The sequence below is a fragment of the Falsihalocynthiibacter sp. S25ZX9 genome (assembly GCF_041205405.1).
In the GTDB taxonomy this organism is placed as follows: Bacteria; Pseudomonadota; Alphaproteobacteria; order Rhodobacterales; family Rhodobacteraceae; genus Falsihalocynthiibacter; species Falsihalocynthiibacter arcticus.
Genome location: NZ_JBGFCD010000003.1, coordinates 281,007 through 338,677, shown reverse-complemented (window position 1 = coordinate 338,677; position 57,671 = coordinate 281,007). Strand labels below are relative to the sequence as shown.

The 57,671-nt window shown below is 52.0% G+C and carries 52 protein-coding genes and 1 pseudogene (1 of these 53 only partly in view); 17 read left to right on the top strand and 36 right to left on the bottom strand.

Translation table 11 applies throughout. The annotated features are described in order from the left end of the window. The first annotated feature begins 1,029 nt into the window (after positions 1–1,029). A complete protein-coding gene (locus tag AB9F29_RS05770) occupies positions 1,030–3,315 on the top strand; it encodes a glycosyltransferase (RefSeq protein WP_369754913.1) in 2,286 nt (761 codons plus the stop codon). 262 nt (positions 3,316–3,577) lie between these two features. Here the strand turns inward: AB9F29_RS05770 and AB9F29_RS05765 are convergent, their stop codons facing one another. The 25 genes and pseudogenes from AB9F29_RS05765 to AB9F29_RS05645 form a co-directional block, all read right to left on the bottom strand. Next, positions 3,578–4,789, bottom strand: a complete 1,212-nt coding sequence (locus tag AB9F29_RS05765) for a hypothetical protein (RefSeq protein ID WP_369754912.1) — start codon at positions 4,787–4,789, stop codon at positions 3,578–3,580. Between the two features lie 225 nt (positions 4,790–5,014). Continuing rightward, entirely contained in the window at positions 5,015–5,479 is a 465-nt protein-coding gene (locus tag AB9F29_RS05760; RefSeq protein ID WP_369754911.1) for a lasso peptide biosynthesis B2 protein, read from the bottom strand. 56 nt (positions 5,480–5,535) lie between these two features. Then, complete coding sequence (locus AB9F29_RS05755) at positions 5,536–5,826, bottom strand: PqqD family protein (RefSeq protein WP_369754910.1); 291 nt, start codon at positions 5,824–5,826, stop codon at positions 5,536–5,538. 144 nt (positions 5,827–5,970) lie between these two features. Next, positions 5,971–6,894: a hypothetical protein gene (locus tag AB9F29_RS05750; protein WP_369754909.1), complete on the bottom strand. Its 924-nt coding sequence runs from the start codon at positions 6,892–6,894 to the stop codon at positions 5,971–5,973. A gap of 88 nt (positions 6,895–6,982) precedes the next feature. Continuing rightward, positions 6,983–7,147, bottom strand: a complete 165-nt coding sequence (locus AB9F29_RS05745) for a hypothetical protein (RefSeq protein ID WP_369754908.1) — start codon at positions 7,145–7,147, stop codon at positions 6,983–6,985. Positions 7,148–7,305: 158 nt separating this feature from the next. Beyond that, positions 7,306–7,497: a hypothetical protein gene (locus tag AB9F29_RS05740; protein WP_369754907.1), complete on the bottom strand. Its 192-nt coding sequence runs from the start codon at positions 7,495–7,497 to the stop codon at positions 7,306–7,308. 33 nt (positions 7,498–7,530) lie between these two features. Beyond that, the gene (locus tag AB9F29_RS05735) at positions 7,531–9,423 is read right to left on the bottom strand and encodes an asparagine synthase-related protein (RefSeq protein WP_369754906.1); all 1,893 of its coding nucleotides are present in this window, start codon (positions 9,421–9,423) and stop codon (positions 7,531–7,533) included. After that, positions 9,420–11,078: an ABC transporter ATP-binding protein gene (locus tag AB9F29_RS05730; protein ID WP_369754905.1), complete on the bottom strand. Its 1,659-nt coding sequence runs from the start codon at positions 11,076–11,078 to the stop codon at positions 9,420–9,422. Before AB9F29_RS05730 ends, AB9F29_RS05735 begins: the two co-directional genes overlap by 4 nt. A 12-nt stretch (positions 11,079–11,090) precedes the next feature. Beyond that, positions 11,091–12,251, bottom strand: coding sequence for a nucleotidyltransferase family protein (locus AB9F29_RS05725; protein ID WP_369754904.1), 1,161 nt, complete (start codon positions 12,249–12,251; stop codon positions 11,091–11,093). A gap of 147 nt (positions 12,252–12,398) precedes the next feature. Next, positions 12,399–14,357: an acyltransferase family protein gene (locus AB9F29_RS05720; RefSeq protein WP_369754903.1), complete on the bottom strand. Its 1,959-nt coding sequence runs from the start codon at positions 14,355–14,357 to the stop codon at positions 12,399–12,401. A gap of 60 nt (positions 14,358–14,417) precedes the next feature. Continuing rightward, positions 14,418–15,746 carry a hypothetical protein gene (locus tag AB9F29_RS05715; RefSeq protein ID WP_369754902.1) on the bottom strand — a complete coding sequence of 443 codons (1,329 nt, stop codon included), beginning with the start codon at positions 15,744–15,746 and terminating at the stop codon, positions 14,418–14,420. A 135-nt stretch (positions 15,747–15,881) separates the two neighbouring features. After that, on the bottom strand, positions 15,882–16,460 hold the full coding sequence (locus AB9F29_RS05710; protein WP_369754901.1) for a WcaF family extracellular polysaccharide biosynthesis acetyltransferase: 579 nt from the start codon (positions 16,458–16,460) through the stop codon (positions 15,882–15,884). Further along, on the bottom strand, positions 16,453–17,598 hold the full coding sequence (locus AB9F29_RS05705; RefSeq protein WP_369754900.1) for a glycosyltransferase: 1,146 nt from the start codon (positions 17,596–17,598) through the stop codon (positions 16,453–16,455). Before AB9F29_RS05705 ends, AB9F29_RS05710 begins: the two co-directional genes overlap by 8 nt. Beyond that, a complete protein-coding gene (locus tag AB9F29_RS05700) occupies positions 17,591–18,817 on the bottom strand; it encodes a glycosyltransferase family 4 protein (protein ID WP_369754899.1) in 1,227 nt (408 codons plus the stop codon). The genes AB9F29_RS05705 and AB9F29_RS05700 overlap by 8 nt, the downstream gene beginning before the upstream one ends. After that, complete coding sequence (locus tag AB9F29_RS05695; protein WP_369754898.1) at positions 18,814–19,782, bottom strand: glycosyltransferase family 2 protein; 969 nt, start codon at positions 19,780–19,782, stop codon at positions 18,814–18,816. The genes AB9F29_RS05700 and AB9F29_RS05695 overlap by 4 nt, the downstream gene beginning before the upstream one ends. Positions 19,783–20,095: 313 nt before the next feature. Beyond that, on the bottom strand, positions 20,096–21,088 hold the full coding sequence (locus AB9F29_RS05690) for a glycosyltransferase family 2 protein (RefSeq protein WP_369754897.1): 993 nt from the start codon (positions 21,086–21,088) through the stop codon (positions 20,096–20,098). A gap of 164 nt (positions 21,089–21,252) precedes the next feature. Next, a complete protein-coding gene (locus AB9F29_RS05685; RefSeq protein WP_369754896.1) occupies positions 21,253–22,410 on the bottom strand; it encodes a glycosyltransferase in 1,158 nt (385 codons plus the stop codon). A 96-nt stretch (positions 22,411–22,506) separates the two neighbouring features. After that, the gene (locus tag AB9F29_RS05680) at positions 22,507–23,652 is read right to left on the bottom strand and encodes a glycosyltransferase family 4 protein (RefSeq protein WP_369754895.1); all 1,146 of its coding nucleotides are present in this window, start codon (positions 23,650–23,652) and stop codon (positions 22,507–22,509) included. A gap of 11 nt (positions 23,653–23,663) precedes the next feature. Beyond that, the gene (locus tag AB9F29_RS05675; protein ID WP_369754894.1) at positions 23,664–24,386 is read right to left on the bottom strand and encodes a glycosyltransferase family 25 protein; all 723 of its coding nucleotides are present in this window, start codon (positions 24,384–24,386) and stop codon (positions 23,664–23,666) included. A gap of 195 nt (positions 24,387–24,581) precedes the next feature. Next, complete coding sequence (locus tag AB9F29_RS05670) at positions 24,582–25,469, bottom strand: alpha-1,2-fucosyltransferase (protein ID WP_369754893.1); 888 nt, start codon at positions 25,467–25,469, stop codon at positions 24,582–24,584. A gap of 129 nt (positions 25,470–25,598) precedes the next feature. After that, the gene (locus AB9F29_RS05665) at positions 25,599–27,410 is read right to left on the bottom strand and encodes an ABC transporter ATP-binding protein (protein ID WP_369754892.1); all 1,812 of its coding nucleotides are present in this window, start codon (positions 27,408–27,410) and stop codon (positions 25,599–25,601) included. Between the two features lie 407 nt (positions 27,411–27,817). Further along, positions 27,818–28,540, bottom strand: a complete 723-nt coding sequence (locus tag AB9F29_RS05660) for an FkbM family methyltransferase (RefSeq protein WP_369754891.1) — start codon at positions 28,538–28,540, stop codon at positions 27,818–27,820. A gap of 179 nt (positions 28,541–28,719) precedes the next feature. After that, positions 28,720–29,806, bottom strand: a pseudogene (locus AB9F29_RS05655) (IS3 family transposase). Between the two features lie 195 nt (positions 29,807–30,001). Beyond that, on the bottom strand, positions 30,002–30,868 hold the full coding sequence (locus AB9F29_RS05650) for an alpha-1,2-fucosyltransferase (protein WP_369754890.1): 867 nt from the start codon (positions 30,866–30,868) through the stop codon (positions 30,002–30,004). A gap of 127 nt (positions 30,869–30,995) precedes the next feature. Further along, the gene (locus tag AB9F29_RS05645) at positions 30,996–31,754 is read right to left on the bottom strand and encodes an FkbM family methyltransferase (protein WP_369754889.1); all 759 of its coding nucleotides are present in this window, start codon (positions 31,752–31,754) and stop codon (positions 30,996–30,998) included. A 548-nt stretch (positions 31,755–32,302) separates the two neighbouring features. Here AB9F29_RS05645 and AB9F29_RS05640 point away from each other — a divergent pair. Then, positions 32,303–32,824: a transcription termination/antitermination NusG family protein gene (locus tag AB9F29_RS05640; protein ID WP_369754888.1), complete on the top strand. Its 522-nt coding sequence runs from the start codon at positions 32,303–32,305 to the stop codon at positions 32,822–32,824. Positions 32,825–32,997: 173 nt separating this feature from the next. Here AB9F29_RS05640 and AB9F29_RS05635 read toward each other — a convergent pair whose 3' ends face one another. Beyond that, positions 32,998–33,159, bottom strand: coding sequence for a hypothetical protein (locus AB9F29_RS05635; protein WP_369754887.1), 162 nt, complete (start codon positions 33,157–33,159; stop codon positions 32,998–33,000). 532 nt (positions 33,160–33,691) lie between these two features. On the opposite strand from AB9F29_RS05635, the gene AB9F29_RS05630 reads away from it, so the two are divergent. After that, entirely contained in the window at positions 33,692–34,042 is a 351-nt protein-coding gene (locus AB9F29_RS05630) for a hypothetical protein (protein ID WP_335586354.1), read from the top strand. Next, on the top strand, positions 34,039–34,668 hold the full coding sequence (locus tag AB9F29_RS05625; protein WP_335586352.1) for a DedA family protein: 630 nt from the start codon (positions 34,039–34,041) through the stop codon (positions 34,666–34,668). Before AB9F29_RS05630 ends, AB9F29_RS05625 begins: the two co-directional genes overlap by 4 nt. Here AB9F29_RS05625 and AB9F29_RS05620 read toward each other — a convergent pair. Beyond that, entirely contained in the window at positions 34,665–37,571 is a 2,907-nt protein-coding gene (locus AB9F29_RS05620) for an error-prone DNA polymerase (RefSeq protein WP_369754927.1), read from the bottom strand. The genes AB9F29_RS05625 and AB9F29_RS05620 overlap by 4 nt on opposite strands. A gap of 59 nt (positions 37,572–37,630) precedes the next feature. On the opposite strand from AB9F29_RS05620, the gene AB9F29_RS05615 reads away from it, so the two are divergent. The 7 genes from AB9F29_RS05615 (at position 37,631) to AB9F29_RS05585 (ending at position 44,213) form a co-directional block, all read left to right on the top strand. After that, positions 37,631–37,819, top strand: coding sequence for a hypothetical protein (locus AB9F29_RS05615; RefSeq protein WP_335583874.1), 189 nt, complete (start codon positions 37,631–37,633; stop codon positions 37,817–37,819). A gap of 511 nt (positions 37,820–38,330) precedes the next feature. Beyond that, on the top strand, positions 38,331–41,192 hold the full coding sequence (locus AB9F29_RS05610; protein ID WP_369754886.1) for a monovalent cation/H+ antiporter subunit A: 2,862 nt from the start codon (positions 38,331–38,333) through the stop codon (positions 41,190–41,192). 1 nt (position 41,193) lies between these two features. Then, positions 41,194–41,544, top strand: a complete 351-nt coding sequence (locus tag AB9F29_RS05605) for a Na+/H+ antiporter subunit C (protein WP_335583872.1) — start codon at positions 41,194–41,196, stop codon at positions 41,542–41,544. Continuing rightward, positions 41,541–43,073 (top strand): monovalent cation/H+ antiporter subunit D, encoded by a 1,533-nt coding sequence (locus AB9F29_RS05600; protein WP_369754885.1) that lies wholly within the window; start codon positions 41,541–41,543, stop codon positions 43,071–43,073. Before AB9F29_RS05605 ends, AB9F29_RS05600 begins: the two co-directional genes overlap by 4 nt. Beyond that, on the top strand, positions 43,070–43,567 hold the full coding sequence (locus AB9F29_RS05595; RefSeq protein ID WP_369754884.1) for a Na+/H+ antiporter subunit E: 498 nt from the start codon (positions 43,070–43,072) through the stop codon (positions 43,565–43,567). Before AB9F29_RS05600 ends, AB9F29_RS05595 begins: the two co-directional genes overlap by 4 nt. Continuing rightward, on the top strand, positions 43,564–43,833 hold the full coding sequence (locus AB9F29_RS05590; protein ID WP_039003770.1) for a K+/H+ antiporter subunit F: 270 nt from the start codon (positions 43,564–43,566) through the stop codon (positions 43,831–43,833). The genes AB9F29_RS05595 and AB9F29_RS05590 overlap by 4 nt, the downstream gene beginning before the upstream one ends. 8 nt (positions 43,834–43,841) lie before the next feature. After that, positions 43,842–44,213, top strand: a complete 372-nt coding sequence (locus AB9F29_RS05585; RefSeq protein WP_335583880.1) for a Na+/H+ antiporter subunit G — start codon at positions 43,842–43,844, stop codon at positions 44,211–44,213. 12 nt (positions 44,214–44,225) lie between these two features. On the opposite strand, the gene AB9F29_RS05580 is transcribed toward AB9F29_RS05585, so the two are convergent. The 4 genes from AB9F29_RS05580 to AB9F29_RS05565 all read right to left on the bottom strand — a co-directional run bounded on the left by AB9F29_RS05580 (position 44,226) and on the right by AB9F29_RS05565 (position 47,915). Then, entirely contained in the window at positions 44,226–44,978 is a 753-nt protein-coding gene (locus tag AB9F29_RS05580) for an SDR family NAD(P)-dependent oxidoreductase (RefSeq protein ID WP_369754883.1), read from the bottom strand. A 31-nt stretch (positions 44,979–45,009) separates the two neighbouring features. Further along, the gene (locus AB9F29_RS05575; protein WP_335583868.1) at positions 45,010–46,332 is read right to left on the bottom strand and encodes a TRAP transporter large permease; all 1,323 of its coding nucleotides are present in this window, start codon (positions 46,330–46,332) and stop codon (positions 45,010–45,012) included. Continuing rightward, positions 46,325–46,807, bottom strand: coding sequence for a TRAP transporter small permease (locus AB9F29_RS05570; protein ID WP_369754882.1), 483 nt, complete (start codon positions 46,805–46,807; stop codon positions 46,325–46,327). Before AB9F29_RS05570 ends, AB9F29_RS05575 begins: the two co-directional genes overlap by 8 nt. Positions 46,808–46,916: 109 nt before the next feature. After that, positions 46,917–47,915: a DctP family TRAP transporter solute-binding subunit gene (locus AB9F29_RS05565; protein ID WP_335583866.1), complete on the bottom strand. Its 999-nt coding sequence runs from the start codon at positions 47,913–47,915 to the stop codon at positions 46,917–46,919. Between the two features lie 177 nt (positions 47,916–48,092). Here AB9F29_RS05565 and AB9F29_RS05560 point away from each other — a divergent pair, with 177 nt between their 5' ends. The 5 genes from AB9F29_RS05560 to AB9F29_RS05540 all read left to right on the top strand — a co-directional run bounded on the left by AB9F29_RS05560 (position 48,093) and on the right by AB9F29_RS05540 (position 53,829). Next, a complete protein-coding gene (locus tag AB9F29_RS05560; protein WP_369754881.1) occupies positions 48,093–48,998 on the top strand; it encodes an IclR family transcriptional regulator in 906 nt (301 codons plus the stop codon). A 33-nt stretch (positions 48,999–49,031) separates the two neighbouring features. Beyond that, positions 49,032–50,204 (top strand): thiolase domain-containing protein, encoded by a 1,173-nt coding sequence (locus tag AB9F29_RS05555; RefSeq protein WP_039003779.1) that lies wholly within the window; start codon positions 49,032–49,034, stop codon positions 50,202–50,204. Further along, positions 50,201–51,829, top strand: coding sequence for an acyl-CoA synthetase (locus AB9F29_RS05550; protein WP_369754880.1), 1,629 nt, complete (start codon positions 50,201–50,203; stop codon positions 51,827–51,829). The genes AB9F29_RS05555 and AB9F29_RS05550 overlap by 4 nt, the downstream gene beginning before the upstream one ends. Beyond that, positions 51,826–52,674: a hypothetical protein gene (locus tag AB9F29_RS05545; RefSeq protein WP_369754879.1), complete on the top strand. Its 849-nt coding sequence runs from the start codon at positions 51,826–51,828 to the stop codon at positions 52,672–52,674. The genes AB9F29_RS05550 and AB9F29_RS05545 overlap by 4 nt, the downstream gene beginning before the upstream one ends. A 108-nt stretch (positions 52,675–52,782) precedes the next feature. Continuing rightward, positions 52,783–53,829, top strand: coding sequence for an AI-2E family transporter (locus AB9F29_RS05540; RefSeq protein WP_369754878.1), 1,047 nt, complete (start codon positions 52,783–52,785; stop codon positions 53,827–53,829). Positions 53,830–53,859: 30 nt separating this feature from the next. On the opposite strand, the gene AB9F29_RS05535 is transcribed toward AB9F29_RS05540, so the two are convergent. From AB9F29_RS05535 to AB9F29_RS05520, 4 genes are read right to left on the bottom strand one after another with little or no spacing between them, the layout of a single operon-like run. Further along, positions 53,860–54,474, bottom strand: coding sequence for a DedA family protein (locus tag AB9F29_RS05535; protein ID WP_369754876.1), 615 nt, complete (start codon positions 54,472–54,474; stop codon positions 53,860–53,862). Then, the gene (locus AB9F29_RS05530; RefSeq protein WP_369754929.1) at positions 54,443–54,628 is read right to left on the bottom strand and encodes a hypothetical protein; all 186 of its coding nucleotides are present in this window, start codon (positions 54,626–54,628) and stop codon (positions 54,443–54,445) included. The genes AB9F29_RS05535 and AB9F29_RS05530 overlap by 32 nt, the downstream gene beginning before the upstream one ends. Positions 54,629–54,635: 7 nt before the next feature. After that, complete coding sequence (locus AB9F29_RS05525) at positions 54,636–55,244, bottom strand: TetR/AcrR family transcriptional regulator (protein WP_369754875.1); 609 nt, start codon at positions 55,242–55,244, stop codon at positions 54,636–54,638. Beyond that, positions 55,241–55,651, bottom strand: coding sequence for a hypothetical protein (locus AB9F29_RS05520; protein ID WP_369754874.1), 411 nt, complete (start codon positions 55,649–55,651; stop codon positions 55,241–55,243). Before AB9F29_RS05520 ends, AB9F29_RS05525 begins: the two co-directional genes overlap by 4 nt. 258 nt (positions 55,652–55,909) lie before the next feature. Between AB9F29_RS05520 and AB9F29_RS05515 the strand changes: the two genes are divergently transcribed. Then, entirely contained in the window at positions 55,910–57,019 is a 1,110-nt protein-coding gene (locus AB9F29_RS05515) for an MFS transporter (RefSeq protein WP_335583856.1), read from the top strand. A 14-nt stretch (positions 57,020–57,033) separates the two neighbouring features. On the opposite strand, the gene AB9F29_RS05510 is transcribed toward AB9F29_RS05515, so the two are convergent. After that, positions 57,034–57,671, bottom strand: the 3' portion of a protein-coding gene (locus AB9F29_RS05510) for an MFS transporter (protein ID WP_369754873.1). 610 nt of this gene lie beyond the right edge of the window; the window shows 638 of its 1,248 coding nt (coding positions 611–1,248); its start codon lies off the right edge, out of view; its stop codon occupies positions 57,034–57,036.

Here is a 57,671-nt window from a genome sequence, read left to right as displayed (position 1 = left end):
ACACGGTGAAAACTTCGAGTTATTCAACAGAATAGGTTCGAAACCGGATCGGCCATAGCCGCTTCAAGTCTCTAAATTAATGTTGTTTCAACCTTTCAATTTGAAGTTATTTACTCCTTGGACGCCGCGAATTCGGGTTTTGGGCTATCGATCCTGAACAAGTGGGTTCAGTAACACTTGCATGATGATTTGATGTCGAGCCCTCATGAAAATCTGGAACGGGAGAACGATCGCATTAGTGATGAAATCTGCCTGCTGTGCGAGGAGAGGGAAGTGTTCAAGTTGTGGCGTTTAGGAGATGATCCGAGGGATCATTTGTAGGCCATAACCCTGCCGAGTAATGGACGACTCCTTGGTTGAAACGTTCTTCAAATCACCCAAGGAAAAGCTGATCTGGCGCAACCTTTGGGAAAGCAGACACCAGTTGCAGCCCTCGACATTCAACGGATCGGCTTCAATAAGCTGAAAGCACATGCGCGCCCCGAACGCAGAAATGTCGGAGACATTTCGCACACAGAAGTCAGACGGGACGAACTGAATAGATCAAGCAGCCTTGATCGCTGCTAAGAGAATGCCGCGAAGAAGCACCAGGAGCGGACTGGGGCGAAACCTGATCGACGCAACGAGAACGCATCTTTGAAACGATTGAGGAGGCGCAGACCAAGGCAACGCAATTGCTCGGGACTTACAGCCGCGAGCGACCCAATTTAGGCATCGGTGGCATTCCACCCGCAATGGAACAGAAAGCAGCCGAATTAAAATGGGTGGATTGCCAGTACCCCTAAGCACACCGTCCGGTGATTTTCGACTGTTACACTGGAACCTAAGGTCAGTTGAAAACACCAGTTCCGGAAGGATTCAGGAGACAAAAGCGTTCACACTGGAATAAATCAATGTTAAAGGCATTGAAAGATGCCCAGCCCTAAGCAGACTTGGAAGCAATTGCGCCCAACCTTTTTGGATTCAGGTATTTGAAAAAATAAGGGAAGGCCGACAGCAATGACTACTCGACCGATAGTATCTATAATAATGCCCGTTTTTAATGAGCAATTATTTCTAGAACGCGCAGTTCAATCAATCCAAAATCAAAACGTACGGTTCGGCGTTGAGCTGATTATTGTTGATGATTGTTCAAGTGATAAGACTGCCGAGTTAGCATCATCGTTGATAAAAAATAATCAGGCTCAATTTCTTAATATCAAATATTTGAAGCTTGACGAAAATCTAGGAAACGCACTTGCATTTTTCCACGGCTTAAAGGCCGCAAGCGGGCATTATTATCACGTTTTGGACGCAGATGACTACTGGATTGATAGGGGTAAATTGTCTTTGCAAGTAGAATTCTTGGAGGCAAGCCCTGAATTGGCTGGATGCGGACACAGAACGATTGTGCGCGATGAAATGGGGGGGACTGAAAGCTTTTATCCGAACCCTGAACCGAGGCTAAATCCCGTTTCATACAGCGATTTGGTTCAAGGCGCGGCATATTTCCACACAAGTTCCCTTTTGTTTCGCAACTACTTTTACGACCCCAGCACGAAATTATCGCATCCTCATGAAATATTTCGAGAGGTCCGAGGCGATGTTATTCGAATGTATGTAAATGCGCGCTATGGTGACATTGCCTATATTCCCAGAACTATGTCGGTATATGATAATCATGGCGGTGGTATCTGGACTTCGCTGAACCAAGAGGGTCAGATAAAACTGATTGAGAGGCTTTATGCCAAACTAGAAAAATACGAAATGTATGATCTGGTTGAAGATGAAGAGAATGCAAAAAAATATGTAGGTTGGAAAGTTAACTCTCTTAGAAATTACATCCCAATTTCCAAGAGGCCTGTGTGTTTAAACTCGCAGGACGTTTTTACTAAAAACAAATTTCAGCTAAGCTCGGTCAATGGCATAAAAACAGTGACGGATTTAGAGAAGCAAGTTCGTTCATTAATTCTTATGGGAATGTTGGATGAAGCGCTCTCATTGTTACGCAAATTTATTTCAGCACTCTCTTTTGATGCAAATTTGAAAAAAATTAGCTTTCGCAAAGTAATATGTACTCCAGAAATTGATGCGCTTTGCTACGAAATTGGCGGGTTGATTGCAGACCAGCTATCTATTCAACCAAGAACCAAACCGAACAAAGACAAATTGGGTCCCGTAGCATTTGTTATGTCAGGCATGACAAGTAACGGCGGCGGGATGATGGAGGAAACTCTAGATTTTGCGCAGTGTTATTTGGCTGATAGAGAGGTTTATCTGTTTTCCACCGAGACCGTGGGCAGCAGTCGGGACATAAGAGATTATGTAGACTCAAGAATTCAGTTGGTAATTTGTACGGATACGGGCTTGCTCGAAAAAACAGCTTGGCTAACGTACCATTTATCTAGGATAAACCCATCATTAGTGTTCTTGAACCCAAGTCATCATGACGTGAGCCTGTTGGGTGGGATCCGAAAAGAGCACTGTGAAAGCATATACCTTATAAATAGTTTGGACCATGGGATTGGCATCGGTAAATATTCGCCGGCCGTCAGTGGGATAATAGCGAAGCGCCCATATGAAATGGATGTCTTTAAAAAGTTAGCACCAAGCAAGCAAAGAGTTTATGTCCCCGCATTTACGCGCCATGTGACTCAAAGAGTGATTAGTAAAAAGAAAACAGGGCAAACTCTAAAGTTCGCTAGCGCCTGTGTTCGAAAATATAAAATTGAGCAAGCTTACGATTATCAATTCAAAGACGTAGTTCCAGAACTCATTCACAAGACTGGCTGTAGCTATCTGCACGTTGGTGATATCTCAGAGGGTGTCGTTAATCATATACGAAAGGCCCTCGCCAAACACTCAATTGATCAAGACGCTTTCCAAGTACAGCCTCGCGTTCCAAATTTGGGAAAGTACCTGTTGGATAACAACGTAGACGTATTCCTTCAGTCCTTCCCAATTGCTGGGGGGAAGACCTCTATTGAGGTTCTGTCTTGTGGAATTCCAATAATTAATCATGATAGCTACCTGCACCCAATGATGAATGTATCAGATATGGCTTATCGGGAAGCCCCATGTTGGGCCGTACCCGAAGAACTATTTGAAATCGCACGTGGGATAGACCCCGCTTGGCTTAAAACTCATTCAGACTTGGCACTCAAGCACTTTGAAAAACACTGTACGGTTGAGGTGATTCAGAGGAAATGTATCGAAGGAAATACTTTGAAAAGTCACCCTTCTTTTACGGAAGAGGTTAAGTTCTCGGTTCCAGAGACGCCAAACGAACTGCGAAAAATTCTCAATGAGTTGATGGAATTCACGGTTTTTGAATAGGTCAACGGCAATGACTTTTAATAAAATCCTCATGGTTGCTCAGCCAAGATCATGGACAAACTTTTTTATTCGCAAGTTTGCACAAGATAGATGTCTTTCTGTTTTAAACGAACCATTTAATAATGGTGGCCCTATACTTGGCGGAAGTAATTTACTGCTAGATGAGCCGCGTGTAATTAGCTTCTTGATGCTAAATTGGACGTGATCGATTTCACGTCAACGAGGGTGGCAAGAAAAAAAATTGCCATCCTAGGACGCTGGTCTACTTACCATAACACTGCCTGCGACGTTTATCGGCCGCCGCGCGCATTCCCGAGCGAAATCTCTCACTCAAGAATGGAACATTTGCCAAAAAGTAACGGATTTCATAGTCGAATCTATCGATTTTCCCCGCGATCTTCGAGCGTCTCGCGTTAATATCCGATAAAGCGTCGGCTAGATCTGAGCGCGCTTTTTCCAATTCGGCGCGCACCGAAGTGAGTTGGGAAGCCCGTTCGGCTAATCCTTGCACGGACTTCATCAAAATCTCGTTCGAATGTTCGATACTAACGTCGACTATATCGTTGAAATCGTCAAAATTACTTGAAAAGCTTTCGATACGAAGATCGCGAAGTCCTTCGTAATCTATTGCGTCAAATTCAATCCCCTCCGTTTCCTTAAGCCAAACCAAGTCCTCACGGCTGTTCCAGAGGATAAGCCGCTGAACCTCTGGCAATAGCACAGCTTTTCTTCCCAAGTTTTCCGATTTTGAAGTCTTGTTTAAATCTCTTCGAACAAAGTCAGCTAACTTTCTAACTGATCGTGCTTCTCTTGGGTGGCAATAGCGAAAATATTTTTGCATTAAATAAGTTACTTCACCTGTATCAGAAACATTAAAGTGTTTCGATAGGCCCGGATTGGGGTTGCCGCCCTTATACTCCGCAAACCGACTTAAAAAATCCTCCGTTAATCCACTAGGGAAAGAGCTGGCCTGAAACGGAACGATGTCCAGCTTATTGCCATACTCGGATTTCCAAGGGGATATTCTATTGCGATAATTGGCCCGCCAGACTTTCGGGTTATCTATAATGTCAGTCGCTTTCAGTTTCTGCTGATTAAATGATAAATAGTACCCGGCGGGGTCGCGCAAATAAACGACAACTCGAATATCGTCAAACAAGTCAGAGAGAACTTGCTTAGCGCTCTCCGCGCAAAAACTTTGAGAAAACAAGTATTCACTGGAAAAAATAACATATTTCGGGCAAAGTTTTTGAACATCATTGTATATCTTCGAAAGCAGCTTTTCAGCGTTTCCGCCATCGCTCTTTCCGCTGAAAATTTCTAATATTTCTTCCTGATTGATCATTCGCCCAGAAATTTCCGGAATAAGTATCCCATTCTCCATCAGCGTTTCACGCCAGTTAAAAAGGTTTCTTTGAATGGTAGAAGATCCGGTCTTAGGGGTTCCTACATGTAGAATTGCTGTGGTACTCAATGAAAACCTCGAATGTTTATGTGCGTAACTTCTTTTCCTACAGATTACACACCGTACCAATCTACACCATCAATAATGCTAGAAATGTCGCAAAGCCGTTAGTTGAGCGTCATTATCAAATAACAGCTGGGTCGAGTGTAAAGCGCGGAGCAATAATGGGGCACAGAAGCGGCTGCATATCGCAGTTGTAGGGGAGTAAAATACCGCCAGTGTGTGTCCTTCGTATTATCGGAGGGCGGGAGAAGTATTGTTTAACCCATTCCACGTTTCTGGACCTGCCAGCGGAATAAATGTGCTAAAGTCACCGCCTGTAACTGTTATATCGGCATGGCGGAGCCACGCATGCGCTTCAAAAGCAGCGTTTTCCCGTTTGCGCACACCAATGAAAAGTTCCGACGTTATCCCCGATCGATTCAGCCAACGTTGCGCGGCCATCGCCTGAACAAAGCAATCGGACCGCCATGGTACGTTTCCCGCAGCCACCGCAATGGCCCAAGATACGCGATGAATAACCACGTCGACGGCCCCCGTTTTGTGCGAATTTTCAATAGGGTCGCCACGCTTACCAGCCATTTCCAACAACGCGCGCGGGGATTTTGATGTCAGATGAATGCGGCCGAGGGCGAGTTCAAAGACCGCTCGGAGTATATCAAGCCATTGACCCGCCGAAAACCCCACCGCCCGGCGCATTTTTCTTGTACGTAATTGAGGGGGTGAATCGTCGCTTTTCACAGTATACTCCGAGATCAAGTTTGATCGGTAAAGACCAAATCATGCGAGCGCATTTCTAAAACGAAAGCAGTAATATCGGCATTCAATATGCCGGCGGAAACTTTATACTTGGGCAAAAGAGCATTGCATATTTCAGGTACAGTTGTGCCCTTTTCGAGCAGTTCCCAGACGCGTGTGCCAAGGGAATCGAGGCCATAATAGGTGCCGTTTTCTAGGTGTAAAATCACGGTCTCTTCCCCGACTTTACTGCAAACCGCGTGCGGGCTTCGTTCTAGTTTCGTGGCCAAGTTGAAGTTTTTGATCATTTCAGTCCCTCGCCCCTTTCGGCCTTTAGGTAGCATTATTATGCAACAATTAATTTCATCATTGTAATGGCTATAAAGAAAAATATCACCCGCAAATATTGAGGCCGCGTAAGGCGGGGCTCGCAAAAAACAGTGTATTCACATCTAGCCCGTTGGGGCAACAAAACCGGGTGCGGCCTTGCTCAGGGTTTGCATTTGAACTGTGAGGGCGTGGTGAACCTCGCTCAGCCTAGAAAAGTCGCGGGGGTAGAACAATTCAAAGGCGGGAACTTTGCTGGCCAAAGAACTCGCGTCCATCATTTTTTGGTGCGCGCGCGTTTTGTCGGTTGGGTCGAGGGCGAAACTGTTGGTGATCAAGCCCATGCAGCACTCCGCAACGCTCATTCGGCGGAAAGTGATGCTGCCGCCTGCGGGTTCTGGTCCGAGAAAGAAGAAGGCTCCGATGGGGACCGGCGATTGCTCAGTATTCGAGGGTGTGGGAACGCTGACACTTTGCTTTGATGTGTAATTGGCAATCGCGGTCGAGTCGGGAGGTTCGGAATAGAGTTCCGCGAGCGAGTCGGGCAGGAGCCTTAGGCTGGGGTAGACGGCCTTACCGTGGAACACATTGTCTACCTGTGAGACGATAATGGCGTCATCACCCAAAAGGACGGCTCCGCTGTTTTGAAAGCTGGCAACGAGGGTGGATTTACCGCGCCCAGAGTTGCCCAAAAATACTAACGCGTTTCCGTCACTTTCGACGGCGCCAGCATGCAGGACAAGGTCGCCCTGATGCGCAAGGATGCGTGGAAAGACTTGGTCTTGTAAGAAATGGTTGGCAGTCTCGGGAGGAAGCGGTTTTGAATTGGGCGAAAAAAGTAGGATTTCGCGCTTGGTGAAGGACACGCTTACCGTGGCTTGATCCCAAAACCGAACTTCATAGGTTGAAGCGCCACAGCGTTCGGCTATCGCAACGGACAACCCGCTTCCGTCATTCCATAAATCAGTAGGGGGGGGAGCTTTTACGGCGGATTGGTCTCGGCTCTGCTGAATTACGGTCCAACTGCCAAAACCATCAACGCTTCTCATTTAAAAATTTTCGAGACAACAATGATATACAATGATTTCTACCGACGATCAGAATGCCGCGTAAACAAGTCTGCGGACAGGACAATCGTTAGGGTCTAACTTGACGGTCAGTGCCAGTCTGGACACTATTTTCGGGGTTCTGACGATTGGACCCTGAGGCCGTCAGTTCGACCATATCGCCCAAGACGACCACAGTCGGTGCCGCATAGGCTTCTTTTACAGTGTTGGTGTCTGGTGTGTTGAACGGTGCCATCAGCTATTACTCGCAATAAAGATCGTTTTCGGCGATTAGTGAAAGGTCAAGTACCTCTAATAAAGATACTTAACATTATACGCAAAACTAATGCAATGGATTCGGTGATAGCTCGGGCCAGAAACAGTATAGAAAACTGTCGATGATCTTGTGGGTTTTTAGGGCTTACGGCTCTTACAATAACCTGAATTCGCACCAGCTCCGAAGCACCATCCGGTCCCGAATGTGTTTTCGTTTCCGCCACTGGATCCAGACGCCGTCAACTCAACCAAACCACCATAAACATGTAGTTTAGGAGCCGAATATTCTTGTTCAGCTTGAACGCTGTCTAAATCAATTACGCTATTCATTAATCTCATCCCGAAACTTATTATTTCAAATTTTTACTCGGACGCTTGTATCCGCACCCAATTGGCAAAGGATATAATACTTAACCTTTCGCGAGAACTATCATCTTTCCACTCTCCTTGTCCAGCTTCTAGGAGTTTCTCCGGTTTTATGAATTGTCTCAACGCATGGGGAGAGCTGGCATTCGAGTGCCCCAAGTCTGGGGTTTCCAAGAAGAGTGTTTTTATGAAGTCCCCACCTAGGTGCTGTTTGCCAAAGCGCCACCGTACTTGGTCGGGAAGCTTCCCCGCCATAGACCGTCGTAAAATCATCTTTGGCCAACCATCGGACAAGAGCTGGTCCGCCGGTAATGACAGGCAAAATTCGACCACGCGTAAATCCATAAAGGGATCGCGGGGTTCAATTGCAACGCAAGACGCCACCCTATCATATCGTTCGCGTGCAACCGCGAGGTGGGTGTGGACGATCGAGCCAGCGCGGTCTTCGGCGCTTGATTTTTCCAGATCTCCGAAAGTCTTCCGGTAGGTTCTTATCCGGCCTGTAAGTCCAACTTTCCGAGCGAAATCAGGGTGGAGGAGCGAAGTGTCTGTGGATCGTTGCCGCCCACGCGCTTCAAGAAAGCGATGCCTACTTCTGCGAATTGATTCTGGCACAAAGGCTGTCCATACTGGATGCAACAGTGCTTTCCATATGGGAAAAGGATGCCCCCAAAACCGTTTTTCTCCACGAACATTCTGCAAAGCCTGCCGCCACTTACCCGCGCGAAGAAGCCTTGCGATATGGATTCCGTGCCCCAACACGACATCGCCTGCTACGCCGTCGAGCATAACTTTGACGCCCGCACGGTGCCCCATCAAATAGACCGCACGGGGCAAAACCATTTGTGCGTCGAAGGGCTCTTCGCTCCGTTGGTTTAAATCTAACAATTCCGGCATCAGCGATCCAAGCTCAGCATAGTTCGTCACATGTGGATTTAGGTCGGGCATTGTCATCGCGGCAAAAGCTGCCTTCGTTTCGATACAGGTTTGAGGGTCGGGGCCAACCGCAGAGAACGTTTCAAGAGGGCCAAGACCTTCGTCGGCCAGAAGCCGACTAGCCACAGCCACCACGGAGCCTGAATCCATGCCGCCACTGAGCATCGAGCCAACGGGGGTAGGGGAGCGCAGCCGACAGTGTACCGCCTTGGTGAAGACGTCGAGAAACGCTTTTGCATAGGCCTCGTCGGACGGCAGTTTTAGTTCCGGCCCCGGTGTCAGGGTCCAGTAGCGGCGAAGGGCAAGACCGCTTTCGTCAAGCGTTAGGCTATGTGCTGGCGGCAAGCGGAAAAGCTGTTCATAGAAGGTGCTGGTGAAGTCGATCCCCTCCAAATCATCGTAGAGGAAATCTGCAATACGCCCTTCATTGAGGTCCCGAGGCATCGCATCAACGGCCAGAATCGCAGCGGGCTCTGTTGCAAAAGCAAAAACCTTGTTGGGTTGATGGTAGTAAATAAGCTGTCGCACCCCAAGTTGATCGCGCGCACAGAACAGACGCATATTGCGCGGATCCCAAATTGCAAAAGCGAAGTCGCCAAGCAGATGATCTAGGCACGTGTCGCCCCATGCCAAATAAGCCCGCAGGATAAGTTCGCCGTCCCCGATCGTTGCAGTTTGGCCATCTAGGGCAAGTTTGGCGAGGAGCTCCTCCCGATTATCGAGCCGCACATCGGCCGTGATCGTGGCGCCACTGTCCGTATCGCGATACGGTAAAGTTTCGAAAAGGGACTCGGGCGTGGTGGCAAGGAGGGTATGGCCGAGGCCCGCAGTATCCAGTTGCAAAAGGTTTGTGCCGTCCGGGCCACGACGGCCAAGCACCTTTGCCATAGCCGCGAGGTCTTCGGGTTTAGGGTTGGCGCCATCCAAAGAAATCAAACCGCAAATACCGCTCATGTGAGTTTTCCGTTTTCTTCCACGATCCGACCATCGACAAGACACAACACGCGATCCGCAAGGGTAAGGCTGGCGGTGCGGTGGGTGATCAGGATGACCGTGCGATCTTTGAGCGCATCCCCACAGGTTTCGATAAACGCTTGCTCACCCTCAATGTCGTACATCGAAGTTGCTTCGTCGAGAATGAGAATTTGCGGGTCTTTTAGGAAAGCGCGGGCGAGAGCGATGCGTTGGCGCTGGCCACCAGACAGGCGCACGCCGTGATCCCCAATTTCAGTGCCGAACCCGTCGGGCAGTTTGGTTATGAAGTCATAGGCTTGGGCCAAACGCGCCGCCTTGTTGATATCTGCGTCGGTTGCGCCTTCAAGGCCATAGGCGATGTTGTCGCGAATGGAACCGTTGAAAAGCGAGGCGCGTTGAGGGACAAGACCGATTTTTTGACGCAGGGATAGTAAATTTAGGCTGGAAATATCGCAGCCATCAAGGAGGACAGTCCCCGTATCTGGATCAAAAAGCCGGACCAAAAGGCTGATTAAGGTGCTTTTCCCCGCGCCATTTTCACCCGCCAAAGCAATTGTTTCGCCAGATTTTATGTGAAGGCTTACATCCTTTAGGATCGCTGGGCGGTCAGGATAGGCAAATGAAACCCCGCGAAATTCGATATCCCCTTGAGTTTGTTCAATCTCGCGGGGCTCGGCATAGCCTGCCTCAGGTTTTTCATTGAGGACTGTCAGCAGGCGTTCCAATGTACCGCGCGCGGTCTGTGTTTGCCCATAGACATTGGCGAGTGTGCCCACTGGGCGGGTAAGTATTGCGGCATAAAGCAGAAAGCTGAACATTTCGGGCGTCGTCATACTCCCTGTTTGAAGGCTTAGACCGGCAAACAAAAGGAGCAAAACCGCCGCCGTACCCGCCACAAATTGGACAATCGGACCGAGTGCCGCGTTAATGCGGTTTTCTTGTAGGTTTATGGTCAGGACTTGATCTATCTGTGCTTTATACCGATTCAACTCGGCGTTTTCGCGGGTGAAAGCTTTGACAGCAGGCAGCATTTCCAGCCCTTCGTCGGCAAGGCCAACCGCCATAGCCTCAGCATGTTGCGCCATACGCGCCAACCCACGGAGCCTGCGGCCAATCACCTTCAAAATGATATAAAAAGCTGGCACAATGGCGGGAACGAGGAGGGCGAGGATAGGATCAATCCGAAACATCAGAACGATGGCCCCTAGGGTGGTGAGGAGCAAGGGCGGGATGCTGACCAAGGTTCCGGTAATGAAACTACTAAGCTGTGGCAGCTCATTGGTCATGAGCGCAAGGACGTCGCCTTGCCGACCTTTTTGGTGAAAGGCTAACGGCAGCTTTTGCAAATGGCCAAAAACACTGACGCGTATTTCCGCCAGAAAACGTTCAGCGGTTCGACCCGAGAAGATTTGGGTCGTAAATCTGAGAAGCCCAAGCAAGCCAAGCAAAGCGATCAGGAGGATAACAATCAACCCGATAGAAATTGTTTCATCAGCGAGAATTCCACCCGCAAGTTGTCCTACCAGCCAAGGGATGATCAAGGTCGCGACCGATTCCAAAAGCATAAGCAGTGCTACCAAAATAAGCGGATAGCGAAACGGATAGGCAAACGGGAGCAGTTTTCGTAGGACCATGAATTTTCGTCTCTATTGTTCGCGGCGGCGGAAGAAATGTAGCATCCGTCGCCCATAAAGGAATGGTAAACTACGCTCTGCCATATCGGGGTATTTGGCGCGCATAAAGGTCTCAGGTGGGAAAAGCCTCCACTTGATGAAAGCTATTTTCTTCCGCCCGCCTGGAACGGCAACAAAATCGTACCACACCTGCCGTGTTGGTTCTGACCGCAACAGATATTTTCCAGGTTTGCTCTCTATTTGCGCGGAGGCTTCCATTCGGCTCATAACCTGCGGAGGAATGGGCGTTCCAAGTAGCCTTTCTGCGGTTTTCAGCGCGACATAACAAATTTCGGCCACGCTCTTTCCCTCGCCCTGATCGCAAAGCTCATCCCACTGGTCAGAAGACAGGGACGCTGCCAGTAAGTGAATGTCGTTTAGCCAGATAAGGCGGTCACCGCCGAAATACTTAACACCATCAACATAATAAGGGCTGCTGATATGCTGTGCGCGATGCACGCAAGCATGTAAAAGGGCCAGAACAGGCCCAAATGACATCGCGCCTTTACATAGGCGAGGCAAGTGGTGGTTCTGACGGAGGGCTTCCTCAAAGGTGAACAGGTCACCCAAAGCCCACCCTTTCATGACCCGCCAATGAAGATCAATTTCGTGAACATGCCCGTTGCCGAGATCCTTTTCCCACGGCTCTTGCAGGCTGCTAGGATCATGCGTTGCGGTCATAGACGCCGCCATTTTAAATCCGCAATTTCGCATCGTTTCCCTTGTCTGCGCCAGATCCTCGTCCCGAACAAGAATATCGGTATCGCCACGTTGACGCCGATATGGCTCGTCATAAACGTCATAAGCAAGGGCCGTTCCTTTCAGGAGGATCGGCGTTACCTTTTGCGTGGTCAGTTCCACAATGAGATGTGCAACGATACTCCTGTGGCGAAGTTCCCACATTGCCTGTGCGCGAGATTGTGCGAGAAGCGCGTCAAGGATGCGCTGCGGCCAATTTTCAAGCTGCAACTGAGGGGCAATCAAGACACCCGCGATGCCGTGATACAAAGCGCGTTCAATCGTTAGGTTTTCGATCGACGAGTCCGAGTCGCGCCATTCGTGCGGCCACTCTGTGAGGGGATTACTTATTGCTGCACTCAGGAGCAGGTCTACCTTTTCCCTGTTAACAGTCATAAAGATCGCTTCTTTCAATCAGTAAAAACGCCCGAAATACCAGGCGGCATTGAACTTGTTCCTTCTGCATCCTTAGCTGAGAGCGTGTGATACGCCAAGGGTGATGCTCAAGGAACTCGAAAAAACGTTAACGCGGGAAGGCCTTGGCTACTCTTCAATCGGAATGCGGCTCTGGTCCAACGCACGCGTGAAAGTTTCAGAGAAAAGTGGTTCGAACCGATAAACTTCCGCCTCCGCAAGATGATTAGAGTCCGCAAAATACGAAACTTCGTCCCTGATGTAGTAACAAGCAGCATCGTCGCAGAGCACAGAATCTGGCCGCACAAACAAGAGGTCGTCGCGGTTCGAGAAATGCGCGAAAACAGGGTCATACTGCTCTAAAAACGCGTGTTTAGGGAGGCTCGGTGGTAGGCTCAAAATCCGCCCATAAGCGAGCTCGCGGCCCGTAATCGAAGCGATATCCACCCCCGGAACGGCAATTGGGCCAACGAGAATGACGGTTTTATCGAACGACTCTAAGGCTTTCACAAGGTCGTCTATTGCAGCAATCAGCGCCGCGTTGCCGGTGTTGTCCAATATGGTTCCGCTCGCGTCCACCAATCCCGAAGGGCCGTATTTCCACGTCATGGATAAGATGACGATTTTTGCCGATGTATGCGTGGCGATCTCATCGAGGATGCGTTGTGCGCTTTGGAGGCATTCCATCCCGATATTGGCGCTGACGGTCGGTAAGCACCCGTTTTGCGGCACCAGAAAACCGCGCGTATGGCCCGCCTCTAATATCGTCTTCCAAACGGGCGCGTACATTTGAGCATGTGAATTGCCCAGCAGTATAACCTCGGCCTCTTGCACGCCATACCCATCCAAATTCAACACGCATGCCCGCCCTTCCCCGTAAGGAAAATAGTCCTGAAGGGCACACCGAAAATTGGTGCCAACCGCGGCGTTGATTACGCCCGCCTCTTTGTTTAATCGCTGTGGAAATCCCGACGCCAACGTTAGGCTAAGGGCGATTCCGCCAAGCAACACCACACTGGTTGCAGTTATCGTGCCAACTTTCGAGAAGGGCAGCTTTGTGCTGCGAAAAGGCTGCTCGACATAACGCCAGCTCAACGCTGCTGCCGTGCCCGTCAAAATAAGGGCCGCGAGGCTTTCCATGAGGGTCAAATCTCGGAGCAGGTAATATTTCGCCAATGAAATAATCGGCCAATGCCAAAGGTAAAGCGCGTAGGACAACAGGCCGATGAAGACAATTGGCTTTAGAGATAGCAGGCGGTTTATGGCGGAAATATCGCTGCGTCCTGTCCAGATCAACAGAACAGTTCCCACAACGGTTAGGGTTGAATCTGGAGCCTGTGCGATGACCAAGGGCGGGCCGAAAAAGCTATACAGTATTATTCCTAAACCGAAAACGCCGGTAATATTCGCGGTTTTGGTTCCCGGTTTCCCGACATGGCATATCGCAAGGAGTGATCCGGCCCCCATTTCCCAAGCCCGCGAGGGCAGCAAGAAAAACGCAGGTGAACTGCCACCGATGAGCGTCAGGAATATGTGACATGCGAGCGACACGGCAATTAAGCACGACAAAATCGCCACGACAGTTCGGTCGCGATACCGTGCCAGAAACCAGAGGATCAGCGGGAATAAAATGTAAAATTGCTCTTCCACACCGAGTGACCACAGGTGCAAGAGTGGCTTTTCTTCCGCGCTCGACGAGAAATAATTCGTGTCCCGCCAGAAATAGACGTTGGCCGAAAAAGTGAGGGTGGCAAGCACGCTTTTGCCGTAATTGGCAAGATCGGACGGGAGTAGAATTATCGACGCAAACACCGTTATGACGATAAGGAAGAGTAACAGCGCAGGCATGATCCGTCGAATGCGCCGTTCATAAAAGTGAGACAGCGAAAAACTGTCCGCCCGAATTTCGCTCCAAATGATCCCCGTAATCAAATACCCGGAAAGCACAAAAAACATATCGACGCCAAAATATCCGCCCGGGATGAACGACCTCTCAAGATGGTAGAGAATAACGGCTGTCACAGCGACAGCGCGCAGACCATCAATATCTGCGCGGTAGACGGATTTGGGGCCTAAAGTATGTTTCATGGTCTTTTAGGTTCACCGTTTTTAGGTTTTTGATTGCAACACTGCCCGATCCACTCGCAGTTATTCTGCCAATTCATAAGTCTGAGGCAGAACCTCGGGTTGGACGTGGCGCCGTTGCTCTAGGCGAGCGATACCGACACCTGCGAAAAGGATCATGAACTGAAGGGTCAGGATCGTGAAACTTTGCACCGTCACAAATAGAAGAGCGAGACAGAGGAATACCTCTTTGGCTTGGTACAATTTCCAGATAAGTGCAGCGATCCCGAGATAGAACACCACCGCGACGATGCCACTGAGATCAAAAATGAGTTCGAGGAACGTCGAATTCATCGGGGCCAACCCGCCAAATTCGGTGAAACCGACCCCCATTCCATATTGTTGATTAAGGGTTGTGAAATACTGCCCAATCCCGACGCCAAAAAAGGCGGCCAACGGATGATTATTAAGATAATCCCACCCATAGAATTCCTGTCGATAGACAAATCTTGCGTCTATTCCTTCCTCAATTTCGAGGGCTCTACGTTCATATCCAACTTGGAAGGCGTCAATCACCCCGATTTCAGGGAATGCTACGATCAAAACTGCAGAAATGATGATGGCACCGAAAAAGAATTTGGTAGCTTTGGAGGGGTAAAGCAACAGGGCAACTGCACCGAAGATAACAATAGTCATCAAGTAGGAGCCAGAAAAGGTGAACAGAGACATAAAGAAGATGCCCCGACCAATCCATTTCATCCATCGCGCTGTTGATTCTTTTGGCGGCACATAGAAAAAACAGGCCAGCGCACAAACAAACATAACATAGCCCAGCCGCTTAGGCTCGTTTGCCAAGCTGTTGATCCTAACGAAGCCAAATTCATAGGCTACATCACCCGCAGAGGTACCGCGTAAAATACCGCGATATGGGAGGCCGATCCGATCTGCGACGATCTGATAAAATCCATAGGTCGCATAAATGACGCCTAGAACGACAAGCCCTTTGAGGAGCAGGCGAAAGGCATCGGGCTTTCGGCCCATTTCGTAGCAAAAAGAGAACATGGCGAAAATGCCTAGGTAGTAAATTATTCGAATTATGGCGCGCGTCGTGTCTGATCCAGCTATGATTGTAAGCGTTGCCGATAGGACGAAGGCCATAATGGCAAAAGCGAAAATAGGTTTTACGGAAGGGGCCATTTTTAAGCGCCCCTGCAGAAACACGCGCATGGTTAGAAGGATCGGAACTGTTTGCCAAAGGGTCAGGAGGGTGAAGAGGGGGATGAAGAAATACAGGCTGAGTGCGGTGGGTAAGTAAGCCATTAGACGTACTGGAGCCTTGGCGAGGAACCAGATCGCGAGCGCTGTCCCGATAAGAACGACCAACGGGTCAAGCGGTGTGTAACCAATTACCATTCTGCAGTCCTATTCCTCTGAATTCTCATCACGGTAATTAAACATTTCCAAAATTGTTCGCGGTCCCGTGGATTGGCGCCATCTGTGACGACGGACTAATCCGCAGCTTAATTTTTTCAAACTCAAAGGGTTGCGTCAATTTGATCCCGCATCCGCTACAGCAGGGCGTTGCTTGATTGAACCGTCGTTGAGATAAATTTGCCCTTGGGCAAGGCGGCCCGTCCCGAGGGCTTTTATCGCGAGTATGGCGCCATCTTCGACGATGGACCCCGGAGCGAGTGTGGACCCAGCGCCGAGCCAGCACCCTGAACCAATCGCAATGGGGCGCGTAATCAGTCCAAAGCGAGGGTCTGCCCAATCATGGGTGCCCGTACAAAGATAGACGCCTTGCGAAATGCAACTATGCGCGCCGATTGTAACTTCGGCCAGATTATCAATCCAGACGCGTTCCCCAATCCATACGTGATTGGCCACCGTTAATCGCCACGGAAATTTCACCGCAACATAGGGCTTAATGACGACCCCGCGACCAATCCGTGCTCCGAAGGCACGTAAAAGGCTACAGCGCCAACCAGACCCTGGCAGCCAACTGTTAAAAAAAATCCCAGAAAGGGTGATCCACGCAAGTTCCTTCAAGCGCGACGCCCCTCTAGAAAACCCAGCGTTCTCGTAGAGGTCAAGACGCATGTTGGGCGGTTTTTGTTGCTCAGTCATGCACATGATCCGGTTTTTGAGTGCCTCGTGTAATCCAAAGATACACGTCGCGCATGCGAGAGGCCACCTCTTCGCGGCCGAAATCGCGCTCAACCCATTTCCGCCCTCGTCGCCCCATTTTCTTTAGGACTTCTGGCCTAGTGGACATCGCTTGCTGCATTGTTTCTGTGAGCTCATCTTGGCTTAACTCGATCCACCAGCCGCAATCATGCTCCTGCAAGCCTGCCCAAGGCGCATTTTTTGTGGTAATGACGGGTGTTTCCTGCGCCAATGCCTCTGCCACGACCAAACCAAAGTTTTCTGCATGAGTCGGCAGGACAAAGAGGTCGGCATTGCGATATTGCATTTCCTTTTCGGCCCCATGTTTCGCCCCAACAAACCGCACGCGTTCAAGCTTCAACTTCGCAGCCAGCAGTTTCATGTCTGCCTCGTGTCCATTTTCGTCGATACCTGCGATCACTAGTTCCCAATCTGGGAAGCGCGGCGCGAGCGTACTCCAGCTTTTCAGCAAAAGGTCGATGCCTTTTTTGGGGTGAAGACGACTTAGAAAAAGTACTTGTCGTAACGGCCCCTCGGTGCGTGTGGCCAATTCTGGAAGGGCCATTGCGTTGGGCACGATGGCAATCGGGTTGCGTAGCCCCATGTCGCGAAAATGCTGTGCCTCCATTTCGGCGGTGGCGCGCAGACAGCGTGCTCCGCGCAGGTGGGCGTTCTCAAATATGGCGGCGGCGATGCGTTTCTTCCAAAGTGAATTGCGCCGCGCCCATGGGTCAAGCATTCCTCGGGGTGTAACAATATAAGGCGTGTGCGTCGTGCGGGCCTGTTTAAGATTGGCGTATGACGGATAGGTCCAAAGCCCCTGAACATCGATCAAATCTGGGTTCAGCACTTTAATGGCCGCTCCCATGCCGCGTGCATATTGCCATGGCGCGGGGCCACTGACGGGAAAGGCATGAACGCGTGGTCCCCAAGTCTGAGCGGCGTCTGGGTATGACGGGTCGATGGTTCCCATCACATGCATTTCCATATCGTCAAACGGGTCGATGCTATGCGCTAGACCAGGTACTGATACGGCCAGCCCCCCTGCGGCAGGCGACAGTTTGCTGGTCAGGAGGAGAACGCGCGTTCGATCAGACATGCGCGGCCCTTTTTTCATCCACGCCTAGAATAGCGTACCTATCGAGCAAAGTTTGCGCGGCGGTTGACCACGAAAACAAGCCTCGCACATGGGCGGATTGCACCTGAGGGTCCTGCCAGAGATTTTCACGGGAAAAGCGCGCAATAGCTTCTGCGAGAGCATGTGGCTCACTTGCAACCAAAACCCCACCGCTTGCCTCGATAATCGCGGGTAGGGCGCCAGCAGGGCTACCAATCACGGGAAGACCCGTGGCCGCCGCATCAAGGGCCGTGATGCAAAACCCCTCTTCAAGCGAGGGCTGTACGTAGATATTTGCGGCATCATAAAGTCGCGCCAAATCATCGAACGGCACCGCCTTATGCAAGCGCAGAACGCTGTCGAGGCCGCGCTGTGTTACATCCTTTTGGATATCGTCAAAATACCCCTGCACGCGTCCCGCGGGGCCCACCACATCCCAAACCACATCCACGCCCATGTCGCGCAGGGCCTGCACAGTCGCAGGGAGAATATGTTGACGTTTGTGCGGGGCATATCCACCTGCGGTTAGCAATCTAACTGGCCCCGAGGGACGGCGATCTGTTGGGGGAGACATCAACGATTGAAGATCCGCAGTCAGCCCATGCCCGATCACTTCAATTCGGCCCTGTGCCACAATCGGCGCCAACGCTGTCTGTACCTGCAGGGAGGGGACGACATAGGCCGCAAATCCGTGGCGTTTTAATCGCGCTTTATTCTTGATTTTCACCGCCTTGAGGCGTGCAAACTCCTTCAAACGCGCGGGCAGAGGTGCGTTATGCGCGACCAAACGGCATTCCATGGGCGGCACATTATGCACTGTCGCCACGCAGGGCAGCCCCGCTGCTTGAAAGCGTTCTGTGTCGAGAATTTCCATAAGGAACAGTCCAAAAAGCACATGCAGCAGCTCAGGACGCTCGGGCGTCGACAGGCTCTCGGAGGCCAGAAGATCGACCTGACGGCAGAAGTCATAGCGCTGCTCGCGTGTCGGGTCGCCCGCCGCGGGATACCCCGCATCAATCCACCGAACGCTGTAGGGCGGTTTGGACATTTCATCCGGTAACCAGCACTCAGGCGCAGGGCCGGGCACCCAAAGTTCGACCTCCACACCTTTGTCGGAAAGGGCGCAGAGGGTCTCGTGCACGTAATTAACCGTGCCACCAATCCTCGGGAAATAATGTTCGCTAATGGCGAGAAGTCTCATCCTTGCGCTCCCCCTTTGGGACGGCCTTTGAGCCGTCGATAGAGTGTTGTGGTCGCCAGTACCATGGATGGTCCGCCGATCCTACGCAGAATTCGCAAGGGCAGCCGCGTGTCTGGACGGTAGTTTGGGCAGAGGGTGCGTGCGCGCGCAAGAAGTTCCCGCGCCTCCGCGGGGTGCGATGCCCAATAAGTCATGGCGATTTTATCCATGCGCTGGGCGAGGGCTTCGCGGAGGCGCGCTGGCATCGGTCCTTTCTCACCGTCGAATGCGGCTTCAACTTTTTCACAGACACGGCGGCGCGCAACAAATTTGCGGATGTCATCGTCCGAGGACACGCGACCGCCAGCATGATGTATATACAAATAATTGGCGCTCTCAACGGGTACAAAATAATGTCCGTCCAACAAGACACGCAGCAGTAGATCGCCATCCTCGTCGGTTAAGAGGGACTCGTCATATCCGCCAAGATTTTCCAGAACATGCCGTGGGAAAAGGACCCCGCAATGGTGGAGGAAAGGCCGCACGAGCATCCGGCAATACTGCAGCAAGGGCTCAGGTGGTAAATCGCGCCAACTGTTGTTTATGGACGTGTTCCCATTGGTGAAGACGTGCTTTGTGGGGGCAAAAGGGATTGCTTTTTCGGGTAGATTTTCGGCTTCTTTCAGAAGAGCAGCCAAGTGACCCTCATCCAACTGATCATCCGCGTCGAGAAATTTGATCCACGCGCCCTTTGCTTCCAGAAGCCCCACATTGCGTGCGGCACCTTGGCGACAATTCTGTTCACGCCGAATAACGCGTGCAGGGCTTCCATCCAACGTGGCAAACACCGCGTCATACTCCGGCCCCGACCCGTCATCAACGACGATCCATTCCGCGTGCGCGTTTGAATTGGCAGCCATGGATCGTTTTAGGGCCTCGAAATCGAGAGGGCGATACGCTGGGATAATGACGCTGATATCGGGCATGGGTTCGTTCGTGACTCCGGTTGGCTCGGTGGGGGGGGCTAGGTTCGTTTCGTCGACAAACTTTTTATTCAATTCTGAGCAGAGCTTTCATACGATCAAGCCTTGGCCCTGTTGAGGCACGGATAGCGGCGCGAAGGAACTTAAGTTCCCAGAAAACCGCAAATGGGTTCCCAGTAAATGCAAAGCATAGCCGAGCGATGTCGATCCAGTCTTTTGAAACCCTACGCAAAACTCTTTGCATTTGGGGATGCCGTTATCAACTCTCCACAATATGCGAAACAAGCAAGTCATCCAGACATTTTGCACGGCGACCTCACTTTTTCCCAATTATTTTGCGGGCAAATAGAGCTAGGTTCTCTTTACGGCGGAGCCCAAGGAGGTGGCTTGCAGTAGTATGTGCAAATCCACCCTCTGCCTTTGGCCAACCACGCGATGCTCGAAACGCTCCAAAATCCCGTAGCGCATCTGGAATGCCATTTTGAGCTGCTAGGCGTTCGAGCGCATGTGTCGCGCGGGAAAATGCAGCATTGAGTTCTTCACTTAAAGGCCCGCTCTGACTTGCTCTGTCGCAGGCATCACGTGTTACGGCGAAACTATCCCGCAATTTTGTCTCTGAAATTGTGTTGCTTATCCGGTCTATCCCATCATGATCTCGATACACAGAGCATCCGATTTTGGAACGAACAGTCTGTGCACCGTTTTGAGCCGCCCGCAGAACCAGATCGCCGTCTTGGTTCTTGGAGAGCGCCTCGTTCCAACCACCGATGCTCCGCACGAAATTTGCCCGCCAAAGAATTCCGCAAGGCGGCAAATAGCGCCCGGACAACCAATCAGACAGAAAGTAGTCTAGGTTTTCAGTCCGCGGGACACGGAACGGCGAACGGTTGCCTTGTAAATTTGATCTCACTACAGGTGCGATGGCCATTTTTGCTCCAGTTTCCTCAAGGCGGGAAACGAGACCCAGAAGGGTATCAGGCTCTAGCCAATCGTCCGCATCAAGGAACATCACATATTTCCCGCGCGCCATTGCAAGACCCTCGTTGCGCGCAGAACAAGCCCCCTGGTTAGGGCCCGTTTTTAGAAAGATATGCTCATTGAAGCTCTGTAGTACTGAAAGCGTCCCGTCAGTTGAGCCATCATCCACTGCTATAACTTCCGCCGCGTCGACAAGCACGCTGTTGATCGCTTGGGACACATATGACTGAGCGTTGTAGCAGGGAATGACGATGGAGACAGATGCCGGAATGTTATGATGTCCTTTTAGCGGCGCACTGCCGGTTTCTTGGCTAGATTTCATTGTGTCCATTCTCACCCATAGATGTAAAGGTGCCTTACTGTACGTCAAATTTCGAAAGGTAGTCCGATGGAAGAAAGCTGTTAGTTCTCTTTTGATGGGCCGTCTCGGCCATCTGTACCTTGTGCAGCCACCGCTTGTAATTCGCTAGGGAAATCGGAGCTTAGGCTGAAAGCTTAGAGAGTTATATCCATTATTCGGCGTAATCTCTGCGCTGCAATATCACTAGAAAATAGGTTAGCTGCCCTTGCGATTCCGGCTCGGCCCATCGCCTCTGCTCTTTCAGGATTAGTAAGTATCTCGATCATTGAACGCGCCATCGAGTCAACGTCGTGCTCATCAACGAGAACGCCGGTTTCTCCGTCGCCCACAGTTTCTGGAAATCCATTATGCCGCGTCACAATAACCGGAATCCCACTTGCCATAGCTTCCACCAGCGAGATCCCGAAGGACTCAGTGTCGCCGTTTGGGGCGGTAACGGAATGTTGGATGAAAACCGCAGCCTTGCCAAAGAGCGGTAGGACTTCCTCGCTGCTCAACATTCCGTGGATTGTGACGTTCCCCCTGATTTCGAGTCTATCGATCTCAGCTTCACAGGTTTCCCTAAGTGGGCCGTCGCCCACCAAATCAAGGTGCGCTTCTGGCAGTACTTCGCGTACTTGCGCAAAGGCTTGAAGCGAAAGATGCGGCGCCTTTTTTTCAACAAGGCGCCCGACGGCCAGAACGCGGCCCGCTTCCTGCGTAGAGGGCTCAAAGCAATCAAGGTCAATTCCGTTGGCGCTTACTGATATGAGGTCCTCAGGGCAACCTGCGGCGATAAGTTTGACGGCGAGGAACTGCGACGGAACGATGATGCCAGACGCCTCGCGAAAAAGCTGACGATAGTGCCGCCTCCAACGTGCATCCCGCAGGTGGGAGGTTGCATCGTAGCCGTGAAAATGCACAAATAAGGGAATGCCGAGCTGTGTCGTTGCTGCAGCAACACGGCAGCCCATTGGTCCAAACTCGGCCAAAACGCGAACAACATTATGCGCCTGAAGGAACGATATTATCCGCTTTTTGTCTTGCCCCTGAAGGCGAGCATCGACGTATTTTCTCCAGCGCCAGCGAAATGCTCGTTGAAGAAATCCTGCGAATGTGTCGGTCGCAGCTAAGTTCCCGATGCCGCCAAGTACAGGCAAGCCCTGCTCATCCGCTTTTTCGGCATTTTCACATATCAGTACAGTGCTTTCTGGCGCTATGGTTCTGACGTGATTTCGAATAAAAGTTTCCGACGGTTGATTGAAGGACGGCGCAACAATGGCGAGTGTCTCATGCGGTTGGAAGCGGGTCATTGGAAGGCCTCAAACCGCCTATTTGCATTGCTAGAGTCATCCCGATAATGGTGCCTTGTCTCTAAATAGTTCAAGCTACGCGCGCGATTTCCTGTTTTATAGAATGCCATGAGCTATAAATGCCTCTTCTAGTTTGCGCGATTGAGTCAGAGGGTGAATACCCTGCGCGAAGTCTCTACATTTGTTTTGCAGCATTATGTGATCCGCCGCGCTCATTGCGCAAGCCCGCTCAATGACCCGTGCGAGACCGTTAGGGTCGTTCGGATTATACAACAGCGAATGGTTCTCCGTCGGTACGGCTTCTTTTAGGCCTCCACGGTCAACACCAATTATTGGTTTTCCCATAGTCATTGAGAGCGCCGCAATTCCGGAAGTGAGCACGCGGCGGTAGTTGACGACGGTAAAATCTGTTTCCGCAAACAAGGCTGCGACGTCTTGATCGTTGACCATACCGTATCTCAGTTCACAGTGTCGATTGCTTGGAATAAGCGCTTTTAGATCAGGGCTTTTCGCCTCTGAATATTCACCTGCAACCACTAACTTACCAAAGGAGCCGTCGACATCTGCTTGTCCCAAAACCTCTAGAAACTGCTCAACCCCCTTGAATGGTCGGATCGTTCCGAAGGATAGGAACCTACGTAGGGTCGGAGGCGGCGCGGGCGCGGGTGCAGTCCCGTATGCACCAAAATAGCTAGGGTGTGGTATCATCACAACGCGCTCGGGGGGTGTTTTTAAAACTGATACTGCGTGCTCTGCTCCGGCCGAATTGAAAACGTGAACAACATGCGCGTTCTCGGCAAGAAATGATCTGATCTGGTGCAAATGGTTGGAAAAATTGTTTTCGTACGCGCTCTCTGCATCGTGTAAAGTCCAAGCTAGACGTCCGCCGCGCGCAATGTACTCGCCAAGCAACTCAATGAATTCCTGAGCCGCTTTTTCAGGAGATCGTTTCGCCTCGAACCGCGTTCGACGCGCAAATTGATCCTCAAATTGGATATGCAACGCATCAATGTGCCCGAGTTTGGCAAGCCTAATGCCGCGTTTTAAACTGGGAAGCGCAACGATTTCAGCACTCATGCTTGGATAGAGGAGCGGGAGGAATGGATTTTTCAGCGGATAAGGAAAGACGCCGAGCCGTTTGCGATGGCGCTTGCTCACCGCGGGCCAAAAATGAGACCGAAGTGCTTTCGCAGAGGCTAAGTGCTCGCGCGCGATGTCCGCAGCGGGGCGCATATCGTTCATTGCGTCATGCCTTATCTAGGGTCGGTTGTATTTGGAATGCGTCCAATTGGTGACGCTAGGCCCCGGACGCGATCTTGTAGGTGCTTTGTTCGACGTTCGAGCCACTGGAGAGCCCGTCGCTTCATCAGTCCCTTTACGGATAATTTGCGCGCCATTTTCCTCGATGAACGGATCGAACTCGTTTCGCCAGTATGGAAAAAAATTGGCGAGTAATGTGGGCTGTCTCCTGCGCGATTCCGAAAAAAATCTGCCCAAGCATCAGCAAGTTGGATAGAAGCTGTATGGAACTCTTTCAGTTCTTGCGCAAATGCTGGAGTTAATAAATATGCTGCTCCTCCCCAGAAATCCTTGCGAGGATCAATCTCATAGAGATTATCATCAATCGCATGACCTCTAAAGGTGTATAGTGCGGATTGGGCAAGGTGGACAAACTCCAACCCCTTTTCATCTAAAAGCTTAACTGCCTGCAATGTTTGCACATTAAGGAACATGTCGTCTTCCAAGATTAGGGCCGAACGACCCTCCTCTAGGATGATCGAATAACATTCCAAATGCGCGAGTGTGCATCCCAACTCTGCGGGGGTTAACGGATCCTCGCCTCTCGTTAAACTCGGAGCAATTTGGCTAAAGTAATCGGCAGCACCCATTTTAGCACCCCAAACTGGAGGGACCCGACGCACGCCCAGTGATATTTCATCCTCGGTTAATTCTTCACAAATCTTTAAGATCAACATTTAATTCTCCAATAGTAAAAGTAGCTTAGCTTGCGTCAAAATCTCAGGGTGGAGCGATTACTTCTAGCTCCAAGGTGGCAGGGGACGCTTCCCTCAAATTATGGTGTAGGCCAAATAAAAAACTTCAAAACGCCGCGCTTCGTTTAAATCGTTGGTAAGGATACGGGTTGGACAAAAAGTAAAGCTGGGACTAGGTTACAACCTTATCCATGCTTCGGGCAGTTTTGGGCTTCCGGGGCCATCCGACCTCCAAATTTTTGGCGCGATTACCGTGCCATTATTGTTTTGTGCCAATAGCCCGCCCCAAAGGGAAAATGTAGAATTGGCGACGACCCCTCCTGCACTTTGCGACATGATATGAAGGTCATCGAACTCTGAATGGCTATCGCTCTGTTCGATCGCGAAATTGCGCGGTAACCGATCGATCGCCGCTTGCGGGTCATCCGAACACAGGACCCATCTGGTTTGGCCGTGGTGCTCCTCGAATTTTTGCATGGCAGCGGTGTAGTAATCAATGGAAAGTTGGACCATCTTGCGAGCGACTTTCGGATCTGAAGTAAAGTCGCCAAGACGTATGTGAACAAACGCATATGCGTCATCTGGTGGCGTGATGTCTGAAGCGCGCGATATGCCATCAGAAAGTTTCGAGAGAAATTCAGGGCGCTTGCCGTCGTGATCACTGAGGTCAGGTACACCGGTGATGCATACTGGTCTGTCAATCTGGTCGAATGGTTCGGAATACTCCATTCCATTGCTCCAAATCGGCAGACCGTTCATAAAAGGCCTCTTCCAAGACATATTTGCGAAACGAAGTGTCCGGTCTTGAAAGAGTTGAAATTGAGAGTGCCGGGTGAGTGACCGGTACGCGTTGTCTTCAATAATTCGTAAAAGAAGCAGATCGCGTGCTGCGGTCTGGCCGGGGTCTCGGTCATACCAAGAGACATCGAGATCCAAGGGTACGTTAAAGCGTCTGCTCAATGTGTATCCGGCCGCAAATTGCAAAAGCTGGTTGCCCAGACCGAAAGAGAGGCAACTCACGACCCGTTTGTTATTTGCACCAATTCTCATGTTACGTGCGGCCAATCAACGTTGGGAAAGGGTTTTCCATATACTGGTTCTTTCTGCGGGGCTTGCTGTTGTGCCGTTTTTGAGTGCCCGCATTTTTTGGTGCCAAAAAACCAGCGTGTCTTACGTCACGAGCCCATGCCAAAGTCATACAACGCGCGCAATACGCTGAAATGCTGCGTTTTCAAGCATCAGGGTATCCCACTCGCCTACGCCCGTTATGCGTCCGTTTTCCATCACGACGATCCGGTCGCAAACCTTCACGGTGCTCAGACGGTGGGCGATCATCAAAATTGTTTTATCGCCAGGCAACGTTTCGATTGCGGCCATAACTTCCCGCTCCGTCATGTTGTCGAGGGCGCTGGTTGCTTCGTCGAACACGATCAAGTCAGCGTCGTTGTAAAGCGCGCGGGCGATGCCGATACGCTGGCGTTGGCCGCCCGAAAGGCGCACACCACGCTCGCCTACATGTGTCCCATAGCCCTCAGGAAGCTCCTTCATCGCAAAGTCGTGTATTTGGGCGATCCGCGCCGCGCGCTCAACCTTCGCGTCGTCGATTTCATCGAGGGGGAAGCCGAGGGCGATATTTTCCGACAGGCTCGCGTCGATCAGAAAAATATCCTGTGGCACGTAACCAACGCTTTGTTGCCATGCACGAAGGGTCTCTGTGGTGACCGCGCGCCCATCGGCAAATAGGGAGCCTTGTTCGGGCGCGAGCAGTCCGAGGATGACATCGGCCAATGTTGTCTTTCCCGCACCGCTGCAGCCGACGACGCCAATCCGTTCGCCGGCCCGAATTTCGAGGTCGATTTCGGACAGTCCCTGACGCTCGGCTTTCGGGTAGGTGTAGCAGATATCCTTCAATTCTAACGTTTGTTTCAGGCCAAGCGGGGCGGGTCTGTCACGCTCGATTTCCAAAGAGGCGCCGGAATGCAAATCCTCATACACGCGGTCAAGCGCCGCAGTTCCGGCAGTCATTTGTGTGAGCGACATGAACATCTTTTGCAACTCTGGCATCATCCGCTGTCCGGCAAAGGCCAAGAGACCGATAGTTGGTAACAATCCACCCAAAGCATTGCGTTCTTGTAGGCTTTGGGGGTCGAGCATGACCAAGCACAGCACAATAATCCCACCGAAGGCCAGAATCTGGACTGCATAGCGGGGCGCTTGCGATATGACGCCCTCGCCGATCTGCGCACGTGCAATCTCAAACGATGGTTTACTGAAGCGGTCGAGGTATTCTGCCTCGTGGCCTAGGAGTTTGATGTCCTTAATTCCACCAAAGGCCTCTCCAGCAACCCGATAACGCACTTCGTTGGCCTCGGCGCGGCGCTTACCCATCAATCGGACATACTTGCGTGAGGCAATCATCACCCCGCCGTATACCGTGACAAGAACCACAATCGACGCCGTGGCGACAAGAGGGTTGACGATCAGGAGCGTGACGACAACCGCGGTCACCGTCAGGGAGGCCGAGATGAATTCCGCCACAGGCCGAATGAATTGCTGTGCGGCTTGCTGTGCTTCGCTGAGGATATTTGTAGTCATTGTGCCAGAATGGTGGCTCAGGAAAAAAGTGTAGGGTTGTGCGAGGTAATGCGCCATTAGGCGCGCACTGATCGCATGTATGCGCATCGATGTGAAATGAACAACGGTCCAAGTATTCACGATAAGCAAGAGGTTCGACAGAAGGATCACTGTGATCGAACAGATCCCAATTGCATAGAGAAAGCTGTAACTTGAGGTGAAGCCGCCGACGTCATAAAGCCAAGATAGTTTCGAATTGCTCTGGATCATCCCTGGATCGGAAAGAACGGCAAGGAACGGAAAGACCGATCCCACCATCACGGCGGAGCCCAAAGCGCTCAGAACCATTATGGCAAGTACTTTTATGGCACTGCGTCTTTCCTGCGCGTCGAGAAGGGCCCAAGCTTTGCGAAGGGCGGTCGTTTTAATCATTTGGTACCACGTATTGTCAGATCCTTACCTCGAAACATAAAAAACGGGGGCTCGCTTTGGGGCGCCCCGTTTTACTCACGGGCTAGTTTTGCGCACGCCTTTTAACGTAATGAAAGGAGATTGTAGAGACCTGTATAACGTGAATGTTTTGGAACTATAACCAAAACTTGTCAGTACACCCTTCACATTCCTCTTCGCGGGTTCCGATGCACCCACAAATACTATTGATATGCAGCTTTCGGTTGTTTTCGAAATGCCAATAGTCTGCTCTTTTCCTAGGTACCTAAAAACGGGTCTCCGGTTGAAATCATTATATCCCAAAGGGGGAAATATTGCCCCCAGACCTAAGAAATGACAGCCCTGCGAGGGTCGGCGACACCTAAAGAAGGTGCTGAGCGAGAATGTGTCTAACTTGATATCGTCTGTTTATGGCTAGGAATAAGCATGGATCTATTTACCATCATGCAATCCATTTCTAATAAGTGGGGGAAATGTCCCGCATTATTCTGGAAAAGTGCACTTAATTCGAAACCGCAATTTTCGTAAAAACTGATTGCCTCTTTATAATCTACAGCTTCCGCATAGATTTTCTTGAATGAAAGCTCGCTCTGAATACCAAGAAAGTTGGTAATGACTTCTGACGCGCCTTTTGCCACGGAAATGTCAAAACCTTGAGTGTCCATTTTGAGAAACGGCTTTTTGAAGGCATATTGATTGGAAAGAATCGGAAAAACGTTATTCAGAGTTTTCTTCTGAACGTGAACCGATCTTTCAATTTGGTTGAGACGACTACATTCATCAGTTTCATCGCTGGTTGGCGTTCCAAACGAGCTAAATTGATCGTTCCTCATGATATTGAATATGGTTTCGCCTGCGCTATCACTTAGGGCGAAATCAAAAATAAACCATTTTGGATCTCTTTTTGCTGCTTCTTTTAGTCTTTCAGCCAGTTCGGGAATTGGCTCGAAGGAAAATATTATTCCCTCAAACCTAACATCATTTCGCAACATTTTTGCGTACTGCCCGGCATTCGCGCCCACATCAAAAACACAATCGACAGAAAATAATTTGAAAAAACGCTGAAGGGCGGTGACCTCTGGCAACTTATGAAGTTTGGAACGCTTATACACGCTCAAGTCCAAGATTTGTCGAACCCAATGCCGCACCGTTCTGAATGCAATTTTAATTGGGGACGGCGTAAACCTTTTCAAACAGGAATGAAGATTCATTTTGTAAATTTCTCAACCACTATCGATAATTCCACATACTAAGGTAATCCCCCATTTTTATCGGGGTGCGGCTGTATAACTTATGCGGCCATTTTAAGTTTCTGGGCGGGTGTTATCCCACCGATGCCCATATTCGGACGGTCATTGTTGTAAGTCCATAGCCATTGTGTGGAGAAGTCTTGTGCCTCTTCGATGTTTTCAATGATGTGTTGGTCCAACTATTCATGCCTGACCGTGCGGTAATAGCGCTCGATGTAAGCGTTCTGTTGCGGTTTTCCAGGCTAAATGTGCTGGATGATAATACCTTGTTTTTCGGCCCATTCCAGCCGCTAACCACTTCAGTACTCCGGCCCATTATCGACCCGAATAGTTTCTGGTTTCCCTCGCCATTCAATGATCCGATTAAGGCTGCGAATAACCCGTTCGGCTGGCAAAGAAAAATCGACCTCGACGCCCAATCCCTCGCGGTTTAAATATTCCAGCACGTTCAAGAGCCGAAACGCTCGACCATCCATTGCGCGGCGGTGCATGCTTACATGCATGAGAGGGGCCGAGGTGATCCGCCATGAAGTGCATCGACCAGGTCACGTTCGGTACGCGAGGCACTGCCAGCACATTGGGTTTGTCCCGCTTTAACCGTTTCCGAGGTTTGATCCGCAAGTTCAGTTCCAGTTCGCAGTAAATCCGATACACCCTTTTGTGGTTCCATGGATAGCCCTGCACGTTAGGTAGATGCTGGAAACATAACCCAACCGCCCAAGTCTTCCATGCGACCGTCAGTCCAACCAGAAAATCGGCAATCTTTTCGTTCTCATTGATCAAGAAAGGGCTGTAATGATAGCCCGTCTCACTGACATCAAACGTGCGGCAGGCCAGCGCAATGCCAGTACCGTGGCGCGCCACCGCGTTCTCGGCCAGACCCCGGCGCAGGGCTGGCCGGAGCACTTTTTTCCTAGGGCTTCATCTGGCTGATCATCGACGCGTCTATTACCCGGCAGGTGATGCCCTGCATCACTGAGAGGGCATCCCGCCATACTTCGCCCGTCATTTGTAGAACGACGCGTTGCTCATGCCATGTTCGCGGCACAGCTCCGTTACCGACACACCGCTTTCGGCTTGGTATAGGATCGCAAGAATTTGGGGTTCGCAATATCTCGCCATCTTCATCAAATTCTCCTCAGATATCTTGCCAAGAAAATTCTATTTTCGCATCCCCTTAGTTTAGGGGGGATTACCCTAAGTTTTGCTTCAGTATTCGGAACGTCTCTCCAAACTAAAGCCTGCTGACGTTCGACGGTTATGGCACCGGTTCTCTTTGAAAAGCAGCGCATGACGGCTTCGGAGCCAAGACCGCTAAGAAGTTCACATATTCTCAATAATATTCCAAGTGTTAGGCATTGGCGGAGGGGGGTTCGTTTTTTCCCAAGTTTTTGGAGCCACAATCGATCCACCATTTGTCTCCGAGAGGAGGCCACCCCAGAGAGAAAAGGTCGAGTTTGCGATGACCCCACCCTTGCTCCTCGCCATTAGTAACAAATCGTCAATCTCCGAGCGACCTTGGCTAATTTCGACATCCATGTTCTTTGGCATTAACTCTAGAGCATTTTTGGGTTCATTTGAGCAGAGTATCCATTTCGCTTTCCCGTGCTTTTGTTCGTAGGTTCGCATGCCCTCAGCATAATAGTTCGAGTTTAAGGACGCCATCTTACAAGCCACTTCAGGGCTGGAGACATAGTCTCCAAGGCGAACATGGACATATGCAAAGTCTTCGGCAATTTGTGGGAGGGCTGTCAGGCATCCCAAGCGTTCGACAACGTTTTCTCGAAGCTCACCAAGGATATCCTCAAAACTATTAAAGTTCACCGGAACTCCCATGATGCACACAGGGGTACAAATTTGGGAAAATGACCCAAAATTCGGATGCTCATCAACCCATATAGGTACGGAGTGTCGAAATGACTGGCGCCAAGTACCACTAAATACCCTAACCGTTCGGTCACGCAGAAGATCAGCTTTTGAGAAGCCCAAAACCTTCCGGTAAAGGTGTTGGGGAACTATTTTAGTTATCCCAAGGTCTCTTAATGTATTAAGTCCAGTCTGATCTTCCCTATACCAAGATACGTCTAAATCTAAGGGGCAGCCGAGACGTTTACTGAGGGCGTAGCCCGTCGCAAATTGGAATAATTGATTTCCTAGACCATTAGAAATCTTTGACACAACGGCCTTCATAAGAACTCCTGAAATTTATTTTTCGTAGAATGATTTATGTGAAGTAAATAGGTTTTATGGACGATAAATTATCAATGCTTAAAGGTTTTTTAGAAATGAGCTGAAGCTATTCGGAAACCAGTAACTGTCAGTCGCCGTCAAACTGGTTTGGTGAGGAGGAATGAACGAACCAAGCGTCAAATCCAGATAAATGTTCCAACACTTGTTTGTAGCCTTTTGGTAAAAGTATCCGTCGCAGGTCTGCAAGGGCAGTTGGGTTGTGGTTGTGTTCGATTGCCATTGCACCAAAAGTGTAACGATCCAGATCTAGTCCCGCCAAAATATCGACCTCACTGCCTTCAGTGTCGAGACTTAAGAAATCAATGCGATCAGGCATGTCTGAAGCGGCAAAAATGTCGTTAAGCGTAATAGTTTCAACTTCATATCGCTTAATACGACTGGCGTCCACGGTATGGCCATTGGCACCTGAAAGGCGGGAAAATTCACCATCGTCCATAACCTCTTCAAACTGCAACTTCAGGCCGGATTTTGACGCGGCAGCGCGCGTTTCGAGGAAACTACTTCTCAACGCGCGGATACTGGCATGTGAAGAGATGTTGGGTTCGACCAATATTCCGGTCCAGCCCAGCTCCTTCTCAAGGACAAATGTATTCGAGATACGGCGGCCACTGCCCACTCCCACCTCAACGAAAGTTCCTCCATGTTTGCCTTTGCTCGCCAATATGGCGAACAAGTCCTGTAGCAATTGGCCATGTGTAAAAGAAACGAATTCGAGGACGAGTTTGCTATCTTCTCTTGAAACGGAACCGGCAAGGCGCGTCGCCGCCAAGAGTCTGTCGACGACGGAATGTGGGTTTCGCTTGGTGGCCAGCGCACGAAAATTCATTCTATCTATGCGAATGGCGAGGTCTATTAATTTAGGGGAACTAAGCGCTCTCGCAGCCAAGTAAACCAAGGGCGCAACTAGGGTGTTTACCGCTTTTGATGCGCGTTTGAAGCCAACTATAGGTAAAATTTCATATTCCTTTATTCAAAAAAGCGCCACGGATCTATCGTTCCACTTCGATGGCTACCGCACCAGAACTCGCAAGAGGCTGGGGAAGTTCCGGTGGAAGATTTGGTCTGTTTATTTGCGGATGGACCAATTATTTTGCTTCAAAGTTCTAATCGCCCTCTGTTCGCAAGGTTCGCTAATTACCCGAAAACAGTAACTTGTTCTCCTTGCCAACAAAAGAGAAAAGCGGCGTAGGATTTTAGGTTCTTTCCGTGGGTGACTTGGGGCTTTCCCTTCTGATTCAACACAAAAATCTTGGCACGCGGACCCAATATTGATAGTAAATTATGGGTTTAGTGGTTCCAATCAAGAGGCTTGTAGTGAATTGGGTTTATTTGGTTTTGTGTATGTTAAGTTTGATCGGCAAGCCGAGGGTGTAAGTGACGTCAATTTATAGAAATGAAGATTTACTGTGGTTCGCGGCGCAACTTAAGCCAAACGGTTTGGCAAATGCCCAGAGAAATTTGGAACGGCAGGGTTTTCATCCGTTTATGCCCCAACTTTCGGTAAGTCAGCGGGTGCGTAACCAGACGGTTAGCAAGATTGAGCCCCTGTTTCCTGGCTATATTTTTGTTGGTGTAACACCAGAGAGTGTGTCTTGGAGCAAGATAAATTGCACTTTGGGGGTTGTGAGGCTGGTCAGTGGGTTGAGTGGAAAACCTGCGGAATTGCCCGATGAGTTGATGGCGCAATTGTTTGCTCGCGTGAACAATCAGGGTCTCCTTCAGCCAGCAAATGAGTTACCCATCGGCACAAAAGCCACGATTTCTGCAGGGCCCTTTACGCAATGGGTTGCAGAAGTTGAAGTCTGCAAAAAAGGTGAACGCGTGGATGTTTTACTGTCGTTCATGGGGCTTCTTGTGCGTACAAATCTTTCGCGGCAAGAACTGAAAACGATCTGAATTCCAGCGTGGTTAACTCAACAATCCTTTGCGCAACTTTTGTGCCATCTGATAAACCTGCCGATGGGTAGAAGGCCACCGTGTCACCCTGCAACACCCCGTCCGACACTTGTGTGGACAAGTCGTTGTTTTGGCCAATCCGAAGTCTCCTGTTCCAATGGCACCTTCAAACACTACATAGGTTGCCCATTTGTCTTGAACTCTAAAAAGACGCTCGCGGGTATGGTTGAAACGTCTTTCTCCTCCCAAACGATGATGCGCACTTCGACTCGGTGGCCGTGGCCCAAACTTCCGCTGGCGTTTTGGTCGTCATCAAAGCCAATGATCACGAGCACGCGTTGCTCCTCGACGCCAAGGGCTAAAAACTTAGGGAAACCATAGGGCTCAATCCGTGTGGCGCTCCCAACCTTGGCTCTGGAAAGCCCCAATCTTCGATGAGGACGCAGTCGCCCTATGTGACGCGGGCCGCTTTTGTTGAGATTAGTTCTACAACCACCTCTAGGTCGCTTTGGACGTCGCCGATTCCAATTATGGGTTTTCCAGCAGGAACCGTCATTTCGGAGTTCTGGATGACTTGTAATATCCGGCTATCAGCGGGGCATAGAGGGAGATCGTTTCCGCGCGCGCTTCGCCTTGTGTTGCGCTATCGAGGCCGCGAATTTTATGCGCAAGGTTTGTCACGCGACGGCTCGATTCATGGGCACCAAGTACGTGGTGAAAATCTTGAAGTATCCTTTCATGGTCGCCTATATCGGTTGCGATGTGAAGGGGGAGGTTGACGCCATAGTGATGCGTTCGTGGCTTTACCCTCCCTAAAAAAACTGAAACACTGCCGTAAATGTTGATTGGCTCAACAAGGGAGACGCTGTGCGTCGATTGTCTTATCTTTGGCGCGAACATCGTGTTTTGAGCCTCGCGTTCGTCATGGCCCTTGCGCTGACAACGGTTTTCCTGTTCCGCATTATTGTTGGTATGGTGTATTGGGCCGACCCGATGCATCAGGACCGTCCCTTAGAAATGTGGATGACTCCCCGCTATATTTCCATGTCGTTTGATCTGCCGCGTGAAGAAGTTCTTGATGCACTTGGGATCAAAGAGGGGGAACTGAAACGCCCCACGACGCTGCGCCGAATTTCTGAGCATACGGGTGTTGATATTAAGGACCTGGAAGCTGCGGTCGAAGATGCCGCCACCAAGTTCCGCGCGTCCCATCCATGACCGATCTCGTCTTCCAATGGGTTTTGAGCTACGGTATTTTAATCGTTTTCGTCACGACGTTTTTAAGCTGCCTCGCGATGCCGGTGCCCTCCTCTTTGATGATGCTTTCGGGCGGTGCCTTTGCCGCTTCGGGTGATTTTTCCATCACAACGGTTGCTTTCGCGGCCTATGGGGGGGCGGTCGTTGGCGATCAGGCGGGGTATGCCGTTGGCAAGCGCGGGCGAGAGTGGCTTCAGTCCAAAATCCAACCGCACCCAAAACGAGCGGAGGTTTTTTCCAAGGCGCGGAGCTTTACGGAGAATTGGGGCGGACCGGGTGTTTTCTTGAGTCGTTGGCTTTTGAGCCCTCTTGGCCCCTATGTGAATTTTGCGGGCGGCATCGTGGAAATGCCGTGGCTTAGGTTTACGATTTGGGCGGCGCTGGGCGAGATTGTTTGGGTGACACTTTATGTGGGCCTTGGGTTTGTTTTCGCAGCACATATTGAAGAAGTGGCGAGCTTCTTGGGGAATACAATTGGGGTTGTGACGGGGCTTGCTGTCACAATCACCCTCGGGGTTGCCCTTTACAGAGCACATCCAAAATCGCCCAAACACACGCGCGAGGTTAAGGCCCGCGAAGGCGTTTAGCGCGCACTTTTTGGTGGGGTTAGGCGAGGGCGAATGAGCGCCATTGGATGCGCCCGCAGCGTCAGGCGCATCGAAACGTAATCCTCAACCACCTCTTCGCCTTCGCTCATTTTGCGCAGATGCACGGCAGGCTCAACAATGCCTTCGCCGTCCAAATCCCCAGCGAAAAGGGGCAGAGGCGCGTCGCCCTTGACGGCTTTGGCTTGCCACAGGGCCTCGCGGCGATTGAGGCCGAGGGAGACAAAGGCGTCGGCTTCTGCGAGGATTTGGATCAGGCGCGGCGGCGTGCCTGCCCGTCGCCAGAGGTCGTCGACATCCAGATACCCGTTGCCCCGCGCGGCGGTGATCCAGCTTGCTTCTTCTTCGCGCATGGATTTGATTTGGCGAAACCCCAACCGCAACGCGAGGCCGCCGCGCCCATCTGGTTCCATCACGTTGTCCCAGAAACTGGCGTTGATACAGACAGGGAGCACGGTCACATTATGGGCGCGGGCGTCGCGGACAATTTGCGCAGGGGCATAAAACCCCATGGGCTGGGAGTTGAGCAGGGCGCAGGCAAAAATACCGGGGTGGTGGCATTTGATCCAAGCCGAAGCATAGACCAACAGGGCAAAACTCGCGGCGTGGCTTTCGGGGAACCCATAGCTGCCGAAGCCTTCGATTTGCGAGAAACACCGTTCGGAAAATTCGGTATCATAACCGTTTTTTGCCATGCCCTTAAGGAACCGCGTGCGAAAATTGCTGATATTTCCGAGTTTTTTGAAGGTCGCGAGGGCGCGGCGCAGACGGTCGGCCTCATCGGGGGTGAAGCCCGCACCGATGATCGAAATTTGCATCGCCTGTTCCTGAAACAGAGGCACGCCGAGGGTTTTCCCAAGCACATCCCCCAGCGCGTCCGAGGGAAAACTCACGGCTTCCTCGCCATTGCGCCGTCGAATAAACGGATGCACCATATCGCCCTGAATGGGGCCGGGGCGGATGATCGCCACCTCAATCACAAGGTCATAGAAATTGCGCGGTCGCATGCGCGGCAGGAAGTTCATCTGGGCGCGACTCTCGACCTGAAACACGCCAATACTGTCGGCTTTGCACAGCATATCGTACACGGCGGGGTCTTCGGCGGGGAGGGTCGCGAGGTTGAAATCCAACCCGTGGTGCTGCCCCATCAAATCAAATGCTTTGCGAATGCAGGTCAGCATTCCAAGGCTGAGAACGTCGACCTTGAGAATGCCAAGCGCGTCGATATCGTCTTTGTCCCAACAAATAACGGTGCGATCCTCCATGGAGGCGTTCTCGATGGGAACAAGCTCGTCAAGCCGCCCCTCCGTGATGATGAATCCGCCCACATGTTGTGACAGGTGGCGTGGAAAGCCCTGAATTTGATCGCAAAGATCAAGCGTTTGGGCGAGGTGGGGATCGCTGATGTCGAGACCGATTTCGCGCAGACGCTCCGCGCGCAAACCACCACCGCCCCAGCCCCACATCTGGCTGGAGAGGGCGCTGATCGTATCCTCAGAAAGCCCCATGACTTTGCCGACCTCACGAATGGCACGCTTGCCGCGATAATGGATGACCGTGGCGCAAAGGCCCGCGCGGTGACGGCCATAGCGTTCGTAGATATGTTGGATGACTTCTTCGCGGCGCTCATGCTCAAAATCAACGTCGATGTCGGGGGGCTCGTCACGGGCTTCGGAGACAAAACGTTCAAACACCATGGTGCCGATTTCAGGGGAAACTGAGGTGACGCCGAGGCAAAAACAAACAACGGAATTGGCCGCCGAGCCGCGCCCCTGACAGAGGATATTGCGCTCGCGTGCAAAATGCACAATGTCGCGCACGGTGAGGAAATAGGGTTCGTATTTGAGCTTGGAGATCAGGGTCAGCTCGTGCTCCAAAAGGTCGTGCACCCGCTGGGGGGCGCCGCCGGGATAACGCCATTTGAGCCCCTCATAGGCGAGCCGCGCGAGGCGTTGGCGGGGCGTTTCACCCTGCGTGAGTTCGCTGGGATATTCATAGCGCAACTCATCCAGCGAAAAGGTGCAACGCGCGGCGACGGCCTCGGCGTTAAGGAGCGCCTCTGGGTGATCGCGAAAGAGGTGCGCCATTTCGACGGGCGCGCGCAACCGCTGCTCGGCATTGCGCAGGGCTGCGTGGCCAAGATTTTCGACACGCACCCCGAGCCGAACAGCCGAGAGGACATCGGCGAGACGGCGGCGCTTGCCGTGGTGCATCATCGGGCCGGCGGAGGCGACCATGGGGATGGCGAGGTCTTCTGCGAGGTGGGCGAGATGATGGAACCGCGCGTGGTCTTGGCCGTCGTATTTCGGAGAGGCGAGCAGCGACACTTGGCCGGGGAAGCGGCGCGTCAGGCGGCGCGCCAGCGGCTGCCAATTATGCGCGCCGCGAAAGGGCGTGAGCGGTTGGCGCACAGGGTGTAGGAGCATTTCACAGCCCGCGCCCCATGCCATAAGATCGTCAAACCGCAGAACACATGTGCCTTTCTTAGCCCGCAAGCGCCCAAGGGATAACAGGCGTGAAAGGCGCCCCCATGCCGCGCGATCCCGCGGAAAAACCGTGACGTTGACCCCCTCCTGAAGCACAATCAACGCCGCGGGTAATAGGCGCGGGATGGTGTAGATATCGGCGGATGGAGGCGCGGGAATCTGCGTGGGGCGCGGTGGCCCGATGAGGCCATGGGCAGCGTCAAAATCGCGGCGCAATCCGACGTGACGGGCTACTTCGCGGCATTCCACATGGGCGCGCACGATGCCTGCGACGGAGTTTTCGTCCGTTATGGCAAGGGCAGGGATACCCAAATGCGCGGCACGGCGCACGTATTCCTCAGGGTGTGAAGCCCCTGTGAGAAAGGTGAAATTGGAGGTTATATTGAGTTCTGCGACCATGGCGATTCGCAGTATATTCACGTTTTGTTCTCACTTGGAGTCTAAACTGCCGAGGCTGTGTGGAAACGCATATATCTGCTAATCATCTTGAAGACTGTGTGGGCGATGATGATCTGGTTCGTGCCGCGGGCGCATTGGTTGATTTGGTCGATATTGATTTCAGCAATGAAGCCGCCATCGGAAAGCCGGTTGGCATCTGTCGGCCTGTTGAAATTGCCATCTTAAGCCGCACAGCCTCGGCCGATTGAGGACATTCATGCTCAATGCGGCCTTTGCGTTCAATGTTATGGGCGCTTAAACAGAAGCCCCCCTTGGCCACGGGGGATTGAATGGCAAAGGTTGATCACAAATATTGTGTTGATTTCCGAAGACTTGCCATACCTTATAACTGTCAGCTCTTTAGTTTGGTCCAATTCATTTTCTAAAATTCGTCTTTGAAAGCGAAACCATCGAGGTGCTGTCGCTGACATTGCAGGTACGTTGCAATTCCTCTTCTATCTCTAGTCAAGGTTGCAGGACCCCGAAAACACCAATCGGAGGGCTGGACCTCGGCTTCCGCGAAAAGATGTGGGGGAAAATGTGATACCATCAGCCACCCTATATCAGAAAAGTGTCGCACTTTAGAGATCGCGCATAGCGTTTTGTGGGATATACGGTTAAGTCACCCTTGTTTTCAATTGATTACCTTGCTCATATACGACGATGCAAGCCAGCTATAAATAATTTGCTTCGCAGAGGCATTTCGACGGAGGCAACATAGTGTCATTGATGTTTATCGCCCTACTACCGTTTTTGGGCGCAATATTCCCACCCCTCCTTATTCGTGCTGGTCGAAATGCGGCGGCTTGGTCCGCAGGCGGGACAACCCTTCTGGCGTTGATCGGCCTCCTTTGGAACGCCCCAAAAGTTATGCGCGGCGAAGTCGTAACCGCACGCCTTGATTGGGCGCCATCGATTGGATTGAACGCAAATTTTTTCCTCGACGGGCTGGGTCTTTTGTTTGCTGGCCTGATCCTTGGCATCGGCCTATTAATCATCCTTTACGCAAGATTTTATCTGTCGCGCAACGATCCGATGGGTCAGTTTTACGCGTATTTACTGCTGTTCCAAGGTGCGATGGTTGGCATTGTTTTGTCTGACAACATACTGCTATTGCTGGTTTTTTGGGAGCTGACCTCGCTGTCGTCCTTCCTTTTGATTGGCTATTGGAAACATCTACCCGCAGGGCGCCAAGGCGCGCGAATGGCTTTGACCGTTACGGGAATGGGCGGGCTTTCGATGATTGCGGGGCTGCTTATTCTTGGGAATATTGTTGGCAGCTATGACCTGAGCATCATTTTGACGCAAAAAGACCTGATCCAAGCTTCGCCGCTTTATTTACCTGCGCTGATCCTTATTCTCATCGGGGCGTTCACAAAATCCGCCCAATTCCCATTCCACTTTTGGTTGCCCCATGCGATGGCCGCGCCCACACCCGTGTCTGCCTATCTGCACTCGGCAACTATGGTGAAGGCGGGTATTTTCTTGATGGCACGGCTCTGGCCGGTTTTGGCGGGCACAGAAGAATGGTTTTACATCGTCGCAACCACGGGCCTGATCACGATGGTTCTGGGCGCGGTCATAGCTTTGTTCAAAGACGACCTTAAATCGCTCCTTGCGTTTTCAACTGTGAGTCACCTTGGCCTCATCACCATGTTGCTTGGATTTGGCACCAAAATCGCCGCTGTCACGGCCGTTTTTCACATCATCAATCACGCAACTTTCAAGGCCGCCCTCTTTATGTCGGCGGGTATTATCGATCACGAAACCCATACCCGCGATATCAAACGTCTTGGCGGGTTGCGCACATTGATGCCAATCACTTTCATTCTGGTGACGCTGGCAAGCCTGTCCATGGCTGGTTTGCCGCCTCTCAATGGCTTCCTTTCTAAGGAAATGATGCTCGAAGAAGCCGCACATACCGTTTGGGCGAGCTATCCGTATTTGCTGCCTGCAGTGGTCGTTTTGGGCGCGCTGTTTTCCGCGGCATATTCCTTCCGCTTGATTGCACATGTGTTTCTTGGACCTGTCCGCAATGACTACCCCGCCGCGCCACATGATCCTCCTTCCGGTTTGTTGATTTCACCGGGTATTCTGGTTTTTCTCGTTGTTGCAATCGGGCTTTTCTCGTCGGCGATCGTGGGGCCGATTGTTGCGGTTTCGGCGCGCGCAGTAATTGGGGGCACAGAGCTGCCTTATTACTCCCTAAAAATCTGGCATGGCTTCACACCTGCGCTGTACATGTCGGGCGTTGCTTCGATTGGTGGGCTGTTTTTACTCTGGTCTTACGGGTTTTTGGACAGAATTTGGAATGCTATGCCGCGCCCAGAAGCCAAAGTTATTTTTGATCGCCTGATGGGTGCCCTAGAGCGTGCAAGCCGGTCCTTCACAGCCGTTTTGCATGATGGCGCTTTGAGTCGTTATTCCGCAATTTTCCTGATTTTCACCATGTCGCTTGCTTTGTATGCCTATGTTTCAGGCACACATTCGGTGCCGTTGAATGCCGCAAGCGATGTTGAGTTTCTTGGGGCCATTGGCTGGATTTGCATGGTCGTTTCCGCGCTTTGCGTCGTTATTTTTCATCGTAACCGCCTTCTTTCTCTTGTGATTATCGGTATGACGGGGCTTATGGTTTCGCTTCTGTTTAACTACTATTCTGCCCCTGACCTCGCGCTCACGCAGATTTCTGTCGAAGTGGTAACGATCATTCTGTTGCTGCTCTCGCTCAACTTTATGCCCAAAACCTCCCCCATCGAGAGTACATTTGGGCGCCGCGCACGCGATATTATTATCTCGGTTGTAGCGGGCTTGGGCGTTGGTGGACTAGTCTACGCCATTTTGCTCAGCAGTTTTGCACAGCCTTCGATCTCGGAATTCCATCTCGAAAACTCCTATTCGGGCGGCGGCGGCACGAATGTCGTCAATGTTATTCTCGTCGATTTCCGTGGCTTTGATACCTTTGGCGAAATCATCGTTTTGGGAATCGCCGCCGTCGTTATTTTCGCCCTCACGGAATCTGTCTTGGCGTCCAATGTGCGGGCCAAACTTTTGAACCGGACACCCGACAAGCCGCTCTCAAAAGACGTCCACCCGATGATGATGGTTGTCGCAACACGCGTGATGATGCCGATCGCTTTGATGGTTGGCGTGTACATCTTCCTGCGGGGCCACAACATGCCTGGCGGCGGGTTCATTGCGGGGCTTGTCGTCGCGATTGCCTTTGTGATGCAATATATGGCGTCAGGCTTTTCTTGGGCCGCCGCACGGCAGAAATTCCCCTATCATGCCGTCATAGGCTGTGGGGTTCTGGTCGCGGCTGTCACGGGTATGGGCGCTTGGTTTAACGGGCTGCCCTTCCTGACGAGTGCCTTCGCATATGTTCATATTCCGGGCCTTGAGGAATTCGAACTGGCCACCGCGATGTTCTTTGACTTGGGCGTTTTCCTCGCCGTTTTCGGGGCGATTATGTTGGCCTTGGAAAGCTTCGCGCGCTTCGCATGGCAACCGGGTATTGAAAGTGATGATCCTATGAATATTAACCCGGACCGTGATTATATTCAGCCAAATGGAGAGGAGACATAAAATGGAATTTCTTGTCTCTAGCGCCGTTGCTGTCCTCACATCCTGTGGTGTCTATTTGATCCTGCGCCAACGCACATTCCCTGTTATTTTGGGGCTTTCTCTTCTGTCCTATGCGGTGAATATTTTCCTCTTTTCAACGGGACGCCTTGTGCAAAACCTTCCTGCTATTTTGGATAAATATGGCGAAGGCATCTATACTGACCCCCTCCCGCAAGCCCTTGTTTTGACCGCGATTGTTATCTCATTCGGGATGACGGCTTTGGTGGTTATGATCGCCCTCAGCGCTTATTTGACGTCGGAGACGGACGAGATTGATATGACCGAGACCACCGACGAAGGAGACAGCGCGTGAGCAATTTGATCATAGCCCCCGTCGTTCTACCTGCGGTTCTCGCACCGTTCATTCTGATGGTGATCCGGCATCATCTCGACCTGCAACGCATTTTCTCGATGGCAGGATCGATTGCGCTGGTTTGCATTTCGCTGGTCCTCACCCACCAAGCGTCTGGCGGCGAAATTCAGGTTTATGAATTAGGCGATTGGCCCGCGCCCTTTGGCATTGTTCTCGTGCTCGACCGCTTGTCGGCCCTGATGGTTTTGCTCACATCCGTCCTTGGCCTCTGCGTGAACCTCTATGTTATCAGCACGGATTGGGATAAACGCGGCGAGCATTTCCACCCACTTTTTCAGTTCCAACTCATGGGCGTTTGTGGCGCATTCCTTACGGGTGATGCGTTTAACCTCTTCGTGTTTTTTGAGGTGCTGCTCATTGCCTCCTACGGCCTTATGATTCATGGCGGGGGCGCTGACCGCCTTCGTGCGGGTATGCAGTACGTCGTTTACAACCTTCTCGGCTCGACCCTCTTTCTGTTTGCGCTTGGGACAATTTATGCCGTCACTGGCACGCTCAATATGGCCGACCTTGCAGTGCGCATTGCCGAACTTCCCGCCGACGACACTGCCCTTATTCGTGTCGGTGCAGTCCTGTTGTTGCTTGTGTTCTGCATCAAGGCCGCCGTGCTGCCGTTGCATTTTTGGCTTCCCGGAAGCTATGCAAATGCGCCTGCGCCTGTGGCCGCCTTGTTCGCCATTATGACCAAGGTTGGCGCCTATTCAATCTTGCGCATGTACACGCTGGTGTTTGGACCAGATCTCGCCCTTAGTGCTGGATTGGTAGGACAATGGCTGTTGCCAGCGGCGCTGCTAACCCTCGCAGTTGGTATGATTGGTATCCTCGGATCGCGCGATATTTCCAAACTCGCAGTCTTTGCCGCCATCGGCTCTATGGGGACGTTGCTGATCGCGATCGCGCTCTTTACGCCACTCGCCACAGGGGCCGCAATTTACTATATTGTGCACTCTACGCTGGCGACGGCGATGATCTTCCTTGTGTCCGATCTGATCATTGAGCGACGGGGAAAAGAGATCAAACCCGCCCCCCGTATGGCACAGAACGGTTTGATCTCGGCCCTCTTTTTTGTGGCCGCCATTGCCTTGGCTGGGATGCCACCGCTTTCGGGGTTCTTAGGTAAGCTGATGGTTCTTCAGGCCTCAACTGGGACACCACACCAAACCCTGATCTGGAGCGTGATCCTTATTTTCTCGCTGGTCGCCATCATCGGCTTTGCGCGTGCGGGCAGCTTGATCTTCTGGAAAACCACCGACCCTATGGAGGACCTCGATCTGGAAGAAGCGCAAATCGCACCGCTCCAAACACAGGGCACCGTAATGGTTTTTGTGCCAATTTTTGCGCTTCTCTTTGGCCTTGTCGCGCTTACGATTTTCGCGGAACAGGCGATAGAATATGCCAATGCGACGGCGGAGCAATTGTTTGATACATCCGCCTATATTGACGCCGTACTCGGGGAGACTGCGAAATGAAAGTCCTGCGCAAATTATTCCCACACCCTGTGCTCACCGTCCTTTTAACGGTCGTTTGGCTGCTGCTGGTGAATGCCTATTCCATCAACTCGCTGCTGTTTGGCGCGTTTCTTGGGGTGCTCATTCCCTTTATCACCAGCCCCTATTGGCCAAATATGCCGCGTGTCAGACACCCGCTTAAAATCATCGAGTACTTTTTTATTGTCCTGTGGGATATCGTCGTCGCCAATTTCGTTGTGGCGAACCTCATTCTGTTTCGCCGCAATGCGGACTTAAAGCCGGCATGGGTCACCGTTCCCTTGGATCTGCGCACACCCGAAGCCATTACTGTTTTGGCGGGAACAATCACCCTTACGCCTGGCACCGTCTCAAGCGATATTTCCGACGAAGGCCATGCAATTTTGGTGCATTGCCTGAATGCCCCCGACCCACAGGCGGTCTGTGATGAAATCAAAACGCGGTACGAGCGTCGCCTAAAGGAGATTTTCGAATGATTGGGATTGCAATCAACTTTGCTTTTGGCTGCTTTGGTGCGGCGCTTTTGTTGAACTTATGGCGGATTATACGTGCGCCGGGGGTTGGAGATCGTGTGCTTGCCCTCGATACGATGGTCATCAATGTCATCGCGCTGATTGTTCTTTTCGGGATGAAGTTCAAAACCGAGATGGTCTTTGAAAGCGCGCTCATTATTTCCATGTTGGGTTTCGTTTCGACGGTCGCCTATACGCGCTTTATGTTGCGCGGAAACATTATCGAGTAGAGGGCATGATGGACTTATTTTACGAAATCCTAATCACGTTCTTTCTGATTGTGAGCGGCGTCTTTGGCCTTGTTGGCTCGATTGGTCTGGTCAAATTGCCCGATCCAATGTCGCGCCTTCATGCGCCCACCAAGGCCACAACATTGGGTGTTGGCGGCGTGCTTCTGGCGTCTATCTTGCATTCGGTTTTGATCGAAGGGCACCTCTCGTTGCATGAGTTGCTGATCACGTTGTTTTTGTTCCTTACGGCCCCGATCACCGCGCATTTCATCGCCAAGGCGCATATTCACCGGAATATGAAATCTGATGAATTGCCCGATCCGGGGGGGGATAAAAGCTGGTCGTCCTTACCAGAGGTCATCACCCCAGAAGAGGGGTGATGCCGTTTCGGGTCATCCGCGCAGAGCGGGAAGGCCGACGCCTGTGCTTTCAAAACCACCATCGGCTGCAATCACTTGCCCCGTCACATAGCTGGCCCGTTCCGAGCATAAATACGTAATCAGATCGGCCAGTTCAGACTCCGTACCGTACCGATTGAGCGGAATAGCATCGTGGTAAGCTGCGATAATTTCGGGCGTATGGACCGCCATTGCCAATTTGGTGCGCACCGGCCCCGGGCAGACACAATTCGCCCGGACGCCGAATTCGCCCAGTTCCGCAGCCTGCTGTTTGGTCAAATGGATCACCGCCGCTTTGGACGTGCCATATGCCACCCTGAGGGTCGAGGCGCGCAAGCCGCTTATCGATGCGATATTTACCAACGCCCCTTTGGTTTTCTTCAGCGCCGGAATCGTCGCCTGTGACACCAGAAACAACCCATCCAGATTGGTTTCCATGATGCGCCGCCAATCGGCAAATGTGGTTTCGGCGAGGGGGCGGAAATCGGCAACGCCTGCGTTATTCACAACCGCATCAATGCGCCCAAAAGTGGAAATTACGGCCTCGGCCATTTTATCCACATCGTCGGGGAGAGAGACGTCGTATTCAAACGGAAAGCCCTGATCTAACGGCTCGGCCGCGATAGCCAATTCGCTCGCGTCACGGTCAATCATCGCGACTTTCCAACCCTGCTCGATCAAAAGTTTACTCGTCGCCAGCCCGATTCCGCGCGCCGCGCCCGTCACAAGCGCCACTTTCTGTGTCATGTTCCTCACTCCCGATCTTAGAAAACTTAAACTACTTCATCCACACCAACAGGTAGGTCGTCAACTCAGGCCAAAGCGCGATGATGGCAAGGCCGAGGGTGCTGGTGATAAGGAATGGCACCGCCGCAACCGCAATCTTCTCCAGCGAGAGTTTGGCCACATTCGCCGCCACAAACAGGTTGATCCCAACGGGCGGCGTAAACAGACCAATGGCGAGATTGATCATGAGGAACACGCCGAACCAGACGGGATCCCATTCCAGCGCCCGCACCACAGGGAGAAAGATAGGAAGCGAGATAAACATAATCGTCACCGCGTCCATAAACATACCTGCAATAAGCAGGATCATTGCCATAACCAGCATAATCGTCCACTGAGAATCGCTCAGGGCAAGCAGGCCTTCCGAATAGCGGCCGACCACATCATCTACGGTGACAACCCAGCCAAACAGGCTGGCGAAGGTCACAACCAACATCACAACCGCCGAGGAAGCGGCGGCATCGGTCAGGGCGTCAAACAGGGTCGAAATCGTCAGGCTGCGATAGACAAAGAACCCCACGAACAGCGCATAAACCACGGCAACAACGGCCGCCTCTGTGGGCGTAAATATACCCGTGTAAATCCCGCCAAGGATCACAACGGGGGTCATTAAGCCCCAGATTGCGTCCCGAAAGCTCAGCCAAACGCGCTTGGGAAAAGGGAACTCTGCGTATGGCATCGGTGCCAATTCCGCGAGTTTAGAGGATTTGTTCGCGGCCCGCTGTACCCTGACAAAAGGCAAGGCTGCCAACATCAAGGCGCCCATAACGACACCGGGTAAGATTGCGGCGATAAACAGATCGCCAATCGAAACCTCGGCAATTACGCCGTAAATCACCAAGCCGATAGAGGGCGGGATCACAATGGAAAGGGCTGCGCCCGTACAGACCATCGCCGCGGCAAACGCCTTGGGATAGCCATCTTCTTCCATGCCGCGAATGACCATCGGGCCAATCGCCGCCACCGACGCGGGGCCAGAACCGGAAACCGCGCCCCAAAACAAACTGACAACCACGCCAACAAGGCCCATGCCACCAGGAAGGCTGCCCATCAGCACACGGAAAAACCGGATCATCCGATCGGCCATACCCGCAGTTCCCATCAGGATGCCCGCGAGGATAAAGAAGGGAATAGCAAGAAGCGAGAATTTGGTGATGCCACTGGCCAGCAAATCACCCACCAGATCCAGCCCAAAACCCATCTGCCACATGGCAAAAAGGGATGAAAGTCCAAGCGAAAACGCCACAGGAACGCGGATGACCAAGAGGACGCCAAAAAGGATGAGCATCTGGGTTCCGGTATCGAAATCAAACATAAGCCCGCTCCTTTTGCTCAAGAATCGCGCCCTGCACCAACCGCACGGCAATCATCAAGAACCCCAGGGGCAGAGCCAGTGAATAATACCATGATGGGACCTGAAGACCTGCCGAAACGATTCCACTGGCGCGTTGGTTTATCACCATCTCGCCGCAATACCACGCCGACAACGCCAGTAGCAGAACGCCCAGAAAGACAGAAAACCAGCGCACGAATGGCTGTAAGGCAGTGGGCAGCATATCCGCGAACAGTGTCACAGCGAGGTGTTGGCCGCGCCGCGCCGCAATTGCTGCGCCAAAAACGGTCAGCAGCAAAAATCCGTTCAACAGGATTTCCTGCGTCGCTGCAAAAGAATAGTTGGAAAGATAGCGCACCAGCACATTGGCAAAACCGATAAATGTCATCACCAGAAAAATCAGACTGCAAACATATTCTTCCAGTCGGTCGGCAATTTTAAGTATCAGGTTTTTCATGGGGCCACCTTTGGCATGAAGATCATACCTGACATCGATGCACAAGCATCTGCACCGCAGGCGGAAAACGCGCCCCACTTATCGCGGGACGCGTTGTTTTTTCACCTAATTAATTTGAGCCGTTAATGGAAGTCTGAAAAAGTTCCACCAGTTCAGGGCCAACCTTGGCGGACCATTTGTCAAAAGGCTCTTTTGTGGCGTCGCGGAACGCTTGCAACTCATCAGCAGTAGGTTCGTAAACCTCCATGCCTTCTGCGCGCAGTTTATCCAGACCAGCAGCCGTTCCTTCACGAGTCACCTTGATTTGGAAATCCATCGCTTCGATCGCAGCAGCCTGAACCTTAGCTTGTGTTTCCGCGTCCCAGCCATCCCATTTCTCTTTGCTTACACCAAGGAAAATTGGGTCGTAGGAATAGTGCCAAGGGGTGATGTATTTTTGAACTTCATACACACGTTGGGGCACAATCACCGCGCCGATTGGGTTTTCTTGGCCGTCAACGACACCCTGTTGCAGCGCACTGAAGGTTTCCGCCCATTGCATCTGTTGTGGGTTCGCCCCAAGTGCGGTCATCACGTCGATATACATCGGACCCGCAACACGCATTTTTAGACCTTTGAGGTCTTCTGGCGATTTGATCGGGTGCACGTTGTTTGTGACTTCGCGGAAGCCATTTTCACCCCATGCCAACACGATGATACCGTGCTCCGCCATGATCTCTTTCATTTTGTCGCCCGGCGCACCGGATGTCGTGGCGTCGACGGCGTCATAGCCAGAGTACAGATACGGCAATGAGAAAACGGCCATCTCAGGAACGATGGGCGTCACGTTGATTGCGGAGGTGACAACAAAGTCCAACGCGCCGCGACCAACCATTTCAGCTTGTTTCATTTGGTCGCCACCGGACAGTTGCGCGTTTGGAAAAACCCGCACGTCCAGATCGCCACCAGTGGCTTCGTTCAACAGTTCCGAGAATTTTTCGGACCCTTGATGCCATGACGTCGTGTCGCTTGTATTGTGCGACAGACGCAGCGTTTCAGCCTTCGCCGCAGACCCAAAAGCGGTCGCTGCCGAAATTGCAGCCACAAAAATGAGATTCATTTTGGACATATTGTCTCCTCCTATTTAACAAGTCCCCTCCCAGTGGAGGTCTCCGGCAACAGAACGTCCATATTTTGGATGGTGTTGCAAGGGAAAATTTTATTGTCGTTTTGAAATTCCAAATTTTACCTTGAAATATGCCCGATATTGCTCAACAATCAATGTTTGAGCCTGTACAGATAGAAAATGACTACAAAAGAGGTGTCCACATTGTGGATGCATGGGGGTGCTTGGAAGATGACAGACGAGAATTTCCCTTTGGAAAACATCGGCGCGCAAAGCGTTGATCGGGCTTTGGCCTTGCTGTCCTTAATCGGGCGCAGCGCGGTTGAGGGGGTTGGTCTGTCAACAATCGTGCAGGACACGGGGTTAAGTCGCCCAACTGCGCGGCGCTTACTGCTTGCCCTCATGCGGGCGCGAATGGTGGAGCAAGACACTGCAACGCGGCATTATTTTCTCGGCGAAGAAACCTATGTACTTGGCGTGTTGGCGGCACAGAGATTCGATTTGATGGACCTGACGCGCAACAGTTTGGTGGATCTAGCCGCCCTGAGCGGGGATTCCGTTTTCCTCTCCGTGCGCCGCGATTCCTTTTCTGTTTGCCTGCACAAGGAAGAAGGTGCATTTCCTATCCGCACCCATGCGCTGCAAGTGGGATATCGCCATCCGTTAGGCGTGGGGGCTGGTTCGCTGGCCATCCTCGCTGCCCTTCCCGCCGAAGAGCGCGCCGAAATCCTGAGCCGCAACACTGATATACTGGCTCAGAACTTTCCTGATTGTAGCCCTCAAGCCCTGAAACCCTTGATCAATCAAGCAATCGAACGCGGCTACTCCCTCAATCCGGGATTGGTTTTGACCAGTTCATGGGCCGTGGGGGCCGCTTTCAAAATGCCCGGTGGTCGGGTTGCGGGCGCCATTAGTATTGCCGCCATCGATAGCCGCATGGGGCCTGAACGGCAGGCCGAATTGGGCGCGGCTTTGCTGCTTGAAACCGCGAAAATAGAAGCGCGCATGGCCAAGACCTTCGCGCTGTCAAAATCGACCGACCTGCCACGCCATCGCACACAATTCAGCGCGGCGGCCAAAGGGTAGTCGGCACTTAGTATAAAACGGAGGATAAGATACGTGAACAAAGCACAAATCGTTGGTTGGGCGCATAGCCATTTTGGCAAATCCACTGCGCCAGATACTGAAACCCTGATGGCCGAAGTCATCGCCCCGGCGCTTGAACATGCGGGTGTTGGCGCAGCGGACATCGACGGTATTTTTGTCGGCGTCATGAATAACGGCTTTTCCAAGCAGGATTTTCAGGGCGCTTTGGTTGGGATGGCCATGCCTGAGCTTGGCATGACGCCAGCTGTGCGGATGGAAAATGCCTGTGCCACGGGTTCTGCGGCTCTCTATTCTGCGCTTGATTTTATCGAATCTGGTCGTGGTAAAATCGCACTGGTGGTTGGTGCCGAAAAGATGACGGCCCTGCCAACTGTTGAGGTGGGCGACATCCTTTTGGGGGCGAGTTATCGCAGCGAAGAGGCGGATGTTGCGGGTGGATTTGCGGGACTGTTTGGCCGGATTGCCCAACAGTATTTTCAGAAATACGGCGATTGTTCCGATGCGCTGGCAATGATTGCCTCCAAAAACCACCAGAATGGCGCGCATAATCCCTACGCTCATATGCAAAAAGCGTTGACCTTTGCCCAATGTAACGACGTTTCTGATCGCAACCCCTATGTGGCCCCCCCCTTGCGCCGCACCGATTGCTCGCTTGTGTCGGATGGCGCGGCCGCGATGATTGTCGCCTCTGCGGATGTGGCCGCCGACCTCAAACGTGCCATTGCCTTTCGTGCGCGCACCCATACCAACGACATACTGGCCCTATCGCGCCGCGAGATTACCAATTTTGATGGGGCACGTCGGGCTTGGGCGGCCTCATTGGAGGCTGCGGACCTCAACCTTTATGATTTGGATTTGGTCGAAACTCACGATTGTTTCACCATCGCCGAACTGCTGGAATATGAGGCCATGGGCCTTGCCGAAACGGGCAAAGGTGCAAATGTGATCCGTGAAGGCATCACCCGCAAGGATGGCCGCCTTCCGGTAAACCTGTCTGGCGGATTGAAGTCCAAAGGGCATCCCATCGGGGCGACGGGCGTATCCATGCACATCATGGCGGCGATGCAACTGGCGGGCGAAGCGCCCGAAGGCATTCAGGCCAAATCCCCGCAGTTGGCGGGCGTGTTCAACATGGGCGGCGCGGCGGTTGCCAATTATATGTCGGTTTTGGAGCGCGTAAGATGAGCGCGTGGCTGTCAGTTAACAGCGATCCAAAGGGGGGGATTGCCCCCTCAACCACCCGTGTTTCAAACCTTGCCAACCACCTTACCCGCAACGCGCGGCGTTTGGGCGACAAACTGGCGCTGGTTTGGGGCGAGGAGCAATGGACGTGGGAGCAGATGGAGGCTCGCGTGAATGCGCTGGCGTTTGGATTGCGCGACCGTTTTGGCGTGAGCAAGGGCGATCGCATCCTGATTCAGTCCCAAAACTGTAACCAGATGTTTGAATCCATGCTGGCTTGTTTCCGGTTGGGTGCGGTTTGGGTGCCTGCGAATTTCCGCCAAACACCCGAAGAAGTGTCATGGCTCGCTCAATCCTCGGGCGCGACTGGCATGATTTGCGGCGCGGAATTCCCTGAGCACGCCGCCGCCTGTGACGCGCCAGAGCGTGGGTTCATGCTGGTGATCGGTGGCCCCAAGGGCGACAGTGATTTTGATACGCTGGTAGATTCCTATATGGGCCAGACGGTTGCAAATACGGCCGTCGACCGCGATGATCCTTGTTGGTTTTTCTTTACTTCGGGCACAACGGGGCGGCCCAAAGCCTCGGTTTTGACCCATGGACAGATGGCGTTTGTTCTACTCAATCATCTGAATGACCTGATGCCGGGGACCACACATGAGGCGCGTTCCCTATGCCTTGCGCCCCTTAGTCACGGCGCAGGTATTCACCAGATGACCCAAGTCGCCGCAGGGGCGGCAACCGTGTTGTTTCCCGCCGGTCGTTTTGATCCCGAAATCGCGTGGAAAATCGTGCAGGATCACAAGATCAGCAATATGTTTACCGTGCCCACAATCGTTAAGATGCTGGTCGAACATGACAGTGTTACCCAATATGATATCTCCTCGTTAAGACAGATGATCTACGCGGGCGCGCCGATGTACCGCTCCGATCAAAAATATGCTTTGTCGGTTCTGGGAAAAGTGCTGGTGCAATATTTCGGACTTGGCGAAGTCACTGGAAACATTACGGTCCTCCCTCCGTCAGAACATTTCGAAGACGATGCGGAGATGCGGATCGGGAGTTGTGGTTACCCCCGCACGGGCATCGAGATTTCCATCCAAGCCAGTGACGGCAGTGAAATGCCGGTAGGGCAACAAGGCGAGATTTGCGTGATCGGCCCTGCGGTTTTTGCGGGTTATTACAATAATCCCGACGCCAACGCCAAAGCCTTCCGCGATGGATGGTTCCGCACGGGGGATTTGGGCTATGTTGATGCTGGTGGCTATCTTTTCATCACGGGTCGGGAATCCGACATGTATATTTCTGGCGGGTCCAATATTTACCCCCGGGAGATCGAGGAGAAAATCCTAACTCATGACGCCGTTAGCGAAGTCGCAGTCCTAGGCGTGCCTGATCCGGTCTGGGGCGAGGTTGGCATTGCGGTTTGTGTTTTGCGCAAAGGCTCCGAAGCCACAGCAGAAGAATTGCACGCATGGCTCAAACCAAAAATTTCGAGCTATAAAATGCCCAAGCGTTTTATCCTCATCGAGGAAATGCCCAAATCTGCCTATGGCAAAATCACCAAAAAGATCATTCGCGAGACATTGGAGCAACGCGGTTTGCTGGGTGAGGTAACCTGCGCATGAAGATGACCACGCTCAATCCGCCCATGGTCCACCCTGGTCCAGTGAATCCCAAACGGATCGAAGCTGTTGGCGTGCAGGCCTGTGATCTGGAAATTCAGCTTGAAGCAGGTCAGCAGGTAGAAGCCGCCATTTGCTCGGCGGTTGCGGCGGCGGGATGTGACGGAGCATGGGTCGATGTGAGCGGCCTGTTTTCCGATCCCTACGCTTTTGTTATGCCGGATAAATCCCCCGATGGCACGCGCGTCGCATGGTACAGCGAAACCTATGAGCCAAAGGGCGAGACTCGCGTAGATATGGGCGGAATGTCGGTTGGGCATTACGGCGACGGATCGTTTACCCATTGCCACGGAGTCTGGACCTCGATTGACGGAACAACTTTAGGGCATATGCTGGCCCCAATTTGCACCGTTTCGCGCTCTGTGACACTCAAGGCTATCGGCTTCAAAGGCGGACGGTTTGAGCGCCTGCAAGATGACGAAACTTGTTTTGAGTTGTTCCGCGCATGTGCGACGGGCTCGCCTGTGCAGACCCCAGATGCCGTCATTCTGACCCTGCGCCCCAACACGGACCTTTGCTGTGCCATTGAAGAAACCGCCCGTGCCTTCGGGATTTCCGACGGTGAAATCATGGGCCTCGGCAGTGCCAACGGCGCGCGGTTCCAAGACGCACCGTCCATGCACAGTGCCATAACCGAGTTCATTATAAACTCGGGTAAGTTGGTTAACGGCAAGGCCAGCGTCAACCTCTCCGCCGTGGACATTCAGAAAGATATCTTCAGCGGTACAGTGAAAAGCGGCGATGCGCCAATTTCAATCACCGCTGAAATCGTTTTGCGCCGCGCTTAATTCTGTGCGGGGGGCAGTTTTAAAATTTTCGCATAAAGGATACCTTTTGGGCCGTGAACGTCATAACGTTGAAAATTATGTGACGACTGTCAGGAGACATACCTTTTCATGAAAGACGCGCCCCTCCTTAATCTGGCTCTTGCGATGTTCCTCACCCTTTCCATCGGCTGGCTTCTGTTCATAGGACGTCCGATTTTATTACCAGTCGTGACGGGTCTCTTTGCGGTTTACGTGATGATATCGACCTCAAATGCGCTGCACCGCCAGCTTTTGCTGCGCCATTTGCCGCTACCTTTCCTACGATTTTGTGTACTGTCGGTCTTTGCCGCTGCCGTCATTACGCTTGCGATCGTCGCCGCCGCCACAATCCGCGAAATCGCCGCCGTTGCCCCCGTCTACGAAGCCAATATGGACGCATTCCTTGAGAGCATTGCGGCGCGATTTGAGTTGGATCATCAGGAGCTTTGGCTGGGAATTCGCACTGTTACGATCGACGCCTTCGATCTGCGCGTCGTCTTTTTGAGCCTATTGGGGGGATTTACCAATGTTGGGCTCACTGTTTTTTTGATTGTGATTTATGCCGCATTTTTAATGAGCGAACGTTCCAACTTTGAAAAGAAGCTCGCGGCCGTCTTCTCCACCCCTAATCAGGCCCAAATGGCCAAGCGCGTCATTCGCGAAATCAATACGAAAATCAGCGACTATTTGGCGGTGAAAACACTGATCAATGTCGTGCTTGGGGTGATCTCCTTTCTTATCCTCTGGGCGCATGGCACAGATTTCGCCCTATTTTGGGCGGTGATGATCGGATTGCTAAACTATATCCCCTATGTTGGCTCCTATATCGGCGTTCTTTTTCCCGTTATCCTGTCGTTTGCACAGTTTGCCTCCCTTTCCCATACGTTGTCCCTGACGTTTTTCCTGACCGCGACCCAATTTATCATGGGCAATGTCATTGAGCCGCGCTTTATTGGGCGGCAAGTCAATCTGAGTCCGGTAATTGTGTTGATTGCCTTATCGGTTTGGACAGGGCTTTGGGGGATTCCTGGCGCAATTTTAGCGGTCCCGCTGACTTCGGTGATCGCAATTATTTTTGCCAGCTTTGCGTCTACCCGCTTTATTGCAGTGCTACTGGCGGACCGTGTCGAAGAATAAACACTGGACTTAACGCATTCCGTTGCGAGTTTAGTGGTCGCTTGCGCTGCGAAAATGATTCCAAATCGCCCGTAGAAAAATTACGGACAGGACAAGACCTGCCGCAATCAGCACATATTTGGTATGCAACACATGCCCAAAAACACGCCCCAGAAGTTGGCCAACGGCGCTACCGAGGACAGTGTATACCACCCCCCAAATCAACGCAGAAATGCCCGCTCGCACGGCAAACTGCATGGTTCCGATTTCTGATTGGGCCAACGCGATGGGGCCGACAATCCGCATGCCCGGTATGAACTGAAAAATGGACGCATAGCGGGCGGGATTTTTATTGAGTTTCTGCAACATCCCCGAGAGTCGTTTGTTCGCTAGGATCGACTGAACGCGCGACTGCCCGCGATAGCGCCGCCCCAGAAAAAACACCGATAGATTTGACATATAAGCACCGCAGATGGCCACCGACGCCACCTGCCAAGGCAAAAGGAGATGGTGATGCGCCATGATGCCCCCTGTAATGGCGACGGTTTCACCCTCGATAATACTGCCCAAAAAGACGGCAAAAAGGCCGTAATTGGATATCCAACTTTCTACACTAATAGTGACTCTCCATGTCTCAAATACGCACGGCTTTTCCGTTCGCCACATGTTGGGTCGGCCCTTGTTGAATGTCCAGAGTATCCATCACAATCCAACCTGTTTTTCGGCATTTTTTGGGCGGGCCCCTCAACTCCGGATCAACACAAACACCATGTTCCGCGCCGATCGCGGCGATTGTATGGGTAACAAAAGCCAATTTCAAAGCGGTTTCATGTTGTAATCCCTTTGTCCGCGAAGAGGCGCAGTTGCAGATCAAGCAGACGCGCACCGTCTTGCACAAGGTGGGTGGCGTCTCGGGTTAAGATGAGGCGCAACACAAGGCTTTGGATGATCCCGAATAGTAGCATCACACCGTCCTCTGCGCGCAATGTACCGCCCAAATGCCCTTGAGTTTGAGCCACTTCAAAGGAGCGGATCAAGGCGGCGCGAAACGCGACAACCTCTGATTGGATGGCGCGCCGCGCTTGGGTTAAAATGCCAGTTGGGTCGCGGGTCACCATGATTTCCGGCAAGGCCGGAGTTTGGGTCACCAGTTGCAGATGCCCCAAAATTAGATGTCGCAGATTGTCTACAGGGGACCGCTCTGACTGCTGTCCCTCAAGGGTATTTTCGCGGATTTGCGCACATAGCGTTTGGGTGGCGGCCCACCAGATGTCTTCCTTCTTGGGGTAGTGCTTATAAACCGCAGGCTGTGTCAGGCCAAGCCGCTTGGCGATCATGCCGGTTGTCACATGATCCGGACCAACTTCGAACGCAAGATCCAAGGTCGTCGTCAGAATTTGCATCTTGCGATCTTCGGAGGATTTGCGTGTACTCATCCTCGTTTCACGGCCCGCGTCGCGATGACGGCGATCACAGCCCAAAAGGTAAATCTCAAGACCAGCGCGCCGATTGTGCGCATCTCAAACGGGGTGCCGAGCAAGACCACAAACGCAAATCCCAAGGCAACCCCTGCCGTTGCGATTGCGATTAAGCCTGACAGACGCGCCGCCCAAAGTGTGCCCTGCCACAAGCCGATCGCGGCCAGAATATAGGCCGCCCCTGCTAGGAAATTGAACCAAACGACAAACCCGACATAATTGCCCGCCCACGCCTGTGAGGCCATGGAACCAAACAAGACATTGCCTGCGGAAAACAGGGTTAACGCGCCAAATAACATGGCGACTATAGCTATGAACTTTCGCCCGTGAAAAGGTGAAGTGGGAACTGTTAGATGGCTATTCATTGGATATCCTTCCTATTAGTTATACTACTATAACTAATAACAGGCACCTCGCATTTCAACCTCGACACCAACTTTCCCTAAAATCAGGGCAGAACGGTTTCCACCTCAATCTTATGTTGAGAAACCCTACTGTTTCAGAAACGCATGTGGTAACGCTCGCGGGCAGATTTCTGCTCTTTCTACTGATTGAATTTCGGCGATCGCCCAAGGAGATGTCCATTGCTAAAAGTAACCCCTAGACAGATGGTCTGGTTATGCATGGCTGTATTTTTTGTTCAGCCAATCCAGTTTGGCATTTGGCTATCAAATGTCGCCGAAATAAAGATAGGCTTGGGTCTAAGCAACTCGGATTTGGCGCTTGGTTTGTTGGGCATGCCCATCGGGCTTCTGCCCTCTCTCTATCTCGCCAGCCGCGTCGTTGATCGCTTCGGCCCAAGACACACCCTTTTGTGGTTATTTCCGCCCATGCTTATTGCGGGTGTACTCCCTGGGTTTGCAACGGGTGTGGGATCGTTGTTCCTGGCGCTTTTCGTGCTCGGGGCGCTCATTGCGTTTACTGAGGTCGCCTTGAATGTCTTTGCCGCGCGGGTGGAGAAAACGCTTGGGACATCCATCATGAACCGAGCGCACGGTTTTTGGAGCCTCGGCATTATGGCGGGCAGTTTTATTGGTGTTCAGATGGCAGGGCTTGGCTTCACGGTGGCCGAAAGCTTGCAATGGGGGGGCTTGCTGCTTTTGCCATTATTGATGGTCGTTGCCTATATTTTGCCAAGGATTGCGCCGAAACAGGAGACCACAGAAAACGCGCAGGCCAAACCACCACTTCCAAAAGCGCTTCTACCGATTGTTGCCATTGTTTTTGGGGCAACAATTGTCGAAGGTGCAATGATTGACTGGTCGACCGTTTATATGCGCGATGTTGCTGAGATCATTGCTGGCAAAGAGGGTTGGGCGGTGACCATTTTTGCCGGTTTTGTGACAGCAGGGCGATTTATTGGCGACGCAGTAAATAACCGATATGGTGCGATGCTGCTGGCGCGCATGTGCATTGGTTCCGCCATTTTGGGACTTGTCATTCTGGCATTCAACTTTGGACCGGAGGCGTCATTTTTGGGCTTCGCTTTTGTCGGGCTGGGCGTGTCCACGATCTTTCCTCTGGGCATAAGTGCCAGCGCAGCTCTTGGGGATGAGGGAGAGGCGAGAAACGTATCGGTGATGACCTTTGGCGCGTTAAGCGGTTTCCTTGTTGGACCGCCCATGATTGGTTTCGTCGCAGAGGCAACCTCGCTTAATGTCGCCTTCGCCTTGCTCCTCCCCACGCTTGCACTGAGCTTTATCTTGGCGAAACATCTTTTACGCATGCGTTGATTGGGTTGGGATGTCTACTCGCCCGGATCGCGATTTTCTAAGCTGCCGTCGCGTTGGCGGCGAAACAACCGTCCAACCGTGAAAGAGGTGCGCGGCGTATAGATATAAGGCGTGCGCGCGCCCTTGGTGGGACGCACTTGCATGCGTGCGAGGCCAAAGATAATCAGAACGCCGTGCCCGACCAATATCATCAGAAACAGAGCCTTGGGACCGAAATCGTCAATAAGCACCGAGGCGAGGTAGGGCGCAAAGATAGCCCCAAGCGCAAAGAAGAACATCAGTGCGGCGGAGAGTTCGACGCGCTCCTCGGAGGTGGCGAAATCATGCGCGTGGGCCGCCGCGACGGAATAAATCGGAAAGGTCGTGAGGCCAAAAAGCCCCGCGGACAGCATGATCCCCGTTGTCCCCAAACCCGAAGCCATAATCGTAATGCCGCAACTAAGCATCGCGGCGAAGGATAGCCAAACCAACACCCAGCGGCGGTCGTATTTATCCGCCAACCATCCCACGGGGAGTTGTGCCAGTGCCCCGCCGAGCACGAAGGCCGACAAAAACCAAGCGATCTGGCCTGCGCTCAAGCCGACTTCCTGACCATAAATAGGGCCGACCATACGAAAGGACGCGCTTGAAAGCGCCGCGACCACAACCGCCG

Excerpts from the sequence above, each read along its gene's own strand:
- AB9F29_RS05770 (WP_369754913.1), top strand. The coding sequence starts at position 1,030 with ATGCCCGTTTTTAATGAGCAATTATTTCTAGAACGCGCAGTTCAATCA.
- AB9F29_RS05760 (WP_369754911.1), bottom strand. The coding sequence starts at position 5,479 with ATGCGCCGGGCGGTGGGGTTTTCGGCGGGTCAATGGCTTGATATACTC.
- AB9F29_RS05755 (WP_369754910.1), bottom strand. The coding sequence starts at position 5,826 with ATGATCAAAAACTTCAACTTGGCCACGAAACTAGAACGAAGCCCGCAC.
- AB9F29_RS05750 (WP_369754909.1), bottom strand. The coding sequence starts at position 6,894 with ATGAGAAGCGTTGATGGTTTTGGCAGTTGGACCGTAATTCAGCAGAGC.
- AB9F29_RS05745 (WP_369754908.1), bottom strand. The coding sequence starts at position 7,147 with ATGGCACCGTTCAACACACCAGACACCAACACTGTAAAAGAAGCCTAT.
- AB9F29_RS05740 (WP_369754907.1), bottom strand. The coding sequence starts at position 7,497 with ATGAATAGCGTAATTGATTTAGACAGCGTTCAAGCTGAACAAGAATAT.
- AB9F29_RS05735 (WP_369754906.1), bottom strand. The coding sequence starts at position 9,423 with ATGAGCGGTATTTGCGGTTTGATTTCTTTGGATGGCGCCAACCCTAAA.
- AB9F29_RS05730 (WP_369754905.1), bottom strand. The coding sequence starts at position 11,078 with ATGGTCCTACGAAAACTGCTCCCGTTTGCCTATCCGTTTCGCTATCCG.
- AB9F29_RS05725 (WP_369754904.1), bottom strand. The coding sequence starts at position 12,251 with ATGACTGTTAACAGGGAAAAGGTAGACCTGCTCCTGAGTGCAGCAATA.
- AB9F29_RS05720 (WP_369754903.1), bottom strand. The coding sequence starts at position 14,357 with ATGAAACATACTTTAGGCCCCAAATCCGTCTACCGCGCAGATATTGAT.
- AB9F29_RS05715 (WP_369754902.1), bottom strand. The coding sequence starts at position 15,746 with ATGGTAATTGGTTACACACCGCTTGACCCGTTGGTCGTTCTTATCGGG.
- AB9F29_RS05710 (WP_369754901.1), bottom strand. The coding sequence starts at position 16,460 with ATGACTGAGCAACAAAAACCGCCCAACATGCGTCTTGACCTCTACGAG.
- AB9F29_RS05705 (WP_369754900.1), bottom strand. The coding sequence starts at position 17,598 with ATGTCTGATCGAACGCGCGTTCTCCTCCTGACCAGCAAACTGTCGCCT.
- AB9F29_RS05700 (WP_369754899.1), bottom strand. The coding sequence starts at position 18,817 with ATGAGACTTCTCGCCATTAGCGAACATTATTTCCCGAGGATTGGTGGC.
- AB9F29_RS05695 (WP_369754898.1), bottom strand. The coding sequence starts at position 19,782 with ATGCCCGATATCAGCGTCATTATCCCAGCGTATCGCCCTCTCGATTTC.
- AB9F29_RS05690 (WP_369754897.1), bottom strand. The coding sequence starts at position 21,088 with ATGGACACAATGAAATCTAGCCAAGAAACCGGCAGTGCGCCGCTAAAA.
- AB9F29_RS05685 (WP_369754896.1), bottom strand. The coding sequence starts at position 22,410 with ATGACCCGCTTCCAACCGCATGAGACACTCGCCATTGTTGCGCCGTCC.
- AB9F29_RS05680 (WP_369754895.1), bottom strand. The coding sequence starts at position 23,652 with ATGAACGATATGCGCCCCGCTGCGGACATCGCGCGCGAGCACTTAGCC.
- AB9F29_RS05675 (WP_369754894.1), bottom strand. The coding sequence starts at position 24,386 with ATGTTGATCTTAAAGATTTGTGAAGAATTAACCGAGGATGAAATATCA.
- AB9F29_RS05665 (WP_369754892.1), bottom strand. The coding sequence starts at position 27,410 with ATGATTAAAACGACCGCCCTTCGCAAAGCTTGGGCCCTTCTCGACGCG.
- AB9F29_RS05650 (WP_369754890.1), bottom strand. The coding sequence starts at position 30,868 with ATGAAGGCCGTTGTGTCAAAGATTTCTAATGGTCTAGGAAATCAATTA.
- AB9F29_RS05645 (WP_369754889.1), bottom strand. The coding sequence starts at position 31,754 with ATGAATTTTCGTGCGCTGGCCACCAAGCGAAACCCACATTCCGTCGTC.
- AB9F29_RS05625 (WP_335586352.1), top strand. The coding sequence starts at position 34,039 with ATGACCGATCTCGTCTTCCAATGGGTTTTGAGCTACGGTATTTTAATC.
- AB9F29_RS05620 (WP_369754927.1), bottom strand. The coding sequence starts at position 37,571 with ATGGTCGCAGAACTCAATATAACCTCCAATTTCACCTTTCTCACAGGG.
- AB9F29_RS05605 (WP_335583872.1), top strand. The coding sequence starts at position 41,194 with ATGGAATTTCTTGTCTCTAGCGCCGTTGCTGTCCTCACATCCTGTGGT.
- AB9F29_RS05595 (WP_369754884.1), top strand. The coding sequence starts at position 43,070 with ATGAAAGTCCTGCGCAAATTATTCCCACACCCTGTGCTCACCGTCCTT.
- AB9F29_RS05590 (WP_039003770.1), top strand. The coding sequence starts at position 43,564 with ATGATTGGGATTGCAATCAACTTTGCTTTTGGCTGCTTTGGTGCGGCG.
- AB9F29_RS05585 (WP_335583880.1), top strand. The coding sequence starts at position 43,842 with ATGGACTTATTTTACGAAATCCTAATCACGTTCTTTCTGATTGTGAGC.
- AB9F29_RS05580 (WP_369754883.1), bottom strand. The coding sequence starts at position 44,978 with ATGACACAGAAAGTGGCGCTTGTGACGGGCGCGGCGCGCGGAATCGGG.
- AB9F29_RS05575 (WP_335583868.1), bottom strand. The coding sequence starts at position 46,332 with ATGTTTGATTTCGATACCGGAACCCAGATGCTCATCCTTTTTGGCGTC.
- AB9F29_RS05570 (WP_369754882.1), bottom strand. The coding sequence starts at position 46,807 with ATGAAAAACCTGATACTTAAAATTGCCGACCGACTGGAAGAATATGTT.
- AB9F29_RS05565 (WP_335583866.1), bottom strand. The coding sequence starts at position 47,915 with ATGTCCAAAATGAATCTCATTTTTGTGGCTGCAATTTCGGCAGCGACC.
- AB9F29_RS05560 (WP_369754881.1), top strand. The coding sequence starts at position 48,093 with ATGACTACAAAAGAGGTGTCCACATTGTGGATGCATGGGGGTGCTTGG.
- AB9F29_RS05550 (WP_369754880.1), top strand. The coding sequence starts at position 50,201 with ATGAGCGCGTGGCTGTCAGTTAACAGCGATCCAAAGGGGGGGATTGCC.
- AB9F29_RS05545 (WP_369754879.1), top strand. The coding sequence starts at position 51,826 with ATGAAGATGACCACGCTCAATCCGCCCATGGTCCACCCTGGTCCAGTG.
- AB9F29_RS05540 (WP_369754878.1), top strand. The coding sequence starts at position 52,783 with ATGAAAGACGCGCCCCTCCTTAATCTGGCTCTTGCGATGTTCCTCACC.
- AB9F29_RS05535 (WP_369754876.1), bottom strand. The coding sequence starts at position 54,474 with ATGTGGCGAACGGAAAAGCCGTGCGTATTTGAGACATGGAGAGTCACT.
- AB9F29_RS05525 (WP_369754875.1), bottom strand. The coding sequence starts at position 55,244 with ATGAGTACACGCAAATCCTCCGAAGATCGCAAGATGCAAATTCTGACG.
- AB9F29_RS05520 (WP_369754874.1), bottom strand. The coding sequence starts at position 55,651 with ATGAATAGCCATCTAACAGTTCCCACTTCACCTTTTCACGGGCGAAAG.
- AB9F29_RS05515 (WP_335583856.1), top strand. The coding sequence starts at position 55,910 with ATGGCTGTATTTTTTGTTCAGCCAATCCAGTTTGGCATTTGGCTATCA.